Source organism: Variovorax sp. RO1 (genome assembly GCF_002849325.1).
Lineage (GTDB): Bacteria > Pseudomonadota > Gammaproteobacteria > Burkholderiales > Burkholderiaceae_C > Variovorax.
Genome location: NZ_PKMT01000008.1, coordinates 225,851 through 282,602 on the forward strand (window position 1 = coordinate 225,851; position 56,752 = coordinate 282,602).

At 68.3% G+C, this 56,752-nt stretch carries 49 protein-coding genes and 1 riboswitch (2 of these 50 cut by a window edge); of the genes, 6 read left to right on the plus strand and 43 right to left on the minus strand.

Annotation, left to right across the window (positions count from 1 at the left end):
- From CY658_RS29330 to CY658_RS29445, 23 genes are all read right to left on the minus strand, one after another.
- A protein-coding gene (locus CY658_RS29330; RefSeq protein ID WP_101493518.1) for a type VI secretion system Vgr family protein crosses the window boundary here: on the minus strand, positions 1–1,607 show its 5' portion. It extends 763 nt beyond the left edge of the window; the window shows 1,607 of its 2,370 coding nt (coding positions 1–1,607); it begins with the start codon at positions 1,605–1,607; its stop codon lies off the left edge, out of view.
- Between the two features lie 17 nt (positions 1,608–1,624).
- Positions 1,625–4,336, minus strand: coding sequence for a type VI secretion system ATPase TssH (tssH, locus tag CY658_RS29335; protein ID WP_101493519.1), 2,712 nt, complete (start codon positions 4,334–4,336; stop codon positions 1,625–1,627).
- Positions 4,333–5,496: a type VI secretion system baseplate subunit TssG gene (gene tssG / locus CY658_RS29340; protein WP_257885017.1), complete on the minus strand. Its 1,164-nt coding sequence runs from the start codon at positions 5,494–5,496 to the stop codon at positions 4,333–4,335. Before tssG ends, tssH begins: the two co-directional genes overlap by 4 nt.
- Positions 5,493–7,364, minus strand: coding sequence for a type VI secretion system baseplate subunit TssF (gene tssF, locus CY658_RS29345; RefSeq protein WP_101493520.1), 1,872 nt, complete (start codon positions 7,362–7,364; stop codon positions 5,493–5,495). Before tssF ends, tssG begins: the two co-directional genes overlap by 4 nt.
- A gap of 127 nt (positions 7,365–7,491) precedes the next feature.
- Positions 7,492–8,034 (minus strand): type VI secretion system baseplate subunit TssE, encoded by a 543-nt coding sequence (gene tssE / locus CY658_RS29355; protein ID WP_101493521.1) that lies wholly within the window; start codon positions 8,032–8,034, stop codon positions 7,492–7,494.
- The gene (locus CY658_RS29360) at positions 8,031–8,903 is read right to left on the minus strand and encodes a type VI secretion system accessory protein TagJ (RefSeq protein ID WP_101493522.1); all 873 of its coding nucleotides are present in this window, start codon (positions 8,901–8,903) and stop codon (positions 8,031–8,033) included. The genes tssE and CY658_RS29360 overlap by 4 nt, the downstream gene beginning before the upstream one ends.
- 140 nt (positions 8,904–9,043) lie before the next feature.
- On the minus strand, positions 9,044–9,526 hold the full coding sequence (locus tag CY658_RS29365; protein ID WP_056583653.1) for an Hcp family type VI secretion system effector: 483 nt from the start codon (positions 9,524–9,526) through the stop codon (positions 9,044–9,046).
- A 51-nt stretch (positions 9,527–9,577) separates the two neighbouring features.
- Complete coding sequence (gene tssC / locus CY658_RS29370) at positions 9,578–11,086, minus strand: type VI secretion system contractile sheath large subunit (protein WP_101493523.1); 1,509 nt, start codon at positions 11,084–11,086, stop codon at positions 9,578–9,580.
- A complete protein-coding gene (gene tssB, locus CY658_RS29375) occupies positions 11,083–11,655 on the minus strand; it encodes a type VI secretion system contractile sheath small subunit (RefSeq protein WP_101493524.1) in 573 nt (190 codons plus the stop codon). The genes tssC and tssB overlap by 4 nt, the downstream gene beginning before the upstream one ends.
- Before the next feature lie 82 nt (positions 11,656–11,737).
- Positions 11,738–12,823, minus strand: a complete 1,086-nt coding sequence (gene tssA, locus CY658_RS29380; RefSeq protein ID WP_101493525.1) for a type VI secretion system protein TssA — start codon at positions 12,821–12,823, stop codon at positions 11,738–11,740.
- Positions 12,824–12,962: 139 nt separating this feature from the next.
- Positions 12,963–14,150 (minus strand): fumarylacetoacetate hydrolase family protein, encoded by a 1,188-nt coding sequence (locus tag CY658_RS29385; RefSeq protein ID WP_101493526.1) that lies wholly within the window; start codon positions 14,148–14,150, stop codon positions 12,963–12,965.
- Between the two features lie 72 nt (positions 14,151–14,222).
- Complete coding sequence (locus tag CY658_RS29390) at positions 14,223–17,972, minus strand: molybdopterin cofactor-binding domain-containing protein (protein ID WP_101493527.1); 3,750 nt, start codon at positions 17,970–17,972, stop codon at positions 14,223–14,225.
- Between the two features lie 169 nt (positions 17,973–18,141).
- Positions 18,142–18,642 carry a (2Fe-2S)-binding protein gene (locus CY658_RS29395; protein ID WP_101493528.1) on the minus strand — a complete coding sequence of 167 codons (501 nt, stop codon included), beginning with the start codon at positions 18,640–18,642 and terminating at the stop codon, positions 18,142–18,144.
- Positions 18,620–19,780 (minus strand): ABC transporter substrate-binding protein, encoded by a 1,161-nt coding sequence (locus CY658_RS29400; protein WP_180839073.1) that lies wholly within the window; start codon positions 19,778–19,780, stop codon positions 18,620–18,622. Before CY658_RS29400 ends, CY658_RS29395 begins: the two co-directional genes overlap by 23 nt.
- A 63-nt stretch (positions 19,781–19,843) precedes the next feature.
- On the minus strand, positions 19,844–20,572 hold the full coding sequence (gene pncA / locus CY658_RS29405; protein ID WP_101493529.1) for a bifunctional nicotinamidase/pyrazinamidase: 729 nt from the start codon (positions 20,570–20,572) through the stop codon (positions 19,844–19,846).
- Between the two features lie 43 nt (positions 20,573–20,615).
- A complete protein-coding gene (locus CY658_RS29410; protein ID WP_070063547.1) occupies positions 20,616–21,350 on the minus strand; it encodes an ABC transporter ATP-binding protein in 735 nt (244 codons plus the stop codon).
- Positions 21,347–22,138 (minus strand): ABC transporter ATP-binding protein, encoded by a 792-nt coding sequence (locus CY658_RS29415; protein ID WP_101493530.1) that lies wholly within the window; start codon positions 22,136–22,138, stop codon positions 21,347–21,349. Before CY658_RS29415 ends, CY658_RS29410 begins: the two co-directional genes overlap by 4 nt.
- On the minus strand, positions 22,135–24,063 hold the full coding sequence (locus CY658_RS29420) for an ABC transporter permease (protein WP_101493531.1): 1,929 nt from the start codon (positions 24,061–24,063) through the stop codon (positions 22,135–22,137). The genes CY658_RS29415 and CY658_RS29420 overlap by 4 nt, the downstream gene beginning before the upstream one ends.
- An 80-nt stretch (positions 24,064–24,143) precedes the next feature.
- Positions 24,144–25,349: an ABC transporter substrate-binding protein gene (locus CY658_RS29425; protein WP_099794556.1), complete on the minus strand. Its 1,206-nt coding sequence runs from the start codon at positions 25,347–25,349 to the stop codon at positions 24,144–24,146.
- A gap of 59 nt (positions 25,350–25,408) precedes the next feature.
- Positions 25,409–25,993, minus strand: coding sequence for an amino acid synthesis family protein (locus CY658_RS29430; RefSeq protein ID WP_101493532.1), 585 nt, complete (start codon positions 25,991–25,993; stop codon positions 25,409–25,411).
- 39 nt (positions 25,994–26,032) lie between these two features.
- Positions 26,033–26,674, minus strand: coding sequence for an amino acid synthesis family protein (locus CY658_RS29435; protein ID WP_101493533.1), 642 nt, complete (start codon positions 26,672–26,674; stop codon positions 26,033–26,035).
- Between the two features lie 21 nt (positions 26,675–26,695).
- Positions 26,696–27,598 (minus strand): UPF0280 family protein, encoded by a 903-nt coding sequence (locus CY658_RS29440; RefSeq protein ID WP_101493534.1) that lies wholly within the window; start codon positions 27,596–27,598, stop codon positions 26,696–26,698.
- 3 nt (positions 27,599–27,601) lie between these two features.
- Positions 27,602–29,221, minus strand: a complete 1,620-nt coding sequence (locus CY658_RS29445; RefSeq protein ID WP_101493535.1) for a 6-hydroxynicotinate reductase — start codon at positions 29,219–29,221, stop codon at positions 27,602–27,604.
- A gap of 319 nt (positions 29,222–29,540) precedes the next feature.
- On the opposite strand from CY658_RS29445, the gene CY658_RS29450 reads away from it, so the two are divergent.
- From CY658_RS29450 to CY658_RS29460, 3 genes are read left to right on the plus strand one after another with little or no spacing between them, the layout of a single operon-like run.
- On the plus strand, positions 29,541–30,314 hold the full coding sequence (locus CY658_RS29450; RefSeq protein ID WP_099794551.1) for a ferredoxin--NADP reductase: 774 nt from the start codon (positions 29,541–29,543) through the stop codon (positions 30,312–30,314).
- A 28-nt stretch (positions 30,315–30,342) separates the two neighbouring features.
- Complete coding sequence (locus tag CY658_RS29455) at positions 30,343–31,122, plus strand: TetR family transcriptional regulator (protein ID WP_101493536.1); 780 nt, start codon at positions 30,343–30,345, stop codon at positions 31,120–31,122.
- Positions 31,068–32,267: an amidohydrolase family protein gene (locus CY658_RS29460; protein ID WP_101493537.1), complete on the plus strand. Its 1,200-nt coding sequence runs from the start codon at positions 31,068–31,070 to the stop codon at positions 32,265–32,267. Before CY658_RS29455 ends, CY658_RS29460 begins: the two co-directional genes overlap by 55 nt.
- 28 nt (positions 32,268–32,295) lie before the next feature.
- Here the strand turns inward: CY658_RS29460 and CY658_RS29465 are convergent, their stop codons facing one another.
- The 4 genes from CY658_RS29465 to metH form a co-directional block, all read right to left on the minus strand.
- Positions 32,296–32,709, minus strand: a complete 414-nt coding sequence (locus CY658_RS29465) for a GtrA family protein (RefSeq protein ID WP_101493538.1) — start codon at positions 32,707–32,709, stop codon at positions 32,296–32,298.
- A complete protein-coding gene (locus CY658_RS29470) occupies positions 32,706–33,680 on the minus strand; it encodes a glycosyltransferase family 2 protein (protein ID WP_101493539.1) in 975 nt (324 codons plus the stop codon). The genes CY658_RS29465 and CY658_RS29470 overlap by 4 nt, the downstream gene beginning before the upstream one ends.
- Entirely contained in the window at positions 33,677–35,449 is a 1,773-nt protein-coding gene (locus CY658_RS29475; RefSeq protein ID WP_257885018.1) for an ArnT family glycosyltransferase, read from the minus strand. The genes CY658_RS29470 and CY658_RS29475 overlap by 4 nt, the downstream gene beginning before the upstream one ends.
- A gap of 99 nt (positions 35,450–35,548) precedes the next feature.
- Positions 35,549–38,311, minus strand: coding sequence for a methionine synthase (gene metH, locus CY658_RS29480; RefSeq protein WP_101493541.1), 2,763 nt, complete (start codon positions 38,309–38,311; stop codon positions 35,549–35,551).
- 22 nt (positions 38,312–38,333) lie between these two features.
- A riboswitch (S-adenosyl-L-homocysteine riboswitch) is annotated at positions 38,334–38,409 on the minus strand.
- Positions 38,410–38,542: 133 nt separating this feature from the next.
- On the opposite strand from metH, the gene CY658_RS29485 reads away from it, so the two are divergent.
- Both CY658_RS29485 and CY658_RS29490 read left to right on the plus strand, forming a co-directional pair.
- Positions 38,543–39,598, plus strand: a complete 1,056-nt coding sequence (locus CY658_RS29485) for an esterase/lipase family protein (RefSeq protein WP_257885020.1) — start codon at positions 38,543–38,545, stop codon at positions 39,596–39,598.
- 11 nt (positions 39,599–39,609) lie between these two features.
- Positions 39,610–40,521 (plus strand): lipase secretion chaperone, encoded by a 912-nt coding sequence (locus CY658_RS29490; protein WP_101493543.1) that lies wholly within the window; start codon positions 39,610–39,612, stop codon positions 40,519–40,521.
- Between the two features lie 21 nt (positions 40,522–40,542).
- On the opposite strand, the gene CY658_RS29495 is transcribed toward CY658_RS29490, so the two are convergent.
- Positions 40,543–40,980 (minus strand): PACE efflux transporter, encoded by a 438-nt coding sequence (locus CY658_RS29495; RefSeq protein WP_099794538.1) that lies wholly within the window; start codon positions 40,978–40,980, stop codon positions 40,543–40,545.
- A gap of 100 nt (positions 40,981–41,080) precedes the next feature.
- On the opposite strand from CY658_RS29495, the gene CY658_RS29500 reads away from it, so the two are divergent.
- Entirely contained in the window at positions 41,081–42,001 is a 921-nt protein-coding gene (locus CY658_RS29500; protein ID WP_101493544.1) for a LysR family transcriptional regulator, read from the plus strand.
- A 6-nt stretch (positions 42,002–42,007) separates the two neighbouring features.
- Here the strand turns inward: CY658_RS29500 and CY658_RS29505 are convergent, their stop codons facing one another.
- The 15 genes from CY658_RS29505 to CY658_RS29575 form a co-directional block, all read right to left on the minus strand.
- Positions 42,008–42,787, minus strand: a complete 780-nt coding sequence (locus tag CY658_RS29505) for an SH3 domain-containing protein (RefSeq protein WP_101493545.1) — start codon at positions 42,785–42,787, stop codon at positions 42,008–42,010.
- A gap of 78 nt (positions 42,788–42,865) precedes the next feature.
- Entirely contained in the window at positions 42,866–43,912 is a 1,047-nt protein-coding gene (locus tag CY658_RS29510) for a homocysteine S-methyltransferase family protein (RefSeq protein WP_101493546.1), read from the minus strand.
- A gap of 41 nt (positions 43,913–43,953) precedes the next feature.
- The gene (hutG, locus tag CY658_RS29515) at positions 43,954–44,781 is read right to left on the minus strand and encodes an N-formylglutamate deformylase (RefSeq protein WP_101493547.1); all 828 of its coding nucleotides are present in this window, start codon (positions 44,779–44,781) and stop codon (positions 43,954–43,956) included.
- Between the two features lie 12 nt (positions 44,782–44,793).
- The gene (locus CY658_RS29520) at positions 44,794–46,176 is read right to left on the minus strand and encodes a formimidoylglutamate deiminase (RefSeq protein ID WP_101493548.1); all 1,383 of its coding nucleotides are present in this window, start codon (positions 46,174–46,176) and stop codon (positions 44,794–44,796) included.
- Positions 46,173–47,423 carry an imidazolonepropionase gene (gene hutI, locus CY658_RS29525; protein ID WP_101493578.1) on the minus strand — a complete coding sequence of 417 codons (1,251 nt, stop codon included), beginning with the start codon at positions 47,421–47,423 and terminating at the stop codon, positions 46,173–46,175. The genes CY658_RS29520 and hutI overlap by 4 nt, the downstream gene beginning before the upstream one ends.
- A 24-nt stretch (positions 47,424–47,447) precedes the next feature.
- On the minus strand, positions 47,448–48,020 hold the full coding sequence (locus CY658_RS29530) for a HutD/Ves family protein (protein WP_101493549.1): 573 nt from the start codon (positions 48,018–48,020) through the stop codon (positions 47,448–47,450).
- Positions 48,017–48,685, minus strand: a complete 669-nt coding sequence (locus CY658_RS29535; protein ID WP_099794526.1) for an amino acid ABC transporter permease — start codon at positions 48,683–48,685, stop codon at positions 48,017–48,019. Before CY658_RS29535 ends, CY658_RS29530 begins: the two co-directional genes overlap by 4 nt.
- 7 nt (positions 48,686–48,692) lie before the next feature.
- Positions 48,693–49,445 carry a transporter substrate-binding domain-containing protein gene (locus CY658_RS29540; RefSeq protein WP_101493550.1) on the minus strand — a complete coding sequence of 251 codons (753 nt, stop codon included), beginning with the start codon at positions 49,443–49,445 and terminating at the stop codon, positions 48,693–48,695.
- A gap of 50 nt (positions 49,446–49,495) precedes the next feature.
- Positions 49,496–50,230 (minus strand): IclR family transcriptional regulator, encoded by a 735-nt coding sequence (locus CY658_RS29545; protein WP_101493551.1) that lies wholly within the window; start codon positions 50,228–50,230, stop codon positions 49,496–49,498.
- 135 nt (positions 50,231–50,365) lie between these two features.
- A complete protein-coding gene (locus tag CY658_RS29550) occupies positions 50,366–51,205 on the minus strand; it encodes a phytanoyl-CoA dioxygenase family protein (RefSeq protein WP_101493552.1) in 840 nt (279 codons plus the stop codon).
- 73 nt (positions 51,206–51,278) lie between these two features.
- Positions 51,279–53,012, minus strand: coding sequence for a urocanate hydratase (gene hutU, locus CY658_RS29555; protein WP_101493553.1), 1,734 nt, complete (start codon positions 53,010–53,012; stop codon positions 51,279–51,281).
- A gap of 41 nt (positions 53,013–53,053) precedes the next feature.
- Entirely contained in the window at positions 53,054–54,616 is a 1,563-nt protein-coding gene (gene hutH, locus CY658_RS29560; protein ID WP_101493554.1) for a histidine ammonia-lyase, read from the minus strand.
- Between the two features lie 66 nt (positions 54,617–54,682).
- A complete protein-coding gene (gene hutC, locus CY658_RS29565; RefSeq protein WP_101493555.1) occupies positions 54,683–55,420 on the minus strand; it encodes a histidine utilization repressor in 738 nt (245 codons plus the stop codon).
- 7 nt (positions 55,421–55,427) lie between these two features.
- The gene (locus CY658_RS29570; protein ID WP_099797335.1) at positions 55,428–56,216 is read right to left on the minus strand and encodes an ABC transporter ATP-binding protein; all 789 of its coding nucleotides are present in this window, start codon (positions 56,214–56,216) and stop codon (positions 55,428–55,430) included.
- Between the two features lie 2 nt (positions 56,217–56,218).
- Positions 56,219–56,752, minus strand: partial view of an ABC transporter permease gene (locus tag CY658_RS29575; RefSeq protein WP_374221139.1) — the 3' portion only. Its footprint extends 312 nt past the window's final position; only the last 534 of its 846 coding nucleotides appear in the window; the start codon falls outside the window, past its right edge; its stop codon occupies positions 56,219–56,221.

Consider the following 56,752-nt stretch of genomic DNA (forward strand, 5'->3'; position numbering starts at 1 on the left):
ACATCGAGCGAGGTATTGGTCGTGTAGGTGTCCGAGCCTTCGATCACCGTCACGCGCGTGCCGTCCACGGTGTGTGTTTCATTGTTCTCGACGTTGAGGCTGTAATCCTTCTGCGCGTGCATCTTGATCGACTCGTTGCTGGGGTCGTCGTCGATCATGAAGTGGTTGGCCAGCTCGCCGTCGCCCTTGATCGTGCGGCTGATGAACCCGCTGACCGTCGCCTTGGCCGGCAGCTCCAGCGGCGGCATCTGGTCGGCGTTGTAGACGCGGCCGATGATGATCGGCCGGTCGGGGCAGCCGGCGATGAAATCGACGATGACCTCCTGCCCCACGCGCGGATGGTTCACGGCGCCGAAGTTGGAGCCCGCCCACGCGCTCGACACGCGCACCCAGCACGAGCTGTCTTCGTTGCGCTGGCCGTAGCGGTCCCAGCGGAACTGCACCTTCACGCGGCCGTACTTGTCGATCCAGATGTCTTCGCCGGGCGGCCCGACCACGGTGGCGGTCTGCGGGCCCTGCGTGCTCGGCACGCGCGTGATGCGGCGCGCGCGGAACGGGAACGAGGTGGGCTGCACGCCGAAATGAAAGCTGTACTCGCCCTGCATGCCGCCGCTGGCGTAGCCGCCTTCGCGCAGGCTGTACATCACCGAGACGACGAGGTACTCGCGGTTGTCCTCGTTGCGCGGTGCGTTCTGCATGGTGAAGCGGTAGCCGGGCGCCATGCCGCGCACGTTGGTGTGGCCGGTGTCGACCTCGGCCTGGGCCTGCGCTTCCTCGAGGCGGATGCGCGCGTAGTGCTCGCCCTGCCCCGCGTCGCTGTAGCCGCCCATCCACTCGTACATCTCGTAGCGGCCGTGGTCGTTGTCGCGCGGCTGGCTGCGCGTGTTGAGCAGGTCGGCCCTGGGCTTCTTGAAGTCGAAGTCGTCGACCACGTAGGTGCCGGGGCGGATCTCTTCGGTCACTTCCCACTGGTCGATCACTTCGCGGCCGGGATCGGTGGCGCGATCGCTCGCGAGGTAGCCGATCTTCGGATAGCCGGGCAGCGTCTCGTGCGCGCTCATGTCGTCGGCGAGCACCAGCGTGTGCTGGTTCTTGTCGTGCTTGAAGTAGTAGTAGATGCCCTCGTGCTCCATGAGGCGGCTCACGAAGGCGAAGTCGGTCTCCTGGTACTGCACGCAGTACTCCCACTGGCGGTACGAGGCGCTGAGCTTCTTCTCGAAGGCGAAGCCGTACTCGCCCAGCACGTCTTCGAGAATTTCGACCACCGACTTGTTCTGGAAGATCTTGCAGTCGCTGGTGCGCGTGAGGTACCAGAGCCAGGGCCGCACCGAGGCGCGGTACACGGTGTAGCGCGAGGAGCCGCCCTCGCGGCCGATCATCGTGAAGCGCGTGATCTGGCCGTTGAGGTAGCGCGGCGTGCCGCTCAGCGTCTGGATCTCCAGCCCGAGCGGCTTGCCGAGCAGGCCCTTCATGTCGACCGAGGTGTTCGGACTCAGCAAGTCGACTTCGAACTCGAACAGCTGCGACAGCCCTTCGCTGCCGTGCATGGAGCGGAACAGCAGCTGTTCTTCTGCGAGCGGGGTGTGGGCTTTGACGACTCTGTCCATGCGGCTCTCCCTGGTGTCTACGCGGGGCGTTCTGAAAACTCGTACGTGAAGTCGTCGCCCGCCGCGCCCAGCTGAACGCCGGCGAGCTTGCGCGCACTGACGGTGGCGCCGATGACTTCTTCGCTCAGTCGGGGCAGGATGGTGTGCGTGAGGATCGCGTCGATCATCCGGCCACCCGACTCTATGGCCGTGCAGCGGCGTGCGACAAGCGCGACGGCGCTGTCGTTGTAAGCCAATGCAATGCCGTGGTTGGCCTGCAGGCGCGCCGCGATGCGGTCCAGCTGCAGGCGAATGATCCGGTGCAGCGCATCGGCCTGCAGCGGGTAGTAAGGCACGACCACGAGCCGCCCGAGCAGCGCGGGCGCAAACACCTTCAGCAGCGGCTCGCGCAACGCGGCCGCCAGCGGCTCGGGGTCGGGACGCAACGTGGGGTCTTCGCACAGCTGCATGACGAGGTCGGTGCCGACGTTCGACGTCATGATGATCACGGTGTTGCGGAAGTCGATGTGGCGGCCTTCGCCGTCTTCCATCCAGCCCTTGTCGAAGACCTGGAAGAAGATCTCGTGCACATCGGGGTGCGCCTTCTCGATCTCGTCGAGCAGCACCACGCTGTAGGGCCGGCGGCGCACGGCCTCGGTGAGCACGCCGCCTTCGCCGTAGCCCACGTAGCCGGGCGGTGCGCCCTTGAGCGTAGAGACGGTGTGCGACTCCTGGAACTCGCTCATGTTGATGGTGACGAGGTTCTGCTCGCCGCCGTACAGCGCCTCGGACAGCGCGAGCGCGGTCTCGGTTTTGCCGACGCCCGAGGGGCCGCACAGCAGGAACACACCGACGGGCTTGTTGGGGTTGTCCAGCCGCGCACGCGCGGTGCGGATGCGCCGCGAGATGGTCTCCAGCGCATCGGGCTGCGCGACCACGCGGGCCGACAGGATTTCGCCGAGCCGCAGCACCGACTGCGCGTCGTCGCGCACCATGCGGCCGATGGGAATGCCGGTCCAGTCCGCGACCACCGTGGCGACGGCTTGTGCATCGACGGCCGCGAGGATGAGCGGTGTCTCGCCTTGCAGCTGCACGAGCTGGTCTTGCGCTTCGTTGAGTTCAGCGCGAAGGGATTCAGGTGTTCTTTCGGGCTCGGCGGGCGCTTCTTCTTCGCGGTCGTCTTTGTCTTCGACTTCGGCCTGCACCGGCACCGCCGCAGGCGACAGCAGCTTGCGCAGCGCGACGATGCACTCGACCAGCGCAGCCTCTTCCACGCGCCGTTGCTCCAGCAGCGCGAGTTCGGCCTGCGCCGCCGCCACTTGCGCCGCGATGTCTTCGACGCGCTGGTGCTCGCCGACACCGATCGCCGCCTCGCGCCCCGCGATGCCGGACTCGATGCCGAGCACCTCGATGCGCCGCTTCAAATCTTCGAGCGCCGCAGGCAGCGCATGCTGACTCAGCGCCACGCGCGCGCACGCGGTGTCGAGCAGGCTCACGGCCTTGTCGGGCAATTGCCGCGCGGGAATGTAGCGGTGCGACAGGCTCACGGCCGCTTCGAGCGCGGCGTCGAGGATGAGCACGCCGTGGTGTTTTTCCAGCTCGGCCGAGATGCCGCGCAGCATGACCACGGCCTTGGGCTCGGTGGGCTCGTGCACCTGGATGGTCTGGAAGCGCCGCGTGAGCGCCGGGTCTTTCTCGATGTACTTCTTGTACTCCGACCACGTCGTGGCGCCGATGGTGCGCAGCCGCCCGCGTGCGAGCGCAGGCTTGAGCAGGTTGGCCGCATCGCCGGTGCCGGCGGTGCCGCCCGCGCCCACCAGCGTGTGCACTTCGTCGACGAACAGCACGATGGGCTTGGGGCTTTTCTCGACCTCGTCGATCACCTGGCGCAGCCGCTGTTCGAACTCGCCCTTCACGCCCGCGCCGGCCTGCAGCAGCGTGGGGTCGAGCACCCACAGCGACACGTCCTTCAGCGAAGGCGGCACGTCGCCCGCGGCCAGGCGCGAGGCCAGGCCTTCGACCACGGCCGTCTTGCCGACGCCGGCCTCGCCGGTGAGCAGCGGGTTGTTCTGGCGGCGTCGCATGAGGATGTCGACGATCTGGCGGATCTCGTCGTCGCGGCCGTACACGGGGTCGAGCTCGCCCGCACGCGCCTTGGCCGTGAGGTCGCTCGCGTACTTAGCGAGCGCCGAGCCGCCGGCCGCGGGGGCATCGCCCTGGTGCTGCGCAACGGGTGCGCCTGAGCCCGCATCCGAAGCAGCGTCGAAGTCGTCTTCCGGCGAGCCTTCGGTCCACGCCGCGAGTTGTGCGACCAGCACGTCGGGCACGAGCTTGTCGAACTCGCGCGAGATGCCCGAGAGCACCTGGCGCAGGCCGGGCGTCTTCACGATGCCCGCGAGCAGGTAGGCGCCGCGGATCGAGGTGGCTTCGAAGCGAAGGCTCGCATAGACCCATGCGCGCTCGACGGCGTGGTCGACGTGCTCGGAGATGTCGCTGATCGACGTGGCGCCGTGCGGCAGGCGGTCGAGGGCGCGCACGAGGTCCTGCTCGACCGCATCGAGGTTGAGCCCGGCGCGCTTGACGATGCGCAGCAGGTCGCTGTCCTGCAGCTGCAGGATCTGGTGCAGCCAGTGCACGAGTTCGACGTAGGCATTGCCGCGCAGCTTGGCGAAGGCCGTGGCGGTTTCCAATGCCTTGTAGAGCATCGGATTCAGTTTCGAGAACAGAGAGACGCGGCGGATGTCGGTCATGAAGAAGCCGGTGCGTTGCGGGAAAAGAGCGCCTCGGGCTGGAACACCATGTCGCCGGCGTCGGTGTCGGACAGGCGCGTGCCGAGCCAGCTGCCCCAGCCCAGGCGCTGGTCGCTGCTCAGCCGCATGCCGCGCGCCTCGGGCTTGCTGAGCACCAGCCGCAGCTCCCAGGCGAATTCGATGCCGACGTACTGGCGCACCCAGTCGACCACCTGCTGCAGCCGCGAGCTGCCGGGCAGGAACTCGCGGAACTGCTGCTGCGACAGCGGGCCGAGTTCGAGCCGGAACTTGCTCTGCGCATCGCGCACCGCCAGGCCGATGGTGGCGCCGCTGCCGAGCCGGTGGTTGCGCCCAAGCAGGCCGATGCGGCTGACCTGGCGCTCGTCGATGCGCACCCAGTCGCTCACGAACTCGACCACGCGCACAGGCACGTCGAAGTACAGGCGCAGGATCTGGATGAGCCCCTCGGGGTTGCGCGTCTGGCGCACCAGGTGCCCTGCCATGTGGGTGCGCGCATGGTCGGCGATGCGGTCGCGCGCCTTCAGGCCGGGCTGCCCCATGTTCATGAGGCTGGCCACGTAGTCGACGAAGCGGTGGCCGTCGGGGCGGTCCAGGCTGTTGACCGACTGCGCGTCGGCCCAGGCGCGGTAGAACAGCAGGATCAGCCGGTGATGGAACAGGTCGGCGAACGCGCTCAGCGTGTTGTCGGCGTGGTGGCGCTTGCGCTCGCGTGCGTACTCGGTCAGGTGCAGCGGCAGCGGGCCGTTGGGACCGAACAGGCCGAAGCCGTAGATCGAGATGCGCGGCGCGCCGTCGTGGTCGACCTCGACACCCGACACGTTCGACGGTGCAAACGCCATCGAGGGCTCCTGCCCCAGCCGCAGCGGCTCGTCGAGCGGACGCGGCGCGCGGCCCAGCAGCGGGTGGCCGCCCTGCGCATCGAGCCGGCGCAGCAGCATGAACAGGTCGTGCTCGAAAGGCTGGTCGACGAGCTGGGCCCACAGCACGGGGTCGGCCTCGGGCACGCCGCGGCGCGGTGCGGCTTTCGCCTTCGCTTTGGTGGGACTGCGCACATCACTGGCGACCGACTCGTCGCGCACCTCGGCCTCTGCCGGCAGCACCCGCGGCATCGTGTCGTCGGTGAGGCCGGTCGTGCTCATACGGCGGGCCGACGTCCCACGCGCGGGGTCCAGCGCGCAATCTCGCCGCGCTGCAGACTCGACAACGCGAACTCGGTGAACGCATTGAGCGACACGTGCCGGCTGAAGAACTGCTCCAGCACGGCACCGAACAGGTACGGGCTCGCGCCCGAAAACGCGACCTCGTCGATCTGCAGCGCAATCTCCACGCCGCGCCCGAACACGATCGGCCCCGGCTCGGGCAGGCGGCGGAACACCGGCGCCAGCGCCATCGAGCGCACGCCCTGGATCTGCCGGCGCACGGCCGGGTCGGCCAAGTTGCCGTACAGGTCGAGCATCTCGCGCAGCGCGGCGGCGCCCTGCGTGGCATCGACGTCGGTCAGGCTCAGGTAGTTGAGGCCCAGGTGGCTGATGAGGCGCCAGGTGAGCGCGCCTTCGGCCAGCGCCGGGTACGGCCGCGACGGACCGCGCAGGATGCGCACGCCGCGCACCGGCGCCGACACGCGCAAGGTGAAGTCCGACTCCAGCCCGGTCGGCAGCAGCAGCGGCAGGTCGCGGTTGGTGCACAGCGCGTCGATCGTGATGTGGCGCAGGCTGTGCGGGAACGGCGCGTCGTGCTGGTCGACCAGCGACACATACACCTCGCTGCCCGTGTAGCTGGTGCGCGTGCCCTGCGCACGCGCGCGATCGGACACCAGGCGCGGCTCGCGGCGCAGCGAGAAGTAGGCGCCGAAGTCGCCGTCGTCGGACGCGAACGAACCGAGGAAGGGGCGGAACTCGCGTTCTTCCGAGCCGTTGGCCATGTGGCCCGTGACGCGCTCGACGGTGAAGATCTCGAAGTCGCGCGGGCGCGTGCGGTCGATCACCGCATGGTGCTCGTGCTGGCCCGGGCCGACGGGGATGCGGTCGCTGCGGCGCGGCACGAGGTTGATGATGGGCGTGCAGAACAGCGAGAAGTGCTTGGCATCGACCAACCGCTCCAGGTCGGCGTCGGCGCGGTCGAGCAGGATCACGATCTCCATCGTGGTGCCGCCGATGGCCGAGGCCGCCGCGCGCAGATGCTTCACGCTGAAGAACAGGTAGCGCTCGGGAAAGGCGAAGTACTCGTGCAGCAGGCGGTAGCCCTGGAACGAGCGCGCGTCGTAGGGCAGCAGCGACTGCTCGGGGTCGAAGCCCTCGTGGCGGATCGCCTCGTCGCCCAGCGGCACGATGCGCGCCGTGCTGCCGGGGCCGGCGCGGCACACGGTGGCCACGCTGTGGTGGGCGACCAGCTCGAGCACGCGCAGCGCATGCAGCTCGGCGCCCGAGAGAAAGAACTCGAGCCGCTCGAGCGGCATCTCGGCAAAGCGCGCGCCGCCCACGGCTTCGAGCTTGATGGTGATAGCGCTCTTCGCCTGGCGCGCCGCCATCGGCAGCGCGTGCGCGATCTCGGCCGGCACCGGGCCGAGGCTGGCATCCGCGATCTTGATCGGCCACAGCGTGACGGCATGGCCCGTGCGGAACTCGCAGGCCGTCTGCTCGCCCTTGATCATGCGACCGCGCAGCAGCGTGTGGCGCGGAAGTTCGTAGCCCGCCTTCAGCGAGCCTTCATTGAGGTTGCCGTCGATCTGCACCACGGCCATCGCGGGCAGCGGCGCGAGGAAGTTGGGGTACACCACTTCGAGCAGGCGCTGCGAGAAGCGCGGAAACTCCGCGTCCATCTTGAGCTGGATGCGCGCCGTGAGAAAGCTGAAGCCTTCGAGCAGGCGCTCCACATACGGATCGCTGACTTCGATGCCGCGCATGCCCAGGCGGCCCGCGATCTTCGGGTAGCGCTGCGCGAACTCGGCCCCGAGCTCGTGCATGTAGGTGAGCTCGCGGTTGTAATAGTCGAGGAGCTTGGCGTCCATCAGTGGCTCTCCCCCAGGCTTCGCGCACTTCGTGTCGCTACTCCTACCCCCTCACCGGGGGCAACACCAGTGGCCCGGCAAAGCCGGTTCCACGGTGTTCCTTGAAAAGAGGACCCATGCAGTCGCATCACAACCCTCCCGTCGGCCGCAGCACCATGTGCCCGCTTTCAAGATCGAGCTCCGAACGCAGGATGAATTCGATCGGGTACGGCACCGACCACAGCGTGCCGCGGATCTCCAGCGCAAGCAGGTTGTGGTGCTCCAGGTCGGTCGCATCGGTCACGCAGCGCACGTCGATGCTGTCCTTCATGATGCGCGGCTCGAAGTCGATGATGGCCGCGCGGATGGCCGCTTCGACGTCGGCGAAGTCGACCTCCGACATGCGCCCGCCGGCCCAGCCGCGCACGCCGTAGTTCACCACCGAGCCGCGTGCGCGCGGCATGCCGTTGATGCTGTGGTCGGCGCCGAAGTTGGTGGTGTTGAGCAGCCACTGCAGGTCGCGCAGCACCGAGTCGCGCAGCAGCTTGCCGCTCATGAGGAACGCACCCGCGCGCTCCTGGCCGTTCTGCGGCGCCTTGTCGGTGAGGCGGTCGAGCAGCACCGGTTGCAGGCGGTCGCGCGCGACGCTCTCTTGCGCGTCGCCCTCGATGTCGGTGATGGCGGGACTCATGGCGCCGCGCCTTCCGCTGCGGCTTCGAACTCGATGCGCCGCAGGTCGAGCAGCGAGTGGTCGCCGGCCTCGCTGATCAGCGTGCGCTGGCCGATGCCCGCAAACTGGTCGTCGCCCGCGAGCGGTTGCCAGTCGGTGCGGCGGCCCAGCGCGGTCTCGTCGTCGAGGCTGTCGAGCGCGCCCGGGTAGCGCACGGGCACGAGGGCGCTGAGGCCGCGGCCGTCGTGCAGCTCGATCTCGGCCGGGGCCCACAGCAGGTCGACCAGATGCTGCGGACGCGAGAACTTGATGCGGCGCACCGCCGGCAGCGGCAGCCACGCATAGCCCGAGGGCGTGAACAGTTCGAGCACGGCGCCGATGCGCGCATCGCCGTCGCACAGCCAGGCGAAGTCGCTGTGCGCCGCGGGCTCGCCGTCGAGCGCCTGCACGCCGCGTGCGTCGGAGCGGTCGATGGTGGTCAGCGTGCCCTGCAGCGCGGGTGCTGCGTCGCGCGCGGCCTCGCGCAGTGCGGCGGCTTCATCGGCGCGCTCGGCGGGCAGCGCAGCGGCGCTCAGCAGTTGCTCGACCCAGTCGGCATTGCCCGAGACGATGGCCGGCGTGCGTCCGCCGCCGGCCCAGAAGTCGCTGCGCGCTTGCTCACCCCTGAGGGCCATCGCGCAGGTGACGCTGGCCGGCGTGAACGTGGGGTCGAGCTTGGTCGCGAGCTTGAGCTGGTCTTCGGCCCGCTGCCATTCGCCGCGCAGCGCGAGGAAGTGGCACAGGGCAAGGCGCAGGCCGGCGTTCTGGGGACTGGCGCGGATCTGCCGCTGTACCCATTCGGTGTGCTCGGCCACGGAGCGCTCGCCCAGCACTGCAAACCCATCGCCCATGAAACTTCCCCGTTGACTGGCTGAAAGGTGAAAGGCGGCGCGCCGCGAAGGGCCGCCGCAAGAGACAGACAAACGGCTGTGGACCGCCGGCGAGGGCTGCATGGCCATGCAGGCCACGGCCCCGCCGCGCAAGAAGGAAATCAGGCTTCCTTGTTTTCCTTGATGTTCCAGCCCAGCACCGTCTCGGCGCCCTTGCCGCCCTTGTCGGTCTGTTCCCAGTACTGCTGTTTCACCTTCGCGGCCTGGAATGCGTACTGCACGAAGACGGCGTCCGAGCCCTGCTCGGCCGTGTACTGCACCGAGGTGACCAGCACCTCTTCGAGCGTGACGCGCGTGTATTCGATCTGCGAGCCGCCGGCCTTGCACACGGCCACTTCGACCTTGCTCAGGTGCTTGCCGCTCGCGCAGTTCTTCAGCACGGAAGGCGCGGCCTTGTCGATGCGCGCGAGCACCTGCAGGTCGTTGAAGCTGGCCTTGCCCACGCCGCCGCCACCGCCGCTGACCATGTTGCCCGGCTGCGTCGCACCCCATGCAAACGACTTGATGTCGGTCCAGTCCTTGTGGTTCGAGTCTTTGGACTCACCGTTTGCTCCCTCGACGCGCATGAACATGTCTACTGCCATGATTGACCCCCAAAAGTTATCGATGAATTGCCCGGTAGCGGGACAGTGGAATTAGCTGCTGTCCTTCTTGTTGGACGGCAACTTCGAAACCAGCCGCAACGACACCGTGAGCCCTTCGAGCTGGTAGTGCGGCCGGAGAAAAAACTTGGCGGCGTAGTAGCCGGGGTTGTCCTCGATGGCTTCCACCTGGACCTCGGCCGCCGCCAGCGGCTTCATGGCCTTCGTGTCCTGCGACGAGGTGCCGGGGCTGCCGTCGACGTAGTTCATGATCCAGTCGTTGAGCCAGCGCTCCATGTCCTCGCGCTCGCGGAACGAGCCGATCTTGTCGCGCACGATGCACTTCAGGTAGTGCGCGAAACGGCAGCACGCAAACAGGTACGGCAGGCGCGCCGCGAGGTTGGCGTTGGCCGAGGCATCGGCGTCGTAGTACTCGGCCGGCTGCTGCAACGACTGCGCGCCGATGAAGGCCGCGAAGTCGGAGTTCTTGCGGTGCACCAGCGGCATGAAGCCGTTCTTGGCCAGCTCGGCCTCGCGCCGGTCGCTGATGGCGATCTCGGTCGGGCACTTCATGTCCACGCCGCCGTCGTCGGTCGGGAAGGTGTGGGTGGGCAGGTTCTCGACCGCGCCGCCTGACTCCACGCCGCGGATCGATGTGCACCAGCCGTACTGCTTGAACGAGCGGTTGATGTTCACGCCCATCGCATAGGCCGAGTTGGCCCAGGTGTAGCGCGTGTGCAGCGCCGAATCGGTTTCTTCCTCGAACTCGAACTCGTCGACCGGGTTCGTGCGCGCACCGTAGGGCAGGCGCGCCAGGAAGCGCGGCATGGCCAGGCCGATGTAGCGCGCGTCTTCCGAATCGCGCAGCGAGCGCCACGCGGTGTGCTCGGTGTTCTGGAAGATCTTGGTCAGGTCGCGCGGGTTCGACAGCTCCTGCCACGAATCCATCTGCATCACGGTGGGCGAGGCGCCGGCGATGAAGGGGCAGTGCGCGGCGGCAGCAATCTTCGCCATCTCGCCGAGCATCTCGACGTCGGGCGGGCTGTGGTCGAAGTGGAAGTCGCCGATCAGCGCGCCGAAGGGCTCGCCGCCGAACTGGCCGTACTCGGCCTCGTAGATCTTCTTGAACATTGGGCTCTGGTCCCAGCCGATGCCCTTGTGGCGCTTGAGCGAGCGCGCCACTTCGCGCTTGGATGCACACATGACGCGGATCTTCAGCTGCTCATCGGTCTCGGTGTTGTTCACGAGGTAGTGCAGGCCGCGCCATGCACCTTCGAGCTGCTGAAAATCTTCGTGATGCAGGATCTGGTTGATCTGCTCCGACAGCTTGCGGTCGATCTCCGTGATGATGGCCTGCACGCTGCGGTAGGCGTCGTTCGAGATGGTGACGGTGTTCTCGAGCGCCTGCACGGCCAGCGTCTTGACGGCGTTCTCCACCGCCTCGCGCGCCTGCTCGGTCTTGGGCTTGAACTCGCGCTGAAGAAGGTCGGAGAACTCGTTGGGTTCGAGGGCTTCGACGGTGGCAGTCCTGGCGCGCGCGCCTTGTTGGGATGCGGTGCTCATGATGCGGTCCTGTCGTCGGCTTGCTTGGCTGCTGCTGCGGCATCGGCGGCCGCCTGCGCGACCGCGGGGTTGGGCGCGGACGCCAGCGACTTGAGCAGCGCCGGGTTCTGCAGCGCCTGTGCAATGAGTTGCTCGGCGCCGTTCTTGCCGTCCATGTACGAGAGCAGGTTCGACAGCTCGGTGCGCGCTTCGAGCAGCTGCTGCAGCGCATCGACCTGCCGTGCAATGCGCGCGGGCGAGAAGTCGTCCATGCTGTCGAAGGTGATGTCGACGTTCATCTGGCCTTCGCCGGTGAGCGTGTTGGGCACCTGGAACGCGACGCGCGGCTTGATCGACTTCATGCGCTCGTCGAAGTTGTCGATGTCCACCGCCATGAACTCGCGCTCCGCGAGGTCGGGCATCGGATCGGTCTGCTTGCCGGCGAGGTCGGCAATGACGCCCATCACGAAAGGCAGCTGGATCTTGCGTTCGCTGCCGTAGATCTCGACGTCGTACTCGATCTGCACGCGCGGCGCCCGATTGCGCGCAATGAACTTCTGACCACTGTTTCTGACACGGTTGTCTGCCATAAGCTTCCTCTTGAAACTGAATGCATGGGTCGTACCGGTCGGCCGGTGCCGGGGCGTTCGGACGCGCCGGCTGCAACGACCGCTAGGGCGATGCGGTGCCGCCGTTCAACGGGCGGCCGGCAAGGCTTTCTATCTTTTGCAATCCCTCGGGCACGAGCTCTTCGATGATCTGGAAGAAGTTGAGGTCCAGCAGCCGCTGGGCCCTGCGGATCAGCATGGGTGCCGGATGGCTCGGTTCCGTTCGCTCCAGGAACTCGCACGCTTTTTCCAACAACACTTGCACATCTTCACGGGCCGATATTTCAATCTCTTGAATGCGCAGCGGACGCGCGGCCATCGGCGGGGCCACTGCAACGTGCGCTGCGGGTGCGTGCACGTGCGCCGCACCGCTTGTGTCTTCTGCACTGCCCACTGCCGAAGCCTGCGGCACCTCGCTGTGCGGCTGCTCCGGCAGCAACTGGCCCACGGTGCGCAGCGACCGTTCGAGCCGTGAAAAATCGGGCGCCCAACTCTGGCCCAGCGCGCGCTCGCAGGTCTCTCGGATGCGCTGCAGGAGTACCAAAGCCTCACGCAGCGCCACCACCGGCGGTGCCGCCTTGTCGTGTGCGCGGCGTGCGGCCTCGCGCAGGCGGCCGACGCCGCCGGGGTAGTCCACCTGGTCGCTCTTGCTCGAATCGAGCAGCGCCTCGACCTGCCGCAGGCTCATGGCCGTGCCGCCGTCTTCGAGCAGCCGCGCATCGCGCACGCTGCGTCCGAGCCCTTCGGCTTCGGCCAGTGCGGCCAGCGCATTCATGCGCGGCAGCGGGTCTTCGTTCGTGCCATCGACGACGCGCGGATGCACGTCGTTCCAGAAAGTCTGCAGCACCGCATCGACGTGGCGCAGCCCGTCGACATAGCCGGGCAACCCTCTGCTTTCGGTCCATGCGAGCGTGAGCGGCACCAGCACGCGCAGGTCGCGCGTGCGCAGGCACAGCTGCCGTGCGATGCGGTCTACGCGCGCCCAGTCGGGCGGTTCGGCGGGAATGATCGTGTCGCCGAACTGTTGCTCGCGCTTGCCCGTGGCCGCCTGTTGCAACGCCATGAAATCGGCGTCGTATTCCAGATCTTCACCACAGGGAAGCGGGCCTTCGACAGGCGTCTGCAACAGATCGATCTCGTTCGACAGCAACCGCTACTCCCTTGTTTATCCACTCGCGATGGTAGTCATCTTGAGGGTAAGAAGAAGCATGGTCAACCGCAACAGAATGCAAAGTGCAGCCTCTGAATTCCAAAGAAGTACATCTGCTTTTAAAGTGCAGAAATACGGTCTACAGCAGCTGGCGAGTGGCCAAGTTGCGCATCAGGGCACTGAGGCCGAAAGACCACCGAGGCGCTTGATCTGCATGCACCACGCAGTTGTTCAGTGCGCCCAATTCAGGCGCGGCAATGCGCACGTGATCGCCCACGACATGCGTGAATCCTTGCCCCGGTCCGTGACGGTCTTGTGTCGGCGCGAACATCGTTCCAAGAAACAACATGAAACCATCTGGGTAGGCGTGGTGGCGGTTGAGTGTCTGTGCCACGAGGTCGAGCGGATCGCGGCTGATCTTCGACAGCGAGCTCGAGCCTTCGAGCGTGAAGCCCTCGGGGCCCGTCACGTTCAGCGCGACCGTGATGCGGCGCACATCGGCAATACCGAAGTGCGCATCGAACAGACGGATGAACGGGCCGATGGCGCATGAGGCGTTGTTGTCCTTGGCCTTGCCCAGCAGCAGTGCACTGCGGCCTTCGAAGTCGCGCAGGTTGACGTCGTTGCCGAGCGCGGCGCCCAGCGTCTCGCCGCGGCTGTTCACCGCGAGCACGACTTCGGGCTCGGGGTTGTTCCAGGCCGAGTCCGCGTGGATGCCCACGTCGGCGCCCGTGCCCACGGCCGCAAGCACTGGTGCCTTGGTGAAGACCTCGGCGTCGGGGCCGATGCCGACCTCGAGGTACTGCGACCACATGCCCTGCGCGATGAGCACCTCTTTCACCTTCATGGCTTCGGGCGAGCCCGGCACGATGTCGGCGAGGTTGTCACCGAGCACATCGCCGATGGCCGCGCGCGTGGCCTCGGCACGCGAGGCATCGCCGCGCGCCTGCTCTTCGATCACGCGTTCGAGCAGGCTCGCCACGAAGGTCACGCCGCTGGCCTTCACGACCTGCAGGTCGCAGGGTGCGAGCAGCCAGGGCTGGCCGCTGTCGCGCGTGCTCTCGTCGCTGTTGGCGAGCACGGCCTCGAGCGCGGCGATGCGCGGTGCGGTGCCACTCTGCAGTGCCGCGCGCACGGCCTCGGCCGGCGAGCCCTTGCCTTCGAGCAGGTCACTCATGGTGGGTGCGAGCTTCGACAGGTCGTGCAGGGAATCGCCCTGCACGGCCACCAGCACCGGGCCCACGCCGGGTTGCCAGAGACGGCCGACAAGGGTGGCGCGCTCGGCGTCGCGGGGCAGGCTGGAAGCGGTCGAGAGATTCAATGGCATGGCGGGATGTCTCCGTGAAATAGGGTCTGCGCGCCATCGTAGCCGCGGCCTCGGGACGGCGTCCGCCGCGGGTCAGTGGCCCGGCGCGGCCCGCACGCGCGCGACGTCGGCAGGCAGGTTCGGCCACGCCGCTTCCTGCGGTGCGAAGCGGGCGCGCATGTAGCCCGCGAGGTCGGCGATCTGGCGGTCGTCGAGCGCGTCGCGGAAGGCGGGCATGAAGCCGATGTCGCGGTGCGCAGGCGCACGCACGCCGTCGAGGATGGTGCGCAGCAGGTTGTCGGGCCGCGTGCTCGTGAGGCTGCTGTTGAGTGCGAGCGGCGTGTTCACGCCCAGCAGCGTGGGGCCGTCGCCGTCGTGGTGGCACGAGGCGCAGGCGCTGTCGAACATGCGCTGCGCGGGGCCGAGCAACTGGCCTTGCGTGCGCGCGGCGTTGTCGATGGCCTGTTGCGCGAGCGCCTGCGGCTGCGCGGCCGGCTCGGGGTTGAACGAACCGAGGTAGACGGCCATCGCGCGCACGTCGGCGTCGGGCACCTGCGCGAGTTCGCGCACCACCTCGGCCATCGGGCCGCCCGCGATGCCGTGGCGCGGCGAGTGGCCATTGCGCAGGTAACGGTAGAGCGCATCGGTGTCCCACGGCACGGCGGCCTTCGACAGCTGCGTGAGCGCGGGCGCTTCCCAGCCATCGACCATCGCGCCCGAGAGGAACGCGCTGCCGCCTTGCTCCGCGCCGAGCGCGTTGCGCGGCGTGTGGCAGGCGCCGCAGTGGCCCAGGCCGTTGACGAGGTAGGCACCGCGGTTCCACTCGGCGCTCTGCGTGGGCACAGGCTGCAGCGGCGCGGGGTCGTGAAACAGCGCGTTCCAGCCGGCCATCAGCGGACGCAGGCTGAACGGGAACGTGAGTTCGGACTTGGGCGTTTCCGCGCGCACCGCAGGCATCGCCATGAAGTAGGCGTAGAGCGCCTGCAGGTCGTCGTCGCTGGTCTTCGCGAACGCGGTGTAGGGGAACGCGGGGTACAGGCGATGGCCGTCGCGCGAGACGCCTTCGCGCATCGCGCGCTGGAAGGCGCTGAAGGACCAGCGGCCGAGACCGGTGTCCGCATCGGGCGTGAGGTTCGTCGTGTAGAGCGTGCCGAAGGGTGTGTCCATCGCACGGCCGCCGGCATTGGGTGCGCCGCCGGGTGCGGTGTGACACACGGCGCAGTCGCCGAGCGCGGCGAGCACGCGGCCGCGTTCGATGGTGGACTCGCTGTAGACCGGCGCGGTGAGCGACACGGGTGCGATGGCGGAGCGCCAGCCGAGCAGGCCGGCGATGACGCCGAGGCCGCCGATGAAGAGCGCAGCACTGGTGGCCCACAGCCCCTTGCGCCGCGGCCAAATGCCTTCTGTATTGCTCCTTCCCCTCCCGGGGGAAGGTTGGGATGGGGGCACGGCAGCGTCACCACTCCAGCGCCGCTCGCCCCCACCCCCGCCCTCCCCCGGAAGGGGAGGGAGCAAAACCCGATTCAACTCCGCCAGCACCGTCTCGGGCGTGAACGGCGGCGACCTGAACCGCACCCCTGTCGCATCGAAGATCGCATTCGCAATCGCCGCCGTCCCCGGCACCGACGACGACTCGCCCGCGCCCAGCGATGGCTCGCCCGGCCGCGGCATGTGCATCACCTCGATCACCGGCACGTCGCGGAAATTGATGATCGGGTAGCTGCCCCACTCGCGGCTCGCGACCACGCCGGTCGGCAACACGCCCGGCAACTGCGCACCGCCCGACGCGGCGCCCTGCTGCGGCGCGAACTTCACCTCTTCCATCAGCGCGCGGCTCGTGGTCTGGATCACGTTGCCATGCACCTGGTGCTCGACGCCCGCCGGGTTGACCAGCAGCCCCGCGTCGTGCCCCACCACCACGCGGCGCACATGCACCTCGCCGGTCTTTCGATTGACTTCCACATCGGCCACCCACGCAGCCCATGCGGCACCGAAGCCCGGCCACTTGCTGTGGATGTAGCGCGCGTACGCAAAGCCCTGGCCGAAGAGGATGTCGCCGCCTTCGCCGAGCCCGCCATCGGCGTTCTCCTGCGGTCCGGTGCGCATGCGCCAACCGGCCTTCTGCGCGGTGGCCTGCACGAGTTCGATGGCGCGCGGGTCGTCCAGGTGCCGCAGGCGGAACTGCACCGGATCGACACCGGCCGCCGTCGCCAGCTCGTCGATGTACGACTCGTGTGCGAACGAACTCGGCAGCGCCGACACGCCGCGCAGCCACGAGGCACGCACGATCGGCGCCATGTCGTTGACCTTCACGCGCAGGTTGTCGTAGCTGTAGGGCGGGCGCGCGGTGCGGTCGCCCATCTCGTAGGCCTGCGCCACGGGCTCGACCGTGCGCGTGAGCAGCAGCGCCAGCGTGGGCGCGCCATTCGAGGGGTACGAGGTTTCGAAGTCGTAGGCCGCGACGCGGCCGTCGGCCATGAGCCCGCCGTCGATCTCCATGAGCTGCGCGGCGCCCTTGGGCTCCCACGCATGCTCCTGCTCGCGCGAGAGCTGCACGCGCACCGGCGCGCCCACGGCGCGCGCGAGCAGCGCGGCATCGGCCGCCACGTCGTCGGCGCCGTTGCGGCCGTAGCAGCCCGCGGCCTCCATGCGCACCACGTCGACCTGCACGTCGTCCACGCCCATCAACTTCGCCAGATCGGCGCGCAAGACGTGCGGGTTCTGCGAGCCGGCCCAGCAGCGCAGCTGCATGCCGCTGCCATCCGCGGGCTGCCAGTCGGCCAGCGCGCACGACGGTCCGATGGACGCGTGCATCTGGTACGGCCACACATACGTGCGCTGCATCGGCTGCGTGGCGGCAGCCATCGCGCCATCGACATCGCCCTCGTCGACCAGCAAGCGCTGCGTCGACGGGTTGTCGCGCAGGGCCTGTGCCACGTCGCGCAGGTCGGGCATGCCGGGCCAGGGCTTCCATGCCACACGCAGTTCGCGCATCGCCTGCTCGGCGTGTTCCTCGCGCTCGGCGACGATGCCGACGAAGTCGCGCACCACGACCACGGCGCGGATGCCGGGGATGTGCGCGATGGACGATTCGTCGACCGATTCGAGCGTGTTGCCGATGAACTCGCCGTGGTCGGCGCCCGCATAGGGCGGGCGCACCACGCGGCCGTGCAGCATGCCGGGCACGCGCATGTCGTGCACGAACACGAGGTCGCCCGCGAGCTTGGCCGGAATGTCGACGCGCGCCTGGCGCGTGCCGACGAGGCGGTAGTCGGCCGGGTTCTTGGGTGTCGTGTCGAGGTCGAGCCGCAACACGGCGCGCTGGTGCGCCACGAGGTCCGCGTAGTTGATGTGATGGTCTGGCGTCTCCGTGACGCGCACCACGCCATTGCGCACCTGCAGCGCATCGACGGCCACGCCGAGCCGATCGGCCGCGCGCGCGAGCAGCCACGCGCGCGCCTGCGCGGCGGCCAGCCGCAGCGGCTGCGCGTGGATCTGGATCGACGCGCTCGCGATGGTCGCGCCCTGGTTGGGCGCGCGCGCAGTGTCGCCGAGCATCATGCGCACGCAGGGCATGCCGAGGTCGAGCTCTTCGGCCACGATCTGCGCCAATGCGGTCTGGATGCCGGTGCCGAGGTCGACGTGGCCGTTGAGCGCGGAGACGCTGCCGTCGTCCCACAGCGCGAGCAGCACTTCATCGCCTTCACTGGGGTTGCTGGCGATGAAGGCGGGTTGGCCTTTGGCGGGCGGTGGCGGCGGCGGGGCGTCGCGCACCACGAGCAGCACGCCGTCGGCGGCCAGGAATTCCGCGCGGGTTTGCGGCAGGTCGGCGCGACGGGTCATTGGTTTTGCCCCCTCTCCCCGTATTGCTCCCTCTCCCTCTGGGAGAGGGTTGGGGTGAGGGCCAGCGGCGATCGAATAGGCTGGGCTTGTGCGAAGGCCGATGCCCTCACCCTAGCCCTCTCCCAGAGGGAGAGGGAACAACGCAGGGAGAGGAACGCATACGCACCGCTCACGGCTTCGTCTCCACGCGCATGCGCACCGCCGCCCGCTGCACGGCGTCAAGAATCTCGATGTGCGTGCCGCAGCGGCACAGGTTGCCCGACAGCTCGCTGCGGATGCGTGCCTCGCTCGCGTGCGGATCACGCGTGAGCAGCGCCGCCGCCTGCATCACCATGCCGTTCAGGCAGTAGCCGCACTGCGCAGCCTGCGCCTCTTCAAAAGCCGCCTGCACCGGATGCCAGCGCCCGCGCATGCCCAGGCCTTCGAGCGTCGTGATGTGGCGCCCCGCCACGCCATGCGCGGGAATCACGCAGGACCGCGCCACCACGCCATCGACATGCACCGTGCACGCGCCGCACTGCCCGAGCCCGCAGCCGTACTTCGGCCCGTTGAGCCCGAGGTCGTTGCGCAGCAGGTGCAGCAGCGAAGCTTCGCGCGGCACGCCGGCGAGCGTGTGCGCCTGGCCGTTGACCTGCAGGTGCAGCGGCTCAGCGCCGCAACTGGCCGTCACGGGTGTACATCTCCAGGTCCACGAAGGTCGAGCCGTTGTGGTTCTTCGCGCTGTAGTCGACGGGGAAGTCGCCGAAGCGCGTGCTGCCGAGGCTCTCGAGCCCGGCGATGAAGCTGTCGCGCGTGAGCGCCTTGCCCGCGCGGCGCAGGCCCTCGGTCATCACGCGCGCGACGATGTAGCCCTCGAGCGCGGTGTAGCTGTCGATCTTCTGGCCGAACTCGGCGCGGTCGCGCTGGTAGTCGGCCACGATGGGCACGCGCAGCGCACCGGGCGGTGGCACGATGCTGGCCGTGACCAGCCCGGCGAGCTTGCCGTCGAGCCGCTTGGCCGAACCCGCCGCGTCGGTGATGCCGACCGACAGCGTGTACAGCGGCGCCGCCGCGCCACTCGCGCGGTAGTCGCGGATGAAGACCTCGGTCATGCGCCCGGCCATGATCATCACGACGGCGCCGGGGCGCCCTTCGGCGAGCCCGCCGACCACCTGCTTCGCGTCTTCGGCGGCGATGGCCATGGGCAACGTCTGCACCACCTTCACCTTGTATTCGGCGGCCAGCTGCTCGCAGGTGGCGAGGTTCGACTTGCCGAAGGCGCTGTCCTGGTAGACCACCGCGATCGACTGGATGCCCAGCGTCGAGAGGTGGCTGATGATCTTGCGCAGCTCCAGGTCGTAGCCCGCGCGCACGTGAAAGAGGTAGCGGTTGGTCTTGGTGCGGAACGACGTGGTGCCCACCAGCGGCGCGAACATCGGCACACCGGCCTTCTCCGCCAGCGGCATCGCCGCCGCGAGGTTGCCCGTGGCGACATAGCCGGTGAGCGCGAAGACCTTGTCCTCATCGATCAGCTTGGCCGTGTTGACGGCCGTCTTCGCGGGCTCGTAGGCGTCGTCGTAGGTGACGAGTTCGATCTTGCGGCCGTGCACGCCGCCCGATTTGTTGACGCGGTCGAAGTACAGCTGGATGCCCGCGCGGTAATCGACGCCGAAGTCTTTCGCCGGCCCGCTGAACACGGCCGACTGGCCGATGCGGATCGTCGTGTCGGTCACGCCGTTGTCCGCGCGCGCCGGCCGCAGCAGGCCGGGGCCCAGCGCCAGGGCCGCGCCGCCCGCCACCAGCGTGCGCCTTGAAATCGAAAGCTTCATGCGTGTCTGTCTCTTCGTTGTTGTCGTTGTTGTGGTTGCCGCGGTGGCCCGCGGACTTGGTCGTCAGCCGGCCTGGATGTCACCCGACTGGATGCGCTTCACGCCCTTGGCCGTCATCTGCTTCCAGGCCGCGGCGAGCGACCCGTTGAGGTCGATGCCGCGCGTGGCGTCTTCGATCACGTAGGCCTCGAAGCCGGCCTTGCGCGCGTCCATCGCGGTCCAGGCCACGCAGAAGTCGGTGGCCAGGCCGGTGACGAACACGGTCTTGATGCCGCGCGCCTTGAGGTAGCCGGCCAGGCCGGTGGCCGTCTTGTGGTCGGCCTCCTCGAAGGCGGAGTAGCTGTCCATGTCCTTGTGGAAGCCCTTGCGGATGATGAGCTGCGCGGTCGGCACCTTCAGCTCCTTGCCGAGCGCGGCGTCGTCGGTGCCCTGCACGCAGTGGTCGGGCCACAGCACCTGCGTGCCGTAGTTGAGCTTCGTGGTCTCGAAAGGCTTCTTGCCCGAATAGGTGCTCGCGAAAGAGGCGTGGCCGGCCGTGTGCCAATCTTGCGTGACGACGATGTTCTGGAACGCGGGCGCCAGCGCATTGATGACCGGGATCACCTCGTTGCCACCCTTCACCGCGAGCGTGCCGCCGTCGAGGAAGCAGTTCTGCACATCGACCACGATCAGCGCGGCCTTGCCGCCGGGCTTGATCTTGCCGGCCGCGAAAGCGGACGAGAAACCGAAACTGCCGAGGCTGCCGACGAGCCCAAGGGCAGCGGCGGACTTCAAGACGGTTCTGCGATGCATGGTGTGGACTCCGGTGGGTTGAGGGAAGGAAGAAAGGAAACGGTCAGACGCTGAGGTAGGCCCTGCGCACTTCTTCGTTGGCCGCCAACTCGGCCATCGTCGCGTGGTAGCGGATCTGCCCCTTCTCGAGCACGTAGGCGCGGTCGGAGACCAGCTCGGCGAAGTGCATGTTCTGCTCCGACAGCAGGATGCTCACGCCCTGCGCCTTGAGCTCGAGGATCATGTTGGCCATCTGCTCGACGATGACGGGGGCCACGCCCTCGGAAGGTTCGTCGAGCAGCACGAGATACGGGTTGCCCATCAGCGTGCGCGCGACGGTGAGCATCTGCTGCTCGCCGCCGCTCATGCGGCCACCCGGGCGGTTCGGCATTTCGCCGAGATTGGGAAACAGCTGGAACAGGCGCTCGGGCGTCCACAGCGGCGCCGCGGTGCCATCGGCCCACTGGCGCGCGGGCTGCTTGCCGACCTCGAGGTTCTCCATCACCGTGAGGTCGGTGAACACGCGCCGGTCTTCGGGCACGAAGCCCAGGCCCAGGCGCGCCGCGTGGTGCGGCTCGCTTTTCGAAATGTCGTGGCCCAGGAAGCGCACCGCGCCGCGGCGCTTGCTCAGCATGCCGATGAGCGTCTTGAGCGTGGTCGACTTGCCCGCGCCGTTGCGGCCCATGAGCGCGACGACTTCGCCGCGCCGCACTTCGAGGTCGACGTCGTAAAGGATCTGCGCGGCGCCATACCAGGCGCACAAGGCCTTGGCTTCCAACAACGGTTCATGCGTGCTCATGCGGCAACTCCCAATGCAGCGGCCTTTTCGGCGATCTTCTCGAAGGTCTTGCCGCTGCCGAAGTACACCTCCTGCACCTTCGGGTGGTCGCGGATCTCGAGCGGCTTGCCCTGCGCGATGAGGCGCCCGCGTGCCAGCACGATCATGCGGTCGGCGTACGCGAACACCACGTCCATGCTGTGCTCGGTGAACAGTACGGCCATGCCGCGTTGAATGACGAGGTCCTTGGTGAGCGCCATGAGCGAGTTGCGCTCCTGGGGCGCCATGCCGGCGGTGGGCTCGTCCATGAGCAGCAGCTTGGGCGAGTTGGCCATGGCGATGGCGAGCTCGACGCGCTTCACGTCGCCGTACGCCAGCACGCTGCAGGGCCGGTCGGCCTGCGCCTTCATGCCGACCTGGTCGAGCAATGCCAGCGCTTCGTCGCGCTTGTGGTCGGCCGCGCGGCGCCACATCGAGAACAGCTTGTGGTCGTGCGAGAGCAGCGCCATCTGCACGTTCTCGACGACGGTGAGCGAGGCGAAGGTCTCGGCGATCTGGAAGGTGCGGCCCACGCCCTTGCGCCAGATTTCGCGCGGCTTGCGGCCCACGAGCTCGTGGCCGTCGAGCGTGATCGAGCCCTGGTCGGCCTTGAGTTGGCCGTTCACCATGTTGAAGGTGGTCGACTTGCCGGCGCCGTTGGGGCCGATGAGCGCGAGCAGTTCGCCCGCGGGCAGTTCGAAGCTGATGCCGTCCACGGCCTTCACGCCGCCGAAAGACTTGCCCAGGTTTTCTACTTTGAGGAGGCTCATGCTTTCACCTCCTTGAGCTTCGCATCTGCGTCTGTTTCATGCTTCGGTGTGCGCCAGCGATCGACAAGTTGCTTGATCGACCCCGCGATGCCCTGCGGGAACAGCAGCACCAGGATCAGGATGATGGCGCCGAGCATCGCGCGCCAGTAGTCGGTGTTGCGTGCCACGGTGTCGTGCAGCCAGGTGAAGGTGACGGCGCCGACCACCGGCCCCGCCAGGGTCTGGATGCCGCCCAGCAGCACCATCACGAGGCCGTCGACCGACTTGCCGACCGACAGGCTCTCAGGCGAGATGCTGCCCTTCGAGAACGCATAGAGCGCACCGGCCAGGCCGGCCACGGTGCCCGCGATGACGAAGGCCGCCCACTGCATGCGCTTGACGTCGATGCCGATGGCGTCGGCGCGCAGCACCGAGTCGCGGCCCGCGCGCAGCGCATAGCCGAAGGGCGAGAACAGCACACGGCGCAGCCACCACACGCCCGCGCCCACGAGCACCAGCGTGAGCCAGTAGTACACCTGCTTGTTCGACAGCCACTCTGAGGGCCACACGCCGGTGAGGCCGTTGCTGCCGCCCGTGAAGCTGTCCCACTGGTAGGTGATGGCCCAGGTGATCTGCGCAAAGGCCAGCGTGAGCATCGCGAGGTACACGCCCGACAGGCGCACCGCGAACCAGCCGTAGACAAAGGCGCCGAGCGCGGCCACCAGCGGCGCAACCACGAGGGCCAGCTCCATCGGCAGGTGCAGCGTGCGCACCAGCAGCGCCGCGCCGTAGGCCCCGAGGCCGAAGTACGCGGCGTGGCCGAAGGAGTGCATGCCGGCCGGCCCCATGATGAAGTGCAGGCTGGTGGCGAACAGTGCGGCGATCAGCAGGTCGATCATCAGCACCGTGGTGTAGGGCGAACCGGCCGTCAGCAGCGGCAGCGCGGCAAGCACCAGCGCGAGCCCGGCGGCGGCCACGATGTAGGCGGTGCTCGGGCGGCGCAGCGGCTCTTCCTGCATGCCGACATAGCGGCTCGGCGCCTGCGGCCGGCCGAACAGGCCCCACGGACGCCACACCAGCACGATCGCCATCACGAGGAAGTCGACCATCAGCGTGAGCTTGGAGAACGACACGTCGATGCCGAAGATCTGCACCACGCCCAGCCAGATGCACACGGCCTTGATCTCGGCGATGAGCAGCGCGGCCACGTAGGCGCCGGGCAGCGAGCCCATGCCGCCGACCACGACGACGACGAAGGCGGCGCCGATGGTGTTCAGGTCCATCTCCAGCGTGGCGGGTTCGCGCGGCAGTTGCAGCGCACCGCCCAGACCCGCAAGCAGTGCGCCGAGCGCGAACACGGCGGTGAACAGCCAGGCCTGGTTGACGCCGAGTGCGCTGACCATCTCGCGGTCTTGCGTGGCGGCGCGCACCAGCGTGCCGAAGCGTGTGCGCGTGAGCAGCAGCCAGACGAGGCCGAGCACCAGCGGGCCGACGACGATCAGGAACAGGTCGTAGGAAGGAAACTGGCGGCCGAGGATTTCGACCGAGCCCTTGAGGCCCGGCGCACGCGGGCCGAGCAGTTCGTCAGGGCCCCAGAGCCACAGCACCGCGTCCTTGATGACCAGCACCAGCGCGAAGGTGGCCAGCAGCTGGAACAGCTCGGGCGCCTTGTAGATGCGGCGCAGCAGCAACACTTCGATGAGCGCACCCAGCACGCCCACCGCGAGCGCGGCGATCAAGAGCGCAGGCCAGAAGCCCACGCTCGGGCCGAGCTTCTCGACGAGCGTGTACGCGGTGTAGATGCCCACCATGAAGAACGACCCATGGGCGAAATTGACGATGCGCGTCACGCCGAAGATCAACGACAAGCCGGCCGCCACCAAAAATAGCGAAGACGCGCCGGCCAACCCGTTGAGCAACTGAACAACGAAGCCTGAAAAGCTCATGAAAGACCCTGAGGAAACTGGAGACACCGCACCCCGCCGTCATCGACCGACGGCAGGCGCGTTGCAGGAGCCGCGCGCAATCAGTCCGCGGGGCGCATCTTCTTCACTTCGTCGTCCGTCGGCTGGAACTTGGCGCCGTCGAGGTACACGTAGTCGACCATCACGCCCTTGCCGCCGTCGTTCTTGGTCTTGCCGACGTACGCGCCCATGGTGGACTGGTTGTCCTGCGCGCGGTAGCTGATCTTGCCGAAGGGCGTGTCGACCTGCAGGCCCTTGAAGGCCGCGACGAGCTTCTCGGTGTCGGTGCTGCCGGCCTTCTTCACGCCGGCCGCGATCGAGTAGATGGCGCTGTAGCCCACCACCGAACCCAGGCGCGGGTAGTCCTTGAACTTGGCCTGGTAGGCGTCGTTGAAGGCCTTGTGCTCGGCGGTCTTGATGCCGTACCAGGGGTAGCCGGTGACGATCCAGCCGTTGGGGGCCTCGTCCTTCAGCGGGTCGAGGTACTCGGGCTCGCCGGTCAGCACGCTCACGACTTCACGGTCCTTGAAGAGGCCGCGCGTGTTGCCTTCGCGCACGAACTTGGAGAGGTCGGCGCCGAACAGCACGTTGAAGATGGCGTCGGGCTTGGCGTCGGCCAGGGCCTGCGCCACGCTGCCCGCATCGACCTTGCCCAGCGGCGGGGCCTGCTCGGCGACGAACTCGACGTCGGGCTGCACGGCCTTCAGCAAGGTCTTGAAGGTGGCGACGGACGACTGGCCGTACTCGTAGTTGGGGTACACGATGGCCCAGCGCTTCTTCTTGAGCTTGGCGGCCTCGGGCACCAGCATCGCGACCTGCATGTAGGTCGAGGGGCGCAGGCGGTAGGTGTACTTGTTGCCGTTGCTCCAGACGATCTTGTCGGTGAGCGGCTCGGCGGCGAGGTAGAAGAATTTTTTCTGCTTGGCGAAGTCGGTGAGCGCCAGGCCGGTGTTAGACAGGAAGGCGCCGGCCAGCACGTCGACCTTCTCGCGCGAGATGAGTTCTTCGGCCACGCGCACGGCATCGCCGGGGTTGGCGTTGTCGTCGCGGCTGATGAGCTCGAGCTTCTTGCCGTTGACGCCGCCCTTGGCGTTGATCTCGTCGACCGCGAGTTCCATGCCCTTCTTGTAGGGCTCGAGGAAGGCGGGCTGCGCCTTGTAGCTGTTGATTTCGCCGATCTTGATCACGCCCTGCGCATGCGCGGGGACCAGGGCCGAAGCCAGCGTGACGACGGAAGCGGCGCAGAAGACATGGCGCAATGGATTCATCGGGAAGCTCCTAGAAGTTCGAACAGAAAACACGATGCGGGTGACGATGCAATGACAGGTCAACGAAGACCGTCTTCGCCCTTGATTTCGCTGGCTTGCAGGCCGCCGACGCGCGGCAGTGGACGGCCGCTGTCGGTGACGGCCACGGCGACGACGATTTCGTTGGCGCGCGGCGCGTCGGCCACGCGGGCCTCGATGGCGTCGAAGTGGCTGCGCACGAAGGCGGCGTCTTTATGGCCGAGTGGCACGTCGATGGCGGTGCCCAGCGTGCCCTGCTTCTTGGCCGAGGGCACGAGCGCGGCGCCCTTCTCGACCGCGACGCGCAGCGGCGCGCCCAGCTTGGGATGCAGGATGGCGGCGGCATGCTCCAGCTCGCCGCGCTCGCCGACGATGGCGGCCTTTCCGTAGCTCTGCACCTGGCCGGGCTCGATGCCCAGCGCCTTCACGGCCTTCTGGCCGAGCAGCGCACCGAGCTCTTCACCGATGGCGATGAGCTCGTCGAGGTTCTCGCTGTAGCGGCCGGCGTAGGGGTTCTCGATGACGGCGATGGCGACGGCGCGGCGCGTGGGCGGCGTCACGTCTTGCCCCATTTCCTTGCGGGTTTCATCGACCTGGATGACGAGCTTGCGGATGTTGGCGGTCATGTTCTGTGTGTTCCTTGTCTTGTCTCTTGTCTTGCGGGCTCAGCGCAGGCCGTCCCACTTGCTGATGTCCTTCGCGAGCAGGCCGCCGACGCGCGCATGCACGCGGTAGCCGGTGCTCATCGCGAGGATGAAGACGATCTCGTCGGCCAGGGGCGCACCGGGCACGCGCACCTCGATGGCGTCGAACTGGCCGCGCACGTAGCTGGCGTTGATGTTGGTGAGCGGCACGTCGAGCGCGGCGCCGGGCGGGCCGACCTTCTTGGTCGAGGGCACGATCGACAGCGCGTTGCCGGGCTGGCCGGTTTTTTCTTCGGCCTTGCCCGCGGTGTAGGCGGCGCGGCTGCCCTTCCAGCCGAGCAGCTCGCGCATCGCGTAGCCGCCGGGCACGTGCCACAGCGCGCCGTGCTCCAGCTCGCCGTCGGCACCGACGATGGCGCCCTTGCCGTAGGTGGCGATCTGCTCGAGCGGCACGTCCATGGCGGCATGCAGCTGGTGCGCCATGTCGACGCCCACGGGGTCGAGCAGCGCCATCATCGGCAGGATGTCGGGCTCGTAGCGGCCCGCGAAAGGATTGGTCAGCACCGCGCCGATGGCACCGCGCACCAGCGGGGTGTCGGCACGCGGGCCGAACTCGTGGTGGATGTGCTCGACATGGGTGAAGACGCGACGGATTTCGATCATGAAAAAGAACCTTGCTTTTCGTTAAGCAAATACTGAACCAACTGCATCGGACAGCGCGACGTCCAGCGACTTCGAGCATAAGGGTTCCACCAGCCGCCACTGCCCCTGGCAAACGAGCAGAACGGCCCACACGAGCCCCCTTTTCTGCAGCGCGTGGGCGCACGCCGCGCCCGCATCGAGTGCATGGTGCACCTGCGCGGGCGCCAGCGTCGGCACGTCGACGGTGACGAGGGTGTCGCCGAGGTCGCTGTCGTCCTTGCATTCGCTCGCGGGCTTGCGCTGAATGAGCGCGTCGACCACATCGACGGCGTTGGCGATCACGGTGGCGGCGGCATCGGCCTGCGCCGCGGTGGCGGCCAACACCGTCACGCTGTCGGCGATGCCCAGCGAGAAACTGCGCCCGCGCCAGCCGCTGGTGGCAACGCCGCGCACCGGCAGGTCAGCGTGCAGCTCGAACTGGCCGTCGGTGGTGAGCACGCGGCTGTCACGCCAGTCGAAGCGCGCGAGGTCGGCGAACACGCCCACGCGCGCGGAGTGGCCGGGCGCAAGGTGCAGCGCGATGTCGCCGCCGTTGTTGATCCACGCGCGCTCGATGCCGGGCCGGTCGTAGAAGGCGATGAGCTCCTGCGCCACGCTGCCGGCCACGGCCGCCATGGGCGTGAGGAACAGCGGCGAAAAAGCATCGCAGGCGTCCCACATGCGCCGCGCGACGACGCCGCGCGGACGCTGGCGTTCAGTCACAGGCAGGCGCAGTTGCGGCAGTTCGCGCACGAGTTCGTCGAGCACATGGCCGAAGCGCGCCCACGCTGCGTCGTGCGCGGCCGCGACGGCGTACGGGTCGCCGTGTGCTTCGGCCACGATGTCGATCGGGCCGTGATTGAAATGCCAGCGGCTCGCGTCGAGCGCTGTACGTTGGGCGGACATGAATCAGCCCAGCATCGGGGCGTGACCCAAGGGCCACGGATTGGCATCGTCGATGACGAGCCATTGGCGCGCCAGCGGTGCGCCGTCTTCCTGCCACGCACCGCGTGCGAGCGCCTGTTCGAGCGGGAAGATGTGTTCGACGTGGCCACCGAGTGCTTCGTAGTCGGCGCGCCGCATGCTGAACTCGATGGGCGCAACGATGGCCGGCGTGGGCACGGTGCCGAAACTGTGGTCGGGCATGCGCATGACGTCGGCCATCACGGTGATGCCGCCGCCGGGCCACACGTAGGCCGGCGCGCCGCCGCACGTCACGTTGACCAGCGCGCGCTTGATGGCGCGCGTGAGCAGCACGGGGTTTTCGGTGACGCCCGCACGCAGGCTGCCGCCGGCGCCGCCGAGGAACAGCACGGTGCACAGCGAAGGTTCGCAGTTCTCGCCGATGCGATCGACGATGCGGCGCACCTCGGGTGGCATCTGCTGTTCGATGGGCTTGAGTGCGTCATCGAGCACGTACCACTGCGCGTGCTCGCCAGTGGTCGAGGTCATGAGCAGGCGCAGACCGGGGCGGGCCACGCCCTCTTCCCAACCTTCGATGATCGAAAGCGGGTCGGCGATGTCAGTGCCGCCCCAGCCGTTGCCCGGGTTCGCGACCTGGAAGTAGCGCCCCGGTGTGGACTTGCGCCCCAGCATCTGGATGCCCGAGGGCGTCATGTCGAGGCAGCGGCCGGCCTGGTGCTCGGTGAGCACGCCGGTGATGTGGTCGTCGACCACCACCACCTCGTCGGCCACGCCGGCGAACTGGCGCGCGAAGATGCCCACGGCCGCCGAGCCACAGCCCACGCGCATGCGCTGTTCTTCGACGCCGTTGACGATGGGCGCCTTGCCGGCCTGAATGACGAGGCTGGCGCCACCGTCGATGGTGCATTCCACCGCCTGCTTGTTGCCCAGCAGCTGCATCAGCTCGGCCGTCATGCGGCCTTCCTTCTTGCTGCCGCCCGTGAGGTGGTGCACGCCGCCCAGCGACAGCATCTGCGAGCCGTACTCGGCCGTGGTGACGTGGCCCACGACCTCGCCCTTGTAGCGCACGTTGGCCTGCTCGGCGCCCAGGAAGCGGTCGGTGTCGATCTTCACCTTGAAGCTGCAGTAGCTGAAGATGCCTTCGGTGACGACGGTGACCATGTCGACGCCCTGGGCTTTGGAGGCCACGATGAAGGGCGCGGGCTTGTAGTCGGGGTAGGTGGTGGACGAGCCCACGCCGGTGACGAAGACCTCGTCGGCGTGCAGCAGGTCGCCGTTCCAGTCGGGCGTGGCGTCGGCGTCGGCCACTTCGGCACCCGGGCGATCGAAGGGCACCAGCGCCGGCTGCTCGCTGGCGAGCGTGCGGCGCAGCAGCACCACCGGGTCGACACGCACCAGCACGCCCTGGCGGTTGGCGTAGCGGTCGCAGGCACCGGTGCGGCCGTCGGAGATCTGGCACAGCACCGGGCAGGCGTTGCACTCGACCTTGGCGGTGCTCATCTTCTCGTTGCGCGGCGGCGCCTTGCCGAAGGCGGTGCTGCCGGCCTCGGCGATCTGCGGCATGTCCATGCCGGGCAGTCCGTCTGTCTTGGTGTGTTCAGTCATCGGGGCGATCTCGTGGTGTGGTGCTGTCGGAGCGGGTCTTCAGGCCCCGGAGGTTTGCAACAAACGTGCCGTGCAAGTGCTTGTGCGCCGGCTGTCGTTTGTGTAGCATCCCCTACACTTTCATGTTGCGTTCACTACATCAAAGGTCAATGTAGCAAACAGGCCCGATGCTTGCAATGGTGTTTTCTCGCGGTGTTCATCGGGGTTTTTCCGACCAACGACAATGGAGGGTTGCTAGCCGGCCGATGGCGGACGCCCCAAAGGCGTGCATTTCGGCTCAGCCACCCTTTCCTGTCTTCAACCAACACTTGAGTTCTGTATGAGTGCATTCAGCGAAGAACGCGTCCTGAGCGTCCACCACTGGACCGACCGCCTGTTCACCTTCACCACCACGCGCGACCCGTCGCTGCGCTTCTCGAACGGTCATTTCACGATGATCGGCCTGAAGGTCAACAACAAGCCCCTGCTGCGCGCGTACAGCATCGTGAGCCCCAACTACGAGGAGCATCTCGAGTTCCTGAGCATCAAGGTCGAAGAAGGCCCGCTCACCTCGAAGCTGCAGCACATCCAGGTGGGCGACACCATCATCGTGGGCCGCAAGCCCACGGGCACGCTGCTCATCGACTACACGCTGCCGGCCAAGCGCCTGTACCTGTTCGGCACGGGCACCGGCCTGGCGCCGTTCATGAGCATCATCCGCGACCCCGAGACGTACGAGAAGTTCGAAAAAGTCATCCTGGTGCACGGCGTGCGCCAGGTCGACGAGCTGGCATACCACGACCTCGTGACCGACCACCTGCCCAAGCACGAGATCCTGGGCGAGATGATCGAGAAGCAGCTGCTGTACTACCCGACGGTCACGCGCGAGGAGTTCCGCAACCAGGGCCGCGTCACCGACCTGATCGAGAGCAACAAGCTCACCGACGACCTCGGCCTGCCCCCGCTCAACGTCGAGGAAGACCGCGTGATGCTGTGCGGCAGCCCCGGCCTGCTGGTCGACCTGAAGCACATCCTGGAAAAGCGCGGCTTCAAGGAAGGCAACACCTCGACGCCGGGCGACTTCGTGGTCGAACGCGCCTTCGCCGAGAAGTAAGACAAGACAAAGAGGCGCTGCGCGCACGATGGCCGACTCCCGCTCCGTCAGCAAGCCCAAGCCCAAGCCCCAGCGCCGCACCGGCGTGCGCGAGGCCGCGGCCCAGGCCACGCGCGACAGCATCCTCAAGGCGGCGACCAAGGTGTTCGCCAAGTACGGCTACGACGGCGGCAGCGTGGAGAAGATCTCCAAGGCCGCCAAGTCGTACGACCGGATGATCTATTACTACTTCGGCAGCAAAGAGGGCCTGTTCATCGCGGTGCTCGAAGGCATCTACCAGCGCATGGACGACGCCGAGGCTGCCATTGCACTCGACGCCTCGCGGCCTGTGGAAGCGCTCACCGAAGTCATCCGCTTCGTGCTCGGCTACTACCGCAAGAACCCCGAATTCGTCACGCTGCTGAACACCGAGAACCTGCACAAGGGCCGGCACATCTCGAAGTCGCTGCGGGCGCGCGAGTACTCGTCGCGGGCGGTGGCCATCATTGCGGAAATCCTGGCCAGCGGTGGCGCCCAGGGCCTGTTCCGCATCGACCTCGTGGCGCGCGACATCTACCTGCTGATTGCGTCCACCGGCTATTTCTACACCTCGAACCGGCACACGCTCACCGCCTTCCTCGGCGAGCCGATGGAGTCGCCCGAGGCGATCCGGCACTGGGAAGATTTCGTGATCGAGACCCTGCTGCGCACCGTGCGCGCGGACGACATCCAGGAACAAGACAACACCACCCCACCCCACGAGGACACCACGAAATGGCAGAAATCGCAGCCGGCGCAAAGTCGGGCAAGGTCGTCATCAAGAACATAGGGCTGCTGCTCTCGGGCGACATCGACAAGCCCATCCTCGACGCCGACACCCTGGTGGTGAACGACGGCCTGATCGTCGCGATCGGCAAGGAAAAAGACTGCGACCTCGAAGGCGCGCAGACCGTCATCGACGCGCGCAAGACCTGCGTGGCGCCCGGCCTGATCGACAGCCACGTGCACCCGGTGTTCGGCGACTGGACGCCGCGCCAGGGCCAGATCGGCTGGATCGACTCCACCATGCACGGCGGCGTGACGACCATGATTTCGGCGGGTGAAGTGCACCTGCCCGGCCGCCCGAAAGACATCGTCGGCCTGAAGGCATTGGCCATCACCGCGCAGCGCGCCTTCGACAACTTCCGCCCCGGCGGCGTGAAGGTGCTGGCCGGCGCGCCCGTCATCGAAAAGGGCATGGTCGAGAGCGACTTCAAGGAACTCGCCGAAGCCGGCGTGGGCCTCCTGGGCGAAGTGGGCCTGGGCTCGGTGAAGGCCGGCTACGAGGCCAAGGAAATGGTGGCGTGGGCGCGCAAGTACGGCATCCAGAGCACGATCCACACGGGCGGCCCGTCGATCCCGGGCTCGGGCCTGATCGACAAGGACGTGGTGCTGGAGGCCGACGCCGACATCATCGGCCACATCAACGGCGGCCACACCTCGCTGCCCGAGGCGCATGTGTGCGAGCTGTGCGAGAAGAGCACGCGCGCCATCGAGATCGTCCACAACGGCAACGAAAAGGTCGCCATCGCGGCGGCCAAGGCGGCGCTCGAACTGAAGTGCCCGCACCGCGTGATCCTCGGCACCGACGGGCCCGCGGGCTCGGGCGTGCAGCCGCTGGGCATCCTGCGCATGGTGGCGATGCTGTCGTCGATCGCGAACATCCCGGCCGAGCTGGTGTTCTGCTTTGCGACGGGCAACACGGCGAAGATCCGCAAGCTGAATTGCGGCCTGATCGAAGTGGGCCGCGATGCCGACTTCGTCTTCATGGACCGCGCGCAGCACTCGCCTGCGCCGGGCTTGCTCGAGAGCGTGCAGCTGGGCGACATCCCGGGCGTGGGCATGGTGATGATCGACGGCCTCGTGCGCTGCGGCCGCAGCCGCAACACGCCGCCTGCGACGGAGATTCCGGTGGTGGTGTCGGGCGGGCACTGAGCGTCTGTGAACGCGCCCGGCGGCGGCGTCAGCCGTCGTTGCGGTGCGAGCGGAAGACCAGGTAGCGCGCCGACAGAAAGTTGGCACCCAGGCCCGCGATGCTGCCCAGCGCCACGCCGAGCGCGGCGGCCCAGCGGCCTTCGACCCAGTGCAGCGTGAGCACGTAGGCGCTGTAGTTCAGCACCGCGCCAGCCAGCATGGTCGTGAGGTAGCCCAGATATTCGCGCCAGACCGAGCGCCCTGTGGCGGCACCGGCCGCGCTCGCGGCGAAGGTGTAGTGGCGGTTGTAGAGCCAGGTGGTGGTGGCGGCGGCCAGGAACGACACGACGCGTGCGCCGTACCACCCCAGCAGCGGTGCCAGCAGGTAAAGCACCGTCACGTCCACCACGAAGCCGATCACGCCGGCCACGGCGAACGACAGGAACTCGCGCCCGATCTTCATCGGCTGCGCAGGCTCTCGCGCACGCAGGGCTGCGCCAAATAGCGCAGCCGCTTGGCCTCCTGCCGGCCGAGCGTGACGGTGTGCATCACCACGCCGCAGACAAAGGACAGCAGCGCCGCCAGCATTGCGCCGGTGGCGAGCACCGCCGTGGGCAGCCGCGGCACCAGGCCGGTGTGGGCGTAGGTCATGAACAGCGGCACGGCCAGCGCGAGCGCACCGATCGCGAGCACGGCGGCAACGATCGAGAAGAACTGCAGCGGCCGCTCGCTCACGAACAGCTTGCCGATGGTCTTCAGGATGCGCCAGCCGTCGCGGTAGGTGGAGAGCTTGCTGTGCGAGCCCTCGGGGCGCGTGCTGTAGGCGGTGCCTTCCTCGGCGTAGGGCATGCGCAGTTCGAGTGCGTGCACGGTCAACTCGGTCTCGATCTCGAAGCCCTGCGACAGCGCCGGGAACGACTTGGCATAGCGGCGTGAGAACACGCGGTAGCCCGAGAGCATGTCGGTGAGGCCGCCGCCGAAGAGCTGCGCCACGGTGCCCGTGAGCAGCCAGTTGCCGAAGCGGTGGCCGGCGCGGTAGGTGAGCGCGTCCTGGCCGTCGTCGACGCGGCTGCCGACCACCATGTCGAGGTTGCCTTCGACCAGCCGCGCGATGAGGCGCGGCGCGGCGGTGGTGTCGTAGGTGGCGTCGCCGTCGACCATCACGTAGATGTCGGCCTCGACGTCGGCGAACATGCGCCGCACCACGTTGCCCTTGCCGCGCGCGGTGACGTGCGTGACGATCGCGCCGGCCGCGCGGGCCACGGCGGCGGTGTTGTCGGTGGAGTTGTTGTCGAAGACGTGGACCTCGACGCCGGGCAGCGCCGCGCGGAAGCCTTCGATCACCTGGGTGATGGCCAGGGCTTCGTTGAAGCAGGGGATGACGGCGGCAATGCGCGGCATGGCGGACACGGGAGCGGGTCGGAGGTCGGTCATGGTGCGGTCAGGGCGGTCGCCGGAAGGAGTCGGTAGGCCCGGCTGCCGTCTTGTTCGTGCAGCAGGCCATAGTATTTGTCGAAGTCGGGCCGCGCACTGAGCACTTTCACCATCTCGGGCGACATGACGACGGTGGTGAAGCCTTCGGCGGCCAGCTTGCGCGCGGTGTCGCCGGGCGACAGCAGCAGGTAGTCGCGGTAGCGCCAGCGCCCGAGCGTGTCGCCCCAGATCGGGTTGGGGCCGTAGTAGATCGCCTCGTTCAGCGCGATCTGATACACGCGGCCGGTCACGTGGCGGCGCACGTAATCCATCACGCCGTAGCCCGGCACGTGCTTGCGCAGGAAGGCCTCGCGGCTCTCGGGCGTGAGCGAGATCATCGACACCTTGGTCGCCGTCTGGCCGACCGACACGGCGGCCAGCACGGCCAGCAGCAGCACCACGACCCAGTCGCCGATGCCGGCGCCGCTGCGCGAGCCGGTGAGTGTGGGTGCGGCGGTCGCCGGGGTTCCGCGCAGGCGGCGCACGCCCGCCGCGATCCCGCTGCCCAGCGCCTGCCAGCCCACGGCGGCGGTCAGTGCCAGCAGCGGGAACGAGGCCATGAGGTAGCGCGGGTAGCGCGAGGTCACGACCCACACGGCCACCGAGTACAGGCAGAACCAGCCCGCCGCGCGCACGGCGGCGGAGCGCTTCCACCACACGCTGAAGGGCGCGAGGAACACCGACCAGATCAGCGCGTTGGGCATTTCGGCGTGGTCGCGCACGTCGGCCACCTGCTGCACGTAGTCGGCCGGAATCCATTCGCTGAAGCCGAACACGCGCGCGCCGATCGGGTTGAAGGGGTCGCCCGTCATGACCGCGTTGCGCGCGTACCAGTAGATGCACGGAATCAGGAAGCACAGCAGCGCCGGCGCCCACGCCCGCCACACGCGGCGCTCGTGGCGCACCACGAACAGCGCCACCAGCGGCAGGAAGATCAGCGCCTGGTACTTGGAGCCCGCCGCCACGCCGAGGCAGAACGCCGCCAGCGAGAGCCAGCGCGTGCCGTCGCGCAGGGGTTCGGATTCGCGCCACCACCACAGCGCCACGAAGGCGGTCAGCACGAACAGCGCCACGCCCATGTCGATCAGCGCATTGGCGTAGTCGCCCATGCCCAGCCAGATGGCCGCGCCGATGCAGGCGGTGAGCCGGTTGGCGTGCAGGATGCCGATGCGGAAGATCATCAGCACCGACAGCGCACCCGCCAGCGCGTTGAGAAAGTGCGGCAGCACGTCATCGCCCACCTGCAGTGCGGCGGCGTACAGCAGGTTGTAGTTGTACGGGAACCAGGGGTAGCGCAGCCAGTCGTGGATGCCCAGCGTGCCCTGCTGCGCCACCAGCCGTGCGTAGGGCAGGTGGTACATGAGCTCGTCGAAGGCGGCCGGCGGCGCGAGCGGCGCCACCAGCGCCGGCAGCGCGACCAGCGCCAGCGCGAGGGCGGCGATGCGCTCGAAGCGGCTCCAAGGTGGGGTGACGGGCGCGGCCGCGCGCAGTGCGCGGATGTCGGCACGCCAGCCGCGCCATTGCCACGCGGCGGCCACGACGCCCGCGCCGACCAGGCCGAGCGTGGCCTCGCGGCGGAACAGTCCGAAGATGGCCAGCGCCTGGAAGGCACAGATGTACAGGCCAACGCCGAGTGCCGCCGCCATGGCGGCTTCGAGCCAGGCGTCGCGGCGCGACGGGGGACGCAGGCGCGCAAGCACCGCGCGGCCGGCACCCCAGCAGGCGATCACGAAGATCGCGAACTGGGCGTAGTGCGCGGCGGCAAAGATCAGCTTCTGAATATCAACTCCCGTGGCCGGTCACACCGGTGGGCCGGCCGACCGGCAGGTTCAAAGGTTCGGCGCGAGCAGGCGCTCGAGCTCCGCTTCGCTCGTGTGGCGCCGCGCCGCCTGGTCCTGCAACTGGTCGTGCCCGATCTTGCCGACGTTGAAGTACGTCGCATCGGGGTGACCGAGGTAGAAGCCGCTCACGCTGGCGGCGGGCATCATAGCGAGGCTCTCCGTCAGGGTCATGCCAATGTCCGCGCAGTTCAGAAGGTCGAACATCGGGCCCTTCACGCTGTGGTCGGGGCAGGCCGGGTAGCCGGGCGCGGGACGGATGCCGCGGTACTTCTCGGCAATCATGTCGTCGTTGCTCAGGCCTTCGTTGCTCGCGTAGCCCCACAGGTCGGTGCGCACGCGGTGGTGCAGCGCCTCGGCAAAGGCCTCGGCCAGCCGGTCGGCCAGCGCCTTGAGCATGATGGCCGAGTAGTCGTCGAGGTCGTCCATGAAGAACTTCTCTTTCTTCTCGACGCCCAGGCCGGCCGTGACGGCGAACACGCCGACGTAGTCCTTCACACCGCTGTCCTTCGGCGCAACGAAGTCGGCCAGGCAGCGGCTGGGACGCATCACGCCGTCGATCATCTGCTTCTCGGTCTGCTGGCGCATGCCGTACCAGGTGAGCGCAACCTCGCTGCGCGTCTCGTCGGTGTACAGCTCGATGTCGTCGTCGTTCACGGTGTTGGCGGGCCAGAAGCCGACCACGCCGCTGGCGCTGAGCCAGCGCCCTTCGATGAGGCGCTTGAGCATGCGCTGGCCGTCGGCGTACACGCGCACGGCCTCGGTGCCGACAACTTCATCTTTCAGGATGGCGGGGAACGGGCCGGCCAGGTCCCAGGTCTGGAAGAACGGGCCCCAGTCGATGTACTTGGCGAGCTCGGTGAGGTCGAAGTTCTTGAACACGCGACGGCCGATGAACTTGGGCACCGTGGGCACGAACTGCGCGAAGTCGACCGGCGTCTTGTTGGCACGTGCCTTGGCCAGCGGCCACATCGGCACCTGCTTCTTGTTGGCGTGCTGCGTGCGCACCTTGGCGTAGTCGGCGTTGATCTCGTCGATGTACGCGGTGGCCTGGTCGGAGAGCAGGCTCTGCGCCACGCTCACGCTGCGCGAGGCGTCGGGCACGTAGACCACGGGGCCCTCGTAGTGCGGCGCAATTTTCACGGCGGTGTGCACGCGGCTGGTGGTGGCGCCGCCGATCATGAGCGGGATCTTCTTGATGCGGAAATGGTCGTCGCGCTGCATTTCGCCGGCCACGTACTGCATCTCTTCGAGGCTGGGCGTGATGAGGCCCGACAGGCCCACGATGTCCGCGCCCTCGACCTTGGCGCGCGCCAGGATTTCGTGGCACGGGACCATCACGCCCATGTTCACCACTTCGAAGTTGTTGCACTGGAGCACGACGGTGACGATGTTCTTGCCGATGTCGTGCACGTCGCCCTTCACGGTGGCGATGATGATCTTGCCCTTGGTGCGCACGTCGCGGCCCGCAGCCTCGTCGCGCAGCTTTTCTTCCTCGATGTAGGGCAAGAGGTGGGCCACGGCCGACTTCATCACGCGTGCCGACTTGACCACCTGCGGCAGGAACATCTTGCCGGCGCCGAACAGGTCGCCCACGATGTTCATGCCGTCCATGAGCGGGCCTTCGATCACGTGCAGCGGGCGCCCGCCCTTGGCCAGGATCTGCTGGTACGCCTCTTCGGTGTCTTCGACGATGAAGTCGGTGATGCCATGCACCATCGCATGCGACAGCCGCTGGTTGACGTGCACCGGGTGCTCGGGCGTGCCGCGCCATTCGAGGCGCTTGCTTTCGTCCTTGGCGCCGCTCTTGGCGGTCTCGGCCACTTCGACCAGGCGCTCGCCCGCGTCGGGGCGGCGGTTGAGCACCACGTCTTCGACGCGCTCGCGCAGCGTGGGCTCCAGGTCGTCGTACACGCCGACCATGCCGGCGTTGACGATGCCCATGTCCATGCCCGCCTGGATCGCGTGGTACAGGAACACGGTGTGGATGGCTTCGCGCATCGGGTCGTTGCCGCGGAAGCTGAAGCTCACATTGCTCACGCCGCCCGACACCTTGGCGCCCGGCAGGTTCTCTTTGATCCAGCGCACGGCGTTGATGAAGTCGACGGCGTAGTTGTCGTGCTCCTCGATGCCGGTGGCAATGGCGAAGATGTTCGGGTCGAAGATGATGTCTTCGGGCGGAAAACCCACCTCGTCGACCAGCACGCGGTAGGCGCGCTCGCAGATCTCGATCTTGCGTGCGTAGGTGTCGGCCTGGCCCTTCTCGTCGAACGCCATGACCACCGCGGCGGCGCCGTAGCGCTTGACCAGCTTGGCCTCGTGCTTGAACTTGTCGACGCCCTCCTTCATGGAGATGGAGTTGACGATGCCCTTGCCCTGGATGCAGCGCAGGCCGGCCTCGATGACCTCCCACTTCGAGCTGTCGACCATCACCGGCACACGCGCGATGTCGGGCTCGCTGGCAATGAGGTTCAGGAAGCGGACCATGGCGACCTTGCTGTCGAGCATGGCCTCGTCCATGTTGATGTCGATGACCTGGGCGCCGTTCTCGACCTGCTGGCGCGCGACGGCCAGGGCCTCTTCGAACTGGCCGTTGAGGATCATCCGCGCGAAGGCCTTGGAGCCGGTGACGTTGGTGCGCTCGCCGATGTTGACGAACAGCGTCCCTGCGCCGATGGCGACCGGCTCGAGGCCGGACAGCTTCATGGGAGGGGGAGCAACGGGAGCGGAAACGGAAGCGGGAATCTGGGACATGGCCTCACCTGCGGAAGAGTCGAACAGGCGAGCGTCGTTGTCGCCCCAAGCCTGACGATTCGCCTCTGTGGCGAACCGCTGCAACGCTCCTTGGGAAGTCGCGCATTTTAGGTCGATTCGATTGCGCCCTGGGAAAACCCCAGTTTTCATTCCTGCACGTGTCAACAGAATGCGCCCACCGTTTCCGAACGAACGTTCGTGTTTTTAACCAGACGTAAGGGAGAGCGCCAGATGGTCAGGAAGTCGAATGCCCGGTTGCAGCATGCAGCCACCCCGATGCGCGCCGTGGCCTTGAGCTGCGGCCTCCTGGCCGCCGCGGCCCTCGTGATTTTCACGCCGCCCGCGCGGGCCGCTGCCGGCGACACCGCCACGCGGGTCGAGGCCCGCGTGACCTCCGACACGGCGAAGACCCGCTACCCGATCGTGCTGGTCCACGGCCTGCTGGGCTTCGACAACCTGCTGGGTGTCGATTACTTCTACGACATCCCCGGCAAGCTGGCCGGCGCGGGTGCCAGGGTGTACGTGGCGCAGGTGTCGGGCACCAACACCTCCGAGATCCGCGGCGAGCAGCTGCTGCAGGAGCTCAAGACCATCCGCGCGCTCGAGCAGAACCCCACGCTCAAATTCAACCTCATCGGCCATTCGCAGGGCTCGCCCACGGTGCGCTACGTGGCGGCGGTGGCACCCGACATGGTGGCGTCGGTCACGTCGGTGGGCGGCGCCAACGGCGGCTCGAAGGTGGCCGACCTGCTCGCCAAACTGCCCGAAGGGGGCATCGCCCAGACGCTGGTGGTGAAGGCCATCGGCCTGCTGACGGGGATGATCGGTTTTCTCTCGGGCAAGGACCCGAGCCAGCTGCCCGAGGTGCCGCTGAACGCGCTGGCCTCGCTCACCACGGCGGGCGGCGCGGCCTTCGACGCCAAGTTCCCGCAGGGACGCCCCGCCGCGGGCTCGTCGTGCGACGTGAAGAGCGGTGCGGCCGTGGCCAACGGCGTGCGCTACTACTCGTGGTCGGGCGTGTCGACCAGCTTCAACCTGTTCGACCCGAGCGACACGGCGCTGTCGACGCTGGGCGGCCTGTTCTTCTTCGGCGAGGCCAACGACGGCCTGCTTGCGGTCTGCACCACGCGACTGGGCACCCACCTGGGCGACTACCGCCAGAACCACCTCGACGAAGTGAACCAGGCCTTCGGCAACACCTACGGCAGCCAGTTCCCGTACTACGAGAAGAAGCCGCCGGAGCTGTTCAGGGAACAGGCCGCGCGGCTCAAGAGCGCGGGGCTCTGAGGACGCGGGACATGCGCGGTGTGGCGTTGACCATCGGCGCAGTCGCGCTGGTCGCCGTAGGAACCGGCTGGCTGGCGCTGAGCCCCGATGCGGACGATGCGCCACGGGCTGCCGCGCCCCGCACCACGGCAACGGTCGCGGCGCCCACCGCGCCCCGTCCGGCGCAACAAGCCGCCGCGGCTCCCGACGCCCTCCTCACCAGCGACCTCATCACCCTCTTCGACCAGGTGCTCGCCGAAGCGCAGGCCGACAGCAAGGCCACGCTGATGGCCCGCGCGCCCGCCCTGCTCGCCAAGCACCTGCGCGAAGACTGGCGCGTGCGCGCGCTGGGCCTGCTGGAGCGCTACGTCGACATGCAGGAAGCCCTGCGCACCCTGCAGCCGCCCGCACCCGGCGACCCGGCGTTCCTGCGCCGCAGCCTCGAAGCGCGCGAGGCCGTGCGCCGGCAGTTCTTCGCGCCCGAGGAAATCGAAGGCCTGTTCGGCGACCAGATCCGGCAGGACCAGTTCATGGCCGAGAAGATGGCGTTGCTGTCCAACCCCGACCTCACGCCCGAGCAGCGTGCGGCGGCGCTCGCGCAAAGCGAGCAGGCCTGGCTGTCGCCCGCGCAGCGCGAGGTGCGCAAGGACGCGGTGGCCCACCTCGACGTGATGCGCCAGACCGAGGCGCTGCAGGCGCGCGGCGCCAGCCCCCAGGAGCGCTTTGCCGCGCGCAGCGAGACCTACGGCTACGAAGTGGCGCGCGGCCTGGCCACGCTCGACCAGGAAACCCAGGAGTGGAACGCCCGGCTCGACCGCTACGCCAGCGCACCCGAAGCCGAGCAGGCCCAGCTGCGCGAGACGCTCTTCAACGAAAACGAGCGCCTCCGCCTGAGCGGTGCCCTGGCGATGCGCTCGTCCGCTGCATCCAAGCCGGCGCGATGAATCCGCTAAGTAAGCGCAGGCTTACGCAGGCTGTGCTTCGCCCATGGCCGACGCCGGCAGGCCGAACACGCGGTCGAAGGCCCAGTTGAAAACGAAGGTGTAGACCAGGAAGAACACCACCAGGCCCAGGTCCATCACCAGCGCCTGCCAGAGCGACACGCCCAGGCCCCAGGCCAGCATCGGCACCAGGAAGGCGATCAGGCCGCCCTCGAAGCCGATGGCGTGGGCGATGCGGCGCTTCAGGCTGCGCCCGCGCACCGCCTGGCGCGACTCCCAGCGCTCGAACAGGGCGTTGAACGTCAGGTTCCAGATCACCGCGATGACCGAGGCGCCCACCGCCAGCAGGCCCGAGTGGCCGAGCCCCGCGTCCGACATCAGGGCCAGGCCGGCGCTGGCCGCCACGATGGCAATGCCCTCGTAGAGGGAGATGTAAACGATCCGACGCTGAATGCCCTGCATGAATTTCTCTGTCTGTGTGACTGCGATGGGTGGACTTTATTTGTGTTTCGCTGATATAAAAAGTTAACTTGTTTCAGTTTTATTGATAGGTCAGCACCCCATGGCTTTCTCCAGCGACAACGTCGAGGTCTTCCTGGCCGTGATCGACCACGGCTCCTTTTCGGCCGCCGCGCGGGCGCTGCGCAAGGTGCCGTCGGCCGTGAGCATGGCCATCGCCAACCTCGAGGCCGAGCTGGCGCTGCCGCTGTTCAACCGCAGCGGCCGCGAGCCGCAGCCCACCGCTGCCGCGCGCTCGCTCGAGCCCCAGGCGCGGCTGCTCGCGGCCCAGCTGCGGCAGCTGCAGGTGCAGGCGCTGGCGCTCACGCAGGGGCTGGAAGACCGGCTCACGCTGGCCATCGCGCCCGAGCTGCTGGCCGCGCCCTGGAGCGGGCCGCTGGCGGCGCTGGCCGACGACTACCCGCTCCTGCAGGTCGAGGTGCTGGCCGCGCCGCAGGCCGACGCGCTGGCGCTGCTGCACAGCGGCCGGGCGCAGCTTGCGCTGGTGTTCGAGCGGCCCAGCCTCGACGGCCGCGAGGGCTTCCAGGAGGTCGGCAGCGACACCATGGTGGCCGTGATGGCGCCCGACCACCCCGTGCTGCGCGCCGCGGCCGGCGGGCGCCTGCGCGAGGAGCACCTGACCAACACGCGGCAGATCGTGGTCGCCGGGCGCGACCTGGGCACCAGCGACCCGCGCTTCGTGTTCGCGCGGCATGTCTGGCGCACCGACAACGCGCTGGCCGCGCTGAGCCTGATCACCGCCGGGCTGGGCTGGGGCTGGCTGCCGCGCAACTTCGCGCGGCCGCACGTGGCGGCGGGCGCGCTGGTCGAGATTCCGTTCGAGAACCTCAGCAACGGGCTCGACCTGTGGGTGGACGTGGTGTGGTCGCGCGAACGGCCGCTGGGCCTGGGCGCGCAGCGCTTCGTGGCGCTGATCGCGCGCGACCGTCAGGCAGCGGCCGGCATCGAAACGCCGGCCGTCTGAGTCGGTTCAGGACCGGCCGTGGCCGTGCCCGCCTCCGCCGCCATGACCACCGCCTCCGCCACCCTTGCCACCACCTCCGTGCGGACGCCCTCCTCCACCACCGCCGCCCCCACCGGGCCGGCCTCCGCCCGGATGCGGATGCGACACGCCCGGCGGCGGTCCGGGCCGGAAGCCCGGCTGCGGCCTGGGCGGACGGAACCCGGGATCGACGGGCGGCCGGTAGCCCGGCCCACCGGGCGGACGAACGCCTGGGCCATGCGGTGGCCGGACGCCAGGCCCGTGCGGCGGACGCACGCCCTGCCCCGGCGGCCAGGGCCGCGGCTGCCAGGCCGGGCGCACGGGCGGCGGCGGGCGCCAGCCCGCGATCGGCGGCGGCGGGGGCCGCTGGCCCCACCAGCGCCGGTCGCCGTACCAGGGACGGTCGCGGTAGTAGTCGGCCCAGTAGCTGCCGATCACGAAAGTCACGATGGGCACGCCGATGACCGCGCCGTAGGTGGCCAGCGGCACGCGCTGCTGCTGGTAGGCGTAGTCGAGGTTCCTCGACCAGACCCAGCCGCGCCCGCCGTCGGGCAGCACCACATCGCACCAGCCGTAGCCGCTGGTGCAGCCGACCACGTCGACCGGCTGGCCCGGCCCGAGCCGTGCCACCAGCGGGTAGTCGCCCGAGGGCCCGGCGCGCATGTTGACCGCGCCGCGCGTGAAGGCCTGCTGCGCCGCCGCCGCGAGCGGCAGCAGCAAAACGAGCGCGCCCAAGGCGGCGCGACGCAAGAAGGATGTGGCGTTCATGAGGGGCTCCTGTGCGCGCCAGCGTAGGCGCGGCGCGCGGAGCCGTCAATCAGCCGAAGGCGCGCGCGGCGCCTGGCTTCAGGCGGCCTCTTTGTAGAAGCCGTTGGTGTTGAGCATGCGGCCCTTGGCCGGCGCCACCGCTGCGCCGATCGCCGCGATGTGGTCCGGCGTCGTGCCGCAGCAGCCGCCCACGATGTTCACCAGCCCCTCGGCCGCGAACTCGTGCAGCAGGCGCGAGGTGACGTCGGGCGTCTCGTCGAAGCCGGTGTCGCTCATCGGGTTGGGCAGGCCGGCGTTCGGGTAGCAGCTGATGAAAGTGTCGCCCGCCACGCGCGCCAACTCCTGGATGTAGGGGCGCATCAGCGTCGCGCCCAGCGCGCAGTTCAGGCCGATGGCCAGCGGCTGCGCATGGCGCACGCTGTGCCAGAAGGCGGTGACGGTCTGGCCGCTGAGGATGCGGCCCGAGGCGTCGGTCACCGTGCCGCTGATGATCAGCGGCAGGCGCTGGCCGCTGTTGTCGAAGTACTCGTCCACCGCGAACAGCGCGGCCTTGGCGTTGAGCGTGTCGAAGATGGTCTCGACCAGGATCACGTCGGCGCCGCCTTCGACCAGCGCTTCGGTCTGCTCGTAATACGCGGCGCGCAGCGATTCGAAATCGACATTGCGTGCGCCCGGGTCGTTCACGTCGGGGCTGATGCTCGCCGTCTTGGGCGTCGGGCCAAGGGCGCCGGCCACGAAGCGCGGCTTGTCGGGCGTGCTGTACTTGTCGCAGGCCGCGCGCGCCAGCTTGGCCGATTCGAGGTTCATCTCGCGCGCCAGGTGGGCCATCTTGTAGTCCTCCTGCGCGATGGTGGTGGCGCCGAAGGTGTTGGTCTCGATGAGGTCGGCGCCGGCCGCGAGGTAGGCCTCGTGGATGTCGGTGATGACGTCGGGCCGCGTGAGCGACAGCAGCTCGTTGTTGCCCTTCACGTCGCGCTCGAAGTCCTTGAAGCGCTCGCCGCGGTACTGTTCCTCGGTGAGCTTGAAGCGCTGGATCATCGTGCCCATCGCGCCGTCGAGGATGGCAATGCGTTGGGCGAGGATGCCAGGCAGGGCCTGGCCGCGGGTGTAGATGACGGGCTTCATAACCTCCGATTGTAGAAACCGGGGGCCGCCCCTGATGCCCGTCAGCCCTTTCGCTGACCCTCGACGAAGGCCAGCACCGCTTCCAGCATCCGCCGCACGTGCGGCTTCACGCCCGCCGCCACGTCGGGCAGGTAGTCGAAGGGCAGCGCTTCCTGCATGTAGCTCGACTGCGTCATCTCCAGCTGCACCGCGTGCACGCCGCCGGCCGGGTTGCCGTACTGGCGCGTGATGTGGCCGCCCTTGAAGCGGCCGTTGAGCACGCCGGTGTAGCCGGGCGCCGACTCGGCGATGCCGCGCAGCGTGGCGGCCAGTGCGGGGTCGCAGCTCTTGCCGTCGGCGGTGCCCAGGTTCAGGTCGGGCAGCTTGCCTTCGAAGAAGCGCGGCAGCACGGAACGGATCGAGTGCGCGTCCCACAGCGCGACGGTGCCGTGCGCGGCCGTGAGGCGGCCGAGCTCGGCCTGCAGCTGCTGGTGGTAGGGGCGCCAGACGGCGTCGCGGCGTTCGGCGATCTCGGCGTCGGACGGCTGCTCGCCGGCGTTCGCGTAGACCGGCGTGTCGTCGAAGGTGTCGACCGGGCACAGGCCGGTGACGCTCTGGCCCGGGTACAGGCTGGCGCCGTCCGGCGGACGGTTCAGGTCGACCACGTAGCGCGAGTGCGTGGCCACGAGCACCGAGGCGCCGAGTGCATCGGCGAAGTCGTAGAGCTGTTCGAGGTGCCAGTCGGTGTCGGGCACGTGGCGCGCCTCGTCGGTGAAGCGCTCGGCCAGCGCGGGCGGCACGTGCGTGCCGACGTGCGGCATCGAGATCAGCAGCGGGCGCGTGCCCTGGCGGAAGCGGAACGCCGGTTCGGTGGTGGTGAAGAGAGCCATGGGTGAATTTTCTCAGTCCTGCAGAAGCTGGGTGCGCGCTGCCACGAAGCCCGACGCCGCGCTGTCGTGCAGCGCGTGGCGGCCGGCCGTGACGCGCGCGCGGCCCGCCACCCAGACCGCATCGACGGCCGAGGTGCGGTGGCTTGCGAACACGTGGGCCGAGAGCATGTCGGGGGCCGACAGGCCCTGCAGTGCGAGGTGCGTGGCATCGAGCACGACGAAGTCGGCCTGCTGCCCCGCGGCCAGCCCGCCGACCGTGCGGCCCGCCGCTTGCGCCCCGCCCTGCACGGCTTCGAGCGTGAGCGCGGTGGCCACGTGCGGCTGCGCCGCGCTGGCGCCGACGTTGCGCTGGCGCCTGGCGAAGCGCTGGCTGTATTCGAGCATCAGCAGTTCTTCGGCCGCGTTGACGCTGGCGTGGCTGTCGGAGCCCACGCCCCAGGCGCCGCCATGGCTGCGCCAGCGCGCGAAGTCGAAGATGCCGTCGCCGAGGTTGGCTTCGGTCGTCGGGCACAGGCCCGCGACCGCGCCGCTGCGTGCGGCGTATTCGTACTCGGCGTCGTTCATGTGCGTGGCGTGCACGAGGCACCAGCGCGCATCGACGCTCGCGTGGTCGAGCAGCCATTCGACCGGGCGCAGGCCGCTCCACTCCACGCAGTCGTCCACTTCCTTCGTCTGCTCGGCGATGTGGATGTGGACCGGCGCGGTGCGGTCGATGGCGTCCAGGCCGGCGAGCGCCTCGCGCAGCGCCTCGGGCGGCACGGCGCGCAGCGAATGCGGCGCCAGCCCCAGGCGCGCGCCCTGCGCGTCGCAGTCGGGCTTGAGCGTGTCGAGCAGGCGCAGCATCGACTCGGTCGAGCGGATGAAGCGGCGCTGCCCCTCGGTGGGCGGCTGGTCGCCGAAGCCGCTGGTCTGGTAGAGCACCGGCAACAGCGTGAAGCCGATGCCCGTGTTGCGCGCGGCACGCAGCAGCGCGCGGCTCAGCGCCGCGTCGTCGGCGTAGGGGCGGCCGTCGGTGTCGTGGTGCACGTACTGGAACTCGCACACGCTGGTGTAGCCGGCCTCGAGCATCTCGGCGTAAAGCCAGGTCGCGATGGCCTCCATGTGCTGCGGCCCGAGGCGCGCCGCAAAGCGGTACATCAGCGTGCGCCAGCTCCAGAAGCTGTCCTGCTGTTCGGCGCGGTGCTCGGTGAGGCCCGCGAAGGCGCGCTGGAAGGCGTGCGAATGCAGGTTGGGCATGCCGGGGATCACGGGGCCGTGGGCGGCGGGAGTGTCGGCGGGGCGTGGCGCAGCGGCTTGCACCTGCGTGAGCTGGCCCGCGTCGTCCCACGTCAGCAGAACATTTTTGGCCCAGCCTGCGGGCAGCAGCGCATCGGCCGCGAAAAGCGTGTGTGTCATTCAGTGGCTCCGATGGCGATGCGCCCCTGGCGCACCACGGTGCGCGCCGGCTGCTGGCCGAACCAGTAGGCCAGCTCGGCGGCGTCGTGGAGGTTCCACAGCACGAAGTTGGCGGGCATGCCGGGCGCGATGGCGCCGTGCGTGGCCTGCAGGCCCAGCGCGCGCGCGGCGTGCACGGTGACGCCGGCCAGTGCCTCGGGCACGGTGAGGCGGAACAGCGTGCAGGCCATGTTGACCATCAGCAGCAGGCTCAGCGTCGGCGAGGTGCCGGGGTTGTGGTCGGTCGACACGGCCATCGGCACGCCCGCGGCGCGCAGCGCGTCGATGGGCGGCAGGTGCGTGTCGCGCAGCGTGTAGTAGGCGCCCGGCAGCAGCACGGCCACGGTGCCCGACTGGCGCATGGCCGCGATGCCGTCGGTCGACAGGTGCTCGATGTGGTCGCACGACAGCGCGCCGTAGCGCGCGGCCAGCGCCGCGCCGCCCATGTCCGAGAGCTGCTCGGCATGCAGCTTCACCGGCAGACCCAGCGCCTGAGCGGCCTGGAAGACCTGTTCGGTTTCTTCGAGCGAGAAGGCGATGCGTTCGCAGAACACGTCGACCGCATCGACCAGCCCTTCGGCGGCGAGCGCGGGCAGCATCTCGTTGCAGACGAGGTCGATGTAGTCGCCGCTGCGTCCGGCGTATTCCGGCGGCAAGGCGTGCGCGCCGAGAAAGGTGGTGCGCACGGTGACGCCGTAGGCCTCGCCCAGGCGCCGCGCCACGCGCAGCTGCTTGCGCTCATGTTCCAGCGCCAGGCCGTAGCCCGACTTGATCTCGATGGCGCAGACGCCGTCGGCCAGCAGTTGTTCGAGGCGCGCGGCGGCCTGTGCGAACAGCATGTCTTCGTCGGCCTCGCGCGTGGCGCGCACCGACGAGACGATGCCGCCGCCGGCCTTCGCCACTTCTTCGTACGTGGCGCCCGCGAGCCGCATCGCGAACTCGTTGGCGCGCTGGCCGCCGTAGACCAGGTGCGTGTGGCAATCGACGAGGCCGGGCGTGACGAGCGCGCCGCCACCGTCGTGCGGCGCGAGCCCCGCGAACTCGGCGGGCAGTTCGGCGCGCGCACCGACCCAGCGGATCGCGCCCTGCGCGACCACGAGGGCCGCTTCGGCATCGGGCGCCAATGTGACGCCGGGCGCCGCACCGGGCGCGAGACGCAGGCCGGTCCAGAGGCCGTCGGCCGAGGGGAATTCGCTGGGGGGTTTCATCGTCATCCTTTGTCCTTTTGCCGGTCAGGCCGGCACGAAGCGCACGGCCACCAGCCGCGCGTCGTCGCTCGCCGGTGCGGCTTGCCACGCTTGTGCGGCGTCGGTCCAGCACAGGCCCTCGCCTTCGCCCAGTGCTTCGTCGTCATTCAAGCGCCAATCGCCGCGCAACGCCAGCAGCACGCCGTGCGCTGCGGGCGCGATGTCGGCGGCGTGGTCCAGCACCTGCACGTCGGCGCGCCACTGACCGCCGCGGGTCATCACGTTGAAGTCGTTCGAGGCGCCGCCGAGCAGCGTGCAGTCGATCGGGTCGTCGCCGGAAAAAACGAAGGGCCGGTGCGGCACGTCGAGCCGGTGCGACACGCGACCGTCGTGCGTGAAGAGACGCACGCCGTCGCCTTCGAGCAGCATGATCTGCCGCTCGACACCGGGGAACACCGAGAACGGGCCGGCCGACGCAATGGTCGCGATGCTCACGCGCCAGCCGAAGCTGTCGAGCCCCGCGCTTGGCGGCCAACTGGCGATTTCCTGCGTGGTGCCGCCGCCGTTCTTCCAGGGCATGGCGCGCAGGGTGGCGCGTGAAAAACGCTGCACGCTCATCGCATCAACCCGCCTTGCCGCAGCTTCTGCTCGAAGTGCCGCAGGATCAGCGTCATCGTGCCCGTCAGCACGAAGTAGACGACCGCAATCGCCAGGTACACCTCGAGCGAGCGGTACGACACGCTGATGATCTTCTGGCCTTCGTGCATCACGTCGTGAATCGTCAGCAGCGACACCAGCGCCGAGTTCTTGATGAGCGCGATGAACTCGTTGCCCAGCGGCGGAATCATGCGCACCACGGCCTGTGGCAGCACGATCTGGCGCATCGCCACGCCGGGCGTCATGCCCAGCGATTGCGCCGCCATGGTCTGGCCCTTGTCGATCGACTGGATCGCGCCGCGCACGATCTCCGACACGTAGGCGCCCGAGTACACGCCGAGCCCCAGCACGCCGCACAGGAAGGCCGGCAGCAGGATGCCGAAGTGCGGCAGGCCGAAGAACAGAATGAACAGCTGCACCAGCAGCGGCGTGCCGCGAATCGCCGCCACGTAGGCGGTGCACACGCCGTAGATCCAGCGCCGCTTCGGGTTCAGCCGGCCGATGCCGACCAGGAGGCCCAGCACGCAACCCAGGGCCAGCGCGCAGGCGGTGATTTCCACCGTGACCAGCGCGCCGCGCAGCAGGTCGGGCCAGCCCTGCCAGACGGGCGAGAAATCGAAGTCCATGGCGCGCTTACTTGGTGTTCGCGCTGAACCACTTCTTCACGATGGCGGCGTAGGTGCCGTCGGCCTTGAGCTTCTCGATCGCGCCGTTCACGGCCTTGGTGAGCTCGGGCGTGTCCTTGCGGATGGCCATGCCGTATTCCTCGGTGGTGATCTGCTCGTCGAGCACCTTCAGGCCGCCGCGCGTGCGCACGTACTGGAAGGCGGCGGGCTTGCCGGTCACGGCGGCATCGGCGCGGCCGATGTCCACGAGGTTGAACATCTCCTGGTTCTTCTCGACTTCCAGCAGCTGCACTTGCGGGAATTTCTCCTTGGTGTAGGCCACCGACTTGGTGCCCACCTGCACGCTGACCTTCTTGCCGTTGATGTCGGCCGGCTTCTTGATCGTCGTGTTGTTGTCCTTCACCATGACCACGAGGCCGCCGACGTAGTACGGCACGGTGAAGTCGACGACCTTCTTGCGCTCGTCGGTGATGTAGATGCCCGACACGGCCATGTCGAAGCGCTTCGAAATGAGGCCCGGCACGAGGCCCTTGAAGTCGATGTCGATCCACTCGATCTTGCGGCCCAGCGTCTTGCCGATGGCCTCGACCAGCTCGACGTCGAAGCCGGTGCGCTTGCCGTTTTCCACGAACTCCATCGGCGGGAAGGTGGCGTCGGTGGCCACGCGCAGCGGCTCGCCCTGGGCGTGTGCAGCGCCAGCGAAACCGAAGAAGGCGAGGCCGGACAGGGCGGCGGCGACGAGGGTGCGACGGGTGTTCATGAGAGGGCTTTCGTGGAGGTGAGGGAGGAGAAAAAGAAAAAACGGTGCGGCTACTGGAGTGCGCGCGAGATGCGAGCCGCCGTGACGACGGTCATGTGGACCAATGCAGCTTCCATGCCTTCGACGCGCGTGAGCGGCGCCATCAGCGTGATCGCCCCGCGCAGCCGACGGCCCGCGGCCAGCACCGGTGCGCTCGCGCCCCAGACACCGGCATCGACCTCGCCGTGCGTCACGGCATGGCCGGCAGCGCGGATGGTGTCGAGTTCGGCGGCGCGCTCGGCGCGGCGTTCGGGGGCTTCGTCGAGACCGTCGAGCAGCAGGTCGCGCGCGTCGTCGGGCGCATGGGCCAGCAGGCACTTGGCGCTGGCGCCGTCGCGTGCGGGCACGCTGCGGCCGCGGTCGAAGGAGCAGCGCAGCGACTGTTCGCTGTCGATCATCTCCAGGCACACGACGCGGTCGTTCACGAGGGTGACGAGCGCCACGCTCTCGTGGCTCTGCTGCGCCAGCACGCGCATGTCGGCGCGCGCGGCCATCACGAGGTCGGAGTTGCCGTCGAAGCCGCTGGCCAGCTGCACGCTGACGGGCCCCGGCGAGTAGCGGCCCTCGGACTCCATCACGAAGCCCCAGCGGCGCAAGGTGGCGACCTGCCGGTACAGCGTGCTCTGCGACAGGCCGGTGGCCTGCACCAGCTCGGCCGCCGTCATCGCCGCCTTGCTTTGCGCCAGCACCGACAGCACGAACAGCGCGCGGTCGTTGTGGGCAGGAGCGTCGAGAGGGGTCGTCATCGGGGGCAATCGCTGGGCGGTCGAAAGTGGATGCGGCGTGCAGTATCTTGCTCGCCGTTCCCACGACCAAGCCCGAATTCCCACGCGATGGGAATGAGCGCGTTTTTTCTTTCTACCTTCGTCTTACCCGGGGCATCAGACGGTGAGCAACGGGAAGAGCGGATCGTCCATCGGCGCGCCCGCCGGCAGGCGCTCGGCCAGGCCCGGGAAATCGGGCGAGGTCTTCCAGCTGCGCGGCGCGTGGCGGATGTCGTCGCCCAGAAATCGCACCGAGAACACGCGGCGCCGGTTCGGCCCCTCCACGCCGGCCGCCGCATGCAGCGTGAGCATGTGGAAGCAGACGAAGTCGCCGGGCTCGATGTCCCAGCCGACGATGGGAAAGCGCTCGCGCGCGCCCTCGATGTCGGGCAGGTCCTCGAGGCTTCCTTCAGGGAACCACTTGGCGTGGTTGTCCATGAAGGTGCGCGGCATGAGCCACGGCCCCTTGTGGGAGCCGGCCACGAACTCGAGCGTGGCCGCACGTGACACCGGGTCGACCGGAATCCACATGCTGACGTTCTGCGCGCCGTCGATGTTGTAGTAGGGCTGGTCCTGGTGCCACGGCGTGCGCTGGCGCGTGCCGGGCTCCTTCACGAGCAGGTGGTCGTGGTACAGGCGCACGGTGTCCGAGCCCATGAGCCGCTGCGCGAGGGGCGCCAGCGGCGCTTCGACGATGAAGCGGCCGAAGGCATCGATCTCCTGCCAGTTGCAGAAGTCTTCGAAGAAGCGACCCGGGTCGTCGGGCCGGCTCGCGACCTTCGCGCGCGGGCTGGGCGCCGCCAGGTTCGCTTCGATGCCATCGCGCAGCAGCGCGAGTTCGTCGGCCGTGAGCAGCTGGCGGATGCAGACCGCGCCGTCGCGCTGGAACTGCGCCACCAGCGCGTCGTCCACGCGTTCGCGCACGCGGCGCTGCAGGTCGGAAGCATCGAGGGTCATCGTCGGGTCTCCTTTTTTTCGGGGTGTCGGGTGACCCACTTTTTTACTTCACCTGCAGCAGCGCCTGCCGGCGTTACTTGATCATCGGCAGCTTGAGGCCCTGCTTCTTCGCCGTGGCGACCGCGATGTCGTAGCCTGCGTCGGCATGGCGCATGACGCCGGTGGCCGGGTCGTTGAAGAGCACGCGTCCGATGCGCTTGGCCGCAGCGTCCGTGCCGTCGCACACGATCACCACGCCCGAGTGCTGCGAGTAGCCCATGCCGACGCCGCCGCCGTGGTGCAGGCTGACCCAGGTGGCGCCGCCCGCGGTATTGAGCAGCGCGTTGAGCAACGGCCAGTCACTCACGGCGTCGGTGCCGTCCTTCATGGCTTCGGTCTCGCGGTTCGGGCTGGCGACCGAGCCGGTGTCGAGGTGGTCGCGGCCGATGACGATGGGGGCCTTCAGTTCGCCGTTCTTCACCATCTCGTTGAAGGCCAGGCCGGCGATGTGGCGCTCGCCCAGACCGAGCCAGCAGATGCGCGCGGGCAGGCCCTGGAAGGCGATGCGCTCGCGCGCCATGTCGAGCCAGCGATGCGTGTGGGTGTTCTCGGGGAACAGCTCCTTGATCTTGGCGTCGGTCTTGTAGATGTCTTCCGGATCACCCGAAAGCGCGACCCAGCGGAACGGGCCCTTGCCTTCGCAGAACAGCGGACGGATGTACGCCGGCACGAAGCCCGGGAAGTCGAACGCGTTCTTCACGCCTTCGTCGAACGCGACCTGGCGGATGTTGTTGCCGTAGTCGACCGTGGGGATGCCCATGGCCTGGAAGTCGAGCATGGCCTGCACGTGCACGGCGCACGACTTCGCGGCGGCCTTCTTGAGCGCGTCGTGTTGCGAGGCGTCCTTCATGGCGGCCTGCCATTGCGGCACGGTCCAGCCCGAGGGCAGGTAGCCGTTGATCAGGTCGTGCGCGGAGGTCTGGTCGGTCACGAGGTCGGGCTTCAGGCCGCCGGCGTTGGCGCGCTTCACCAGCTCCGGAAGGATGTCGGCGGCGTTGCCGAGCAGCGCGATCGACACGGCTTCCTTGGCATCGCAATGTTGCTTGATGAGCTCGAAGGCGTGGTCGATGTCGCGCGCCTGCTTGTCGACGTAGCGCGTGCGCAGGCGGAAGTCGATGCTCGACTGCTGGCACTCGATGTTCAGCGACACGGCGCCGGCCAGCGTGGCCGCGAGCGGCTGTGCGCCGCCCATGCCGCCCAGGCCGGCCGTCAAGATCCACTTGCCCGCGAGGCTGTTGTTGTAGTGCTGGCGGCCGGCTTCGACGAAGGTCTCGAAGGTGCCTTGCACGATGCCCTGGCTGCCGATGTAGATCCAGCTGCCCGCGGTCATCTGGCCGTACATGAAGAGGCCCTGGCGATCGAGCTCATTGAAGTGCTCCCAGTTGGCCCACTTCGGCACGAGGTTGGAGTTGGCGAGCAGCACGCGCGGTGCATCGGCGTGCGTCTTGAACACGCCGACCGGCTTGCCCGATTGAATGAGCAAGGTCTCGTCGTCTTCCAGTTCCTTCAGCGACGCGAGGATCTGGTCGTAGCAGGCCCAGTCGCGCGCGGCGCGGCCGATGCCGCCGTACACCACGAGGTCTTGGGGCCGCTCGGCCACTTCGGCGTCGAGGTTGTTCTGCAGCATGCGGAACGGCGCTTCGGTCAGCCAGCTCTTGCAGTTCAGCTCGGTGCCGCGCGGGGCGCGGATCACGCGGGTCGGGTCATGGCGCGGGTCAGTGCCAGCGGCGGGGGTGGTGTTCAGGGCGAATTTGTCGGGTGCGTTCATGGCGTGGTTCTCCTTGTCGGATGGCAGACGGACGGTTCGGATTACTTGGCGTGGCTGGGCAGGATGTCGAGCAGCGCGGCCGGCAGGTCGGCCGCGAGCGCCCACTGGCGCATGGCTTCGATGTCGGGTGCGAGGTAGCGGTCGCGCTCGAGGAAGGCGACCTTCTGGCGGATGTTGCTGAACTCGGCCTCGACCAGCGGCGAGCTCTTGAGCCCGCGCTTGAGTTCGATGCCTTGCGCGGCGGCCATCGCTTCGATGCCGACGACGACCGCCGTGTTGTTGACCATGTCGCCGAGGCGGCGCGCCGCGAAGGTGGCCATCGACACGTGGTCTTCCTGGTTGGCCGAGGTCGGCAGGCTGTCGACGCTGGCGGGGTGCGCGTGCGACTTGTTTTCCGACGCGAGCGCGGCGGCCGTGACCTGCGCGATCATGAAGCCGGAGTTCAGCCCGCCATCGCGCACGAGGAAGGGCGGCAGGCCCGAGAGGCCGCTGTCGAGCAGCAGCGCAAGGCGGCGCTCGGCGATGGCGCCGACTTCGCTCACGGCCAGCGCAATGATGTCGGCCGCGAAGGCGACCGGCTCGGCGTGGAAGTTGCCGCCCGAGATCACCTCGCCCGTGTCGCAGAACACCAGCGGGTTGTCCGATGCGGCATTGGCTTCGATGACCAGCACGCGCGAGGCATGGGCCAGGTTGTCGAGGCAGGCGCCCATCACTTGGGGAATGCAGCGCACCGAGTACGGGTCTTGCACGCGGCCGCAGTCGGCGTGCGACGGGACGATCTCGCTGCCGTCGAGCAGCGTGCGCACGGCGCCGGCCACGGCGATCTGGCCCGGCTGGCCGCGTGCGGCGTGAATGCGCGCGTCGAAGGGCTTGATCGAACCCTGGATGGCTTCGAGCGACAGCGCGCCCGACATCAGCGCGGCGGCAAACACGTCTTCGGCGCCGAACAGGCCGGCCAGCGCCAGCGCGGTCGACACCTGCGTGCCGTTGAGCAGCGCCAGGCCTTCCTTGGGGCCGAGCACGAAGGGTTCGAGGCCGATGCTGCGCATGGCCTCGGCACCGCTCACCTTCTTGCCGTCGGCCAGCGTGGCTTCGCCTTCGCCGATGAGCACGCAGGCCATGTGGGCCAGCGGTGCGAGGTCGCCCGAGGCGCCGACCGAGCCCTTGCACGGGATGCTCGGCGTGACGCCCGCGTTGAACAGCGCCAGCAGCGCATCGACCAGCGCGGGCCGCACGCCCGAGTGGCCGCGCGCCAGGCTCACGGCCTTGGTCGCGAGGATCATGCGCACCACCGGCGCGGCCAGCGGCTCGCCGGTGCCGACGCTGTGCGACAGCACGAGGTTGCGCTGCAGCTCGGCCAGGTGGTCGTTGCCGATGCGCGTGCTCGCGAGCTTGCCGAAACCGGTGTTGATGCCGTAGACCACCTCGTCGTTCTCGACGATGTGGCGCACCGCAGCCTCGGCCTTCTGCATGCCATCGAGCACCGACGGATCGAGCGCAAGGCGCACGCCGCCGGCCTGGATGCGTCGCAGCATCGCAAGGTCAACCTTGCCGGGCGTGAGGGTCAGGGTGGCTGGGGAGGCGGCGGTGTGATTGCTTGGCATGTGAACCTGTCTATACAAGTGGTTGCGAGAGAAAACGTAGGCCTCTGAGGGTCGAAAAAAAACGGGTTAGCCGAAGGTCGGGTTGCCGTCGGCTTTGAAACGGCTGCCGAGGCTGTAGCGCGACGCCGGATGCAGGCAGCGCACCCAGGTCACGGGCGTGTTGCGGATCCAGGTGCGGCGCGTCAGCAGCAGGCAGGGGTCGGTGGGCGCCATCGCGAGCCGCTCGGCCTGTTCGGCGCTGGGCAGCACGGCATCGACGACGTGTTCGATCTGGTCGAAGGGCACGTGGCGCACGAGGTACTCGCTGGGCGGCACGGCCGTGAAGTCTTGTTCGAGAAAGTCGGGCACGACCTGCGGATTGACGTAGCGCTCTTCGAGCTGCACGGGCGTGTCGTTGTCCAGGTGCAGGCAGGCGCTGTGGAACACCGAGTCGCCCGCGCGCAGGTCGAGCCAGGCGGCCACGTCGGGCGAGGCTGCGAGGCGCTCGACCGCGAGCATTTCGCAGCGGTAGTCGTGGCCGCGCTGGCGGATTTCGCTGGCGATGTTGGCGATCTGCAGCAGCGTCGATTGCGGCTTGTTCTCGGCCACGAAGCTGCCGACGCCGGCCACGCGCACGATGCGGCCCTGCTCCATGAGTTCGCGCAGCGCGCGGTTCACGGTCATGCGCGCCATGCCGAACTGCGCGACCAGCTCGTTCTCGGAAGGCAGGCGGTGGCCGGGCGGCCAGGTGCCGTCCTGGATCTTGCGGGAGATGTGATCCTTGACTTGCGCATAGAGCGCGAGGGACGGCAGGTCGCGTTTCATCGTGCTTTCAATGTTCCGCAGCGGCCATCGACTCGGCGCGAATCTCTTCGGTCAGGCGCGCCTTGATGTCCATGAACTCCGGCGAGGTCTTGATGGTGTAGCTGCGCGGGTGCGGAAAGTCGACCGCGATCTCGGTCTTGATGCGGCCCGGCCGCGCGCTGAACACCGCCACGCGGTTGGCCATGAAGATCGCCTCGTCGATGTCGTGCGTGACGAACAGCACCGTCTTCTGCGCCGACTCCCAGATGCCCAGCAACAGCTCCTGCATGAGCACGCGGGTCTGGTTGTCGAGCGCGCCGAAGGGCTCGTCGAGCAGCAGCATCTTGGGGTCGTTGGCCAGCGCGCGCGCAATGGCGGTGCGCTGCTGCATGCCGCCCGAGAGCTGCTTGGGAAAGTGGTGCTCGAAGCCGCGCAGGCCGACCTTGGCGATGAAGAACTCGCTGCGTTCCTTCTGGTCGGCTTCGCTCATGCCGCGCTCGCGCAGGCCGAAGCGGATGTTCTGCGCCACCGTGAGCCACGGAAAGAGCGTGTAGCTCTGGAACACCACGCCGCGGTCGGCGCCCGGGCCTTCGATGCGCTCGCCGTCGAGCATCACCTGGCCGGTGGTCGGGAAGTCGAGCCCCGCCACGATGCGCAGCAGCGTCGACTTGCCGCAGCCCGAGGGGCCGAGGATGGTGACGAAGTCGTTCTCCTTCACCTCGAAGTCGATCGGCTGCAGCGCTTGCGTGCGCTGGCCCTTGGTGCCGGTGAAGACGCGCGAGACGCCTTGAATGGAGAGTTGGTTGTTGCTCGTCATCATCACAGTGCAGCCCATGCAAACAGACGGCGATTCATCGCCTTGAAAGCGAAGTCGGACAGCAGGCCGATGACGCCGATCACGATGATCCCGAAGATGATCTGCCCGGTGTTCAGCAGCGCCTGGCTGTCGGTGATCATGTGGCCGATGCCCGACGACGAACCGATGAGCTCGGCCACGATCACGTAGGTCCAGGCCCAGCCCAGCACGAGGCGCAGCGTTTCGGCGATGCCCGGTGCGGCGCCCGGAATGAGCACGCGCGCCACGATGCCCCGGCTGTTGGCGCCCAGCGTGTAGGCGGCCTCGACGAGGTCGCGCCGCGCGCCGCCCACGGTGACGGCCACCATCAGCACGATCTGGAAGAACGAGCCGATGAAGATCACCAGCAGCTTCTGCATTTCGCCCAGGCCCGCCCACAGGATGAGCAGCGGAATGAACGCCGAGGCCGGCAGGTAGCGGCAGAACGAGACAAAGGGCTCGAAGAAGGCCTCGACCGTCTTCCAGGTGCCCATGGCCACGCCCAGCGGCACCGCGAG

What these genes read in the sequence shown, in the direction of transcription:
- tssH (WP_101493519.1), bottom strand. Translation starts at nt 4,336, where the DNA reads ATGACCGACATCCGCCGCGTCTCTCTGTTCTCGAAACTGAATCCGATG.
- tssG (WP_257885017.1), bottom strand. Translation starts at nt 5,496, where the DNA reads ATGAGCACGACCGGCCTCACCGACGACACGATGCCGCGGGTGCTGCCG.
- tssF (WP_101493520.1), bottom strand. Translation starts at nt 7,364, where the DNA reads ATGGACGCCAAGCTCCTCGACTATTACAACCGCGAGCTCACCTACATG.
- tssE (WP_101493521.1), bottom strand. Translation starts at nt 8,034, where the DNA reads ATGAGTCCCGCCATCACCGACATCGAGGGCGACGCGCAAGAGAGCGTC.
- CY658_RS29360 (WP_101493522.1), bottom strand. Translation starts at nt 8,903, where the DNA reads ATGGGCGATGGGTTTGCAGTGCTGGGCGAGCGCTCCGTGGCCGAGCAC.
- CY658_RS29365 (WP_056583653.1), bottom strand. Translation starts at nt 9,526, where the DNA reads ATGGCAGTAGACATGTTCATGCGCGTCGAGGGAGCAAACGGTGAGTCC.
- tssC (WP_101493523.1), bottom strand. Translation starts at nt 11,086, where the DNA reads ATGAGCACCGCATCCCAACAAGGCGCGCGCGCCAGGACTGCCACCGTC.
- tssB (WP_101493524.1), bottom strand. Translation starts at nt 11,655, where the DNA reads ATGGCAGACAACCGTGTCAGAAACAGTGGTCAGAAGTTCATTGCGCGC.
- CY658_RS29385 (WP_101493526.1), bottom strand. Translation starts at nt 14,150, where the DNA reads ATGCCATTGAATCTCTCGACCGCTTCCAGCCTGCCCCGCGACGCCGAG.
- CY658_RS29390 (WP_101493527.1), bottom strand. Translation starts at nt 17,972, where the DNA reads ATGACCCGTCGCGCCGACCTGCCGCAAACCCGCGCGGAATTCCTGGCC.
- CY658_RS29400 (WP_180839073.1), bottom strand. Translation starts at nt 19,780, where the DNA reads ATGAAGCTTTCGATTTCAAGGCGCACGCTGGTGGCGGGCGGCGCGGCC.
- pncA (WP_101493529.1), bottom strand. Translation starts at nt 20,572, where the DNA reads ATGCATCGCAGAACCGTCTTGAAGTCCGCCGCTGCCCTTGGGCTCGTC.
- CY658_RS29410 (WP_070063547.1), bottom strand. Translation starts at nt 21,350, where the DNA reads ATGAGCACGCATGAACCGTTGTTGGAAGCCAAGGCCTTGTGCGCCTGG.
- CY658_RS29415 (WP_101493530.1), bottom strand. Translation starts at nt 22,138, where the DNA reads ATGAGCCTCCTCAAAGTAGAAAACCTGGGCAAGTCTTTCGGCGGCGTG.
- CY658_RS29420 (WP_101493531.1), bottom strand. Translation starts at nt 24,063, where the DNA reads ATGAGCTTTTCAGGCTTCGTTGTTCAGTTGCTCAACGGGTTGGCCGGC.
- CY658_RS29425 (WP_099794556.1), bottom strand. Translation starts at nt 25,349, where the DNA reads ATGAATCCATTGCGCCATGTCTTCTGCGCCGCTTCCGTCGTCACGCTG.
- CY658_RS29430 (WP_101493532.1), bottom strand. Translation starts at nt 25,993, where the DNA reads ATGACCGCCAACATCCGCAAGCTCGTCATCCAGGTCGATGAAACCCGC.
- CY658_RS29435 (WP_101493533.1), bottom strand. Translation starts at nt 26,674, where the DNA reads ATGATCGAAATCCGTCGCGTCTTCACCCATGTCGAGCACATCCACCAC.
- CY658_RS29440 (WP_101493534.1), bottom strand. Translation starts at nt 27,598, where the DNA reads ATGTCCGCCCAACGTACAGCGCTCGACGCGAGCCGCTGGCATTTCAAT.
- CY658_RS29445 (WP_101493535.1), bottom strand. Translation starts at nt 29,221, where the DNA reads ATGACTGAACACACCAAGACAGACGGACTGCCCGGCATGGACATGCCG.
- CY658_RS29450 (WP_099794551.1), top strand. Translation starts at nt 29,541, where the DNA reads ATGAGTGCATTCAGCGAAGAACGCGTCCTGAGCGTCCACCACTGGACC.
- CY658_RS29455 (WP_101493536.1), top strand. Translation starts at nt 30,343, where the DNA reads ATGGCCGACTCCCGCTCCGTCAGCAAGCCCAAGCCCAAGCCCCAGCGC.
- CY658_RS29460 (WP_101493537.1), top strand. Translation starts at nt 31,068, where the DNA reads ATGGCAGAAATCGCAGCCGGCGCAAAGTCGGGCAAGGTCGTCATCAAG.
- CY658_RS29465 (WP_101493538.1), bottom strand. Translation starts at nt 32,709, where the DNA reads ATGAAGATCGGGCGCGAGTTCCTGTCGTTCGCCGTGGCCGGCGTGATC.
- CY658_RS29470 (WP_101493539.1), bottom strand. Translation starts at nt 33,680, where the DNA reads ATGACCGACCTCCGACCCGCTCCCGTGTCCGCCATGCCGCGCATTGCC.
- metH (WP_101493541.1), bottom strand. Translation starts at nt 38,311, where the DNA reads ATGTCCCAGATTCCCGCTTCCGTTTCCGCTCCCGTTGCTCCCCCTCCC.
- CY658_RS29485 (WP_257885020.1), top strand. Translation starts at nt 38,543, where the DNA reads ATGGTCAGGAAGTCGAATGCCCGGTTGCAGCATGCAGCCACCCCGATG.
- CY658_RS29490 (WP_101493543.1), top strand. Translation starts at nt 39,610, where the DNA reads ATGCGCGGTGTGGCGTTGACCATCGGCGCAGTCGCGCTGGTCGCCGTA.
- CY658_RS29495 (WP_099794538.1), bottom strand. Translation starts at nt 40,980, where the DNA reads ATGCAGGGCATTCAGCGTCGGATCGTTTACATCTCCCTCTACGAGGGC.
- CY658_RS29500 (WP_101493544.1), top strand. Translation starts at nt 41,081, where the DNA reads ATGGCTTTCTCCAGCGACAACGTCGAGGTCTTCCTGGCCGTGATCGAC.
- CY658_RS29505 (WP_101493545.1), bottom strand. Translation starts at nt 42,787, where the DNA reads ATGAACGCCACATCCTTCTTGCGTCGCGCCGCCTTGGGCGCGCTCGTT.
- CY658_RS29510 (WP_101493546.1), bottom strand. Translation starts at nt 43,912, where the DNA reads ATGAAGCCCGTCATCTACACCCGCGGCCAGGCCCTGCCTGGCATCCTC.
- hutG (WP_101493547.1), bottom strand. Translation starts at nt 44,781, where the DNA reads ATGGCTCTCTTCACCACCACCGAACCGGCGTTCCGCTTCCGCCAGGGC.
- CY658_RS29520 (WP_101493548.1), bottom strand. Translation starts at nt 46,176, where the DNA reads ATGACACACACGCTTTTCGCGGCCGATGCGCTGCTGCCCGCAGGCTGG.
- hutI (WP_101493578.1), bottom strand. Translation starts at nt 47,423, where the DNA reads ATGAAACCCCCCAGCGAATTCCCCTCGGCCGACGGCCTCTGGACCGGC.
- CY658_RS29530 (WP_101493549.1), bottom strand. Translation starts at nt 48,020, where the DNA reads ATGAGCGTGCAGCGTTTTTCACGCGCCACCCTGCGCGCCATGCCCTGG.
- CY658_RS29535 (WP_099794526.1), bottom strand. Translation starts at nt 48,685, where the DNA reads ATGGACTTCGATTTCTCGCCCGTCTGGCAGGGCTGGCCCGACCTGCTG.
- CY658_RS29540 (WP_101493550.1), bottom strand. Translation starts at nt 49,445, where the DNA reads ATGAACACCCGTCGCACCCTCGTCGCCGCCGCCCTGTCCGGCCTCGCC.
- CY658_RS29545 (WP_101493551.1), bottom strand. Translation starts at nt 50,230, where the DNA reads ATGACGACCCCTCTCGACGCTCCTGCCCACAACGACCGCGCGCTGTTC.
- CY658_RS29550 (WP_101493552.1), bottom strand. Translation starts at nt 51,205, where the DNA reads ATGACCCTCGATGCTTCCGACCTGCAGCGCCGCGTGCGCGAACGCGTG.
- hutU (WP_101493553.1), bottom strand. Translation starts at nt 53,012, where the DNA reads ATGAACGCACCCGACAAATTCGCCCTGAACACCACCCCCGCCGCTGGC.
- hutH (WP_101493554.1), bottom strand. Translation starts at nt 54,616, where the DNA reads ATGCCAAGCAATCACACCGCCGCCTCCCCAGCCACCCTGACCCTCACG.
- hutC (WP_101493555.1), bottom strand. Translation starts at nt 55,420, where the DNA reads ATGAAACGCGACCTGCCGTCCCTCGCGCTCTATGCGCAAGTCAAGGAT.
- CY658_RS29570 (WP_099797335.1), bottom strand. Translation starts at nt 56,216, where the DNA reads ATGACGAGCAACAACCAACTCTCCATTCAAGGCGTCTCGCGCGTCTTC.